The sequence below is a fragment of the Chitinimonas prasina genome (assembly GCF_030160395.1).
GTDB lineage: Bacteria > Pseudomonadota > Gammaproteobacteria > Burkholderiales > Chitinimonadaceae > Chitinimonas > Chitinimonas prasina.
In genome coordinates this window covers 1,188,330-1,244,303 of the sequence record NZ_BSOG01000001.1, presented here as the reverse complement: position 1 = coordinate 1,244,303, position 55,974 = coordinate 1,188,330, and the positions used below count along the sequence as shown (strand labels likewise).

The window sequence follows — 55,974 nt, the reverse complement described above, 5'->3', positions numbered from 1 at the left end:
GTGATGCCGCAGCCCCGCGACCGGCCTGGTTTCAGCGAGACGCTGCTTTCGACGACGCCATCATCCAGCGCTTCGGCGCCTTGATCACGGCCGCCCAGGCCGGAGGCCTGCAACGCTGGCGTGCCAGCCCGCAGGGCCTGCTGGCCTATCTGCTGCTGCTGGACCAGTTCTGCCGCAATGCCTTCCGCCAGCAGCCCCGCGCCTTCCTGGCAGACCCGCTGGCGCTGGCGGCAGCGCAACAGGCCGTGGCCCAGGGCCTGGATCAACAGCTCAGCCCCCTGCAGCGGATATTCGTCTACCTGCCCTTCGAGCATGCCGAATACCTGGCTATGCAGGATCAGGCCGTTGTCCTGTTCAGGGCACTGGCGGCAGATCAGCCTGAGCTGTCGCCTTATCTGGACTACGCCTACCGCCACCGCGAGGTGATCCAACGCTTTGGCCGCTTTCCCCATCGCAACAATGTGCTGGGACGGCCGTCGAGCGAGGCAGAGATCGCCTATCTGGCGGAACCGGGGAGCGGTTTCTGATCGTCGAACCAGGGTCTCCTGAACAAGGAGAAGTTGCTACGCCGGCAATGTTTGGTAGTCGTCTGCCCCAAGGGCCTGCATGCCGCGCTATTCCCTGGGTTGTGTGCCGCAGAAGTCGGTGAAGGGCGCCAGCGAGTAGCTACAATAGTTATTCAAATATCTATTCACTGGCATATTCATTGTCATGGCTCGCCATTCCGACTCTATCCGCCAGTTGCTCGGTCGAGGGCCGTTGACTTCGCGCTAACTTGTTGAAAATAAAGGTGGTGGTGGGCCAGCGGTATCGCGTGCACTGGCCAGGCTGGGTGATGAAGTGATGCGAATCGGGGCTGGTTCGGCTATTCGTTATGCCCTGTGGGACATGACTCGTGGTTTTGCCCAGCTGGAAAGCGGCGAGCAGGGTCGCCAGACAACTATGACCCGGCCTCGTCGACAGGCGTAAATACCTGCGCCGCTTGCCTGTACCGCCCCATCTCCCCAGAATGTCGGCTCTCCAAACCGGTCCTTGCCACCATGCGCCTTGCTCCCCTGCTGCTCAGCCTTGCCTGCCTTGTCACCTGGGCTGACGACAGCCTCAATGACGGCCCCTATGTGATCCACCAGGGGCAGACCATCGAGGCGGCCTGGGTGTGCCAGGGCCAGGTACAGCGTCTGCCGGTCCAGTCGGACCGCAAGCTGGCCATACCGTGTGGCGAACTCAAGGGCCTGGCGCTCAACCGCAGCAATCCGGTGGCACCCGATATCCAGCCGCAACCACAGCGCTGGGCCGCGCTGTCCGATATCCATGGCCAGGCGGGCATCTTCCAGACCCTGCTCAAGGCCCAGGGGGTAATCGACGGCATGGGCAACTGGGCCTGGGGCAAGGGTGTGCTGGTGATTGCCGGCGATATCTTTGACCGTGGCCCCACGGTGAACGAGGCCTTGTGGCAGGTTTACCAGCTGGAACAGCAGGCCCGTGCAGCTGGTGGCGCCGTCCATTTTGTCCTGGGCAACCACGAGGCCATGGTGCTGCGCGGCGATCTGCGCTACATCCACCCGCGCTACCAGGCTGTGGCCCAACTGCTGGGCCGTAGCTACGACCAGCTGTATGGCCGCGATACCGAGCTGGGCCAATGGCTGCGCAACCGGGCCACTGTGCTCAAGCTGGGCGACACCGTATTCCTGCACGGCGGCCTGCATCCGGAGCTGGCCCAGGCTGCGATAGACCTCAAGCATATCAACCAGCGCTTTCGCGAGCGGCTGGGCGCCAGCAAGGCCGAACTGGCGCAGGACCCCGAAGCCAGCTACCTGATGGGCAGCAAGGGTCCACTCTGGTATCGCGGCTATTTCCTGCCCGAGCGGGCTACCCTGGCCGATGTAGACGCCCTGCTGGATCGCCTAGGCGCCCGCCGCATCGTGGTGGGACACACCACCCAGCGCGAGCTGGTATCGCTGTATGGCGGCAGGGTGATAGGGGTGGACGCCGGCATCAAGGACGGCGAACGTGGCGAGCTGCTGCTATGGCAGGACGGCAAGCTGTGGCGCGGCACCATGGATGGCCGGCGCAGTGAGCTGGCGGCCGGTGAGGATAGCGGGGGGGTGCTGCCGGGCCAGGAGTGAATCAGTACCGCACTGTTGTATCGACAATGCGGTACCGATGATTTTCCCTCAGGGTGCCTTGCCCCCCATCAGCACCTGCACGGCGGTTTCCAGTTGTGCATCGGTCTGTTCGCCCAGCCTGTCGGCGACAGCGATGTCTACCGGCCTGGGGCCGCTCTCCAGGTCGTCGCCGTTGCGGGTGGATACCACCCGGCTGAAGGGTAGGCGCAAGACCGAGCCGTCCACCAGTACCTTGAACGAGGTAAAGATCACCCAGCCTGCGCCTGGCTCGCCCACTACCTTGCCCAGCTGCATGGCACGATAGCCTTCGGTGAAGACTTCGCCGTCCGACAGGGTGATCTTGTTGGTCAGCAGGATGGTGGGCTTTTCCAGTGTCTGCTGGCCCACGGCCAGGCGGCCCGGTGCGGTGGGTAGCTGGCGGGCGGTAAAGCTGTAGTGGCTCTGGCGCGCCAGGGTATCGAGCTCCCAGCTATCGACCATGCCGCCATAGTTGTTGCGCACGTCGAGCACCACGCCCTGGGCGGCGTGGCTGAGGCGGTCGAGATCCAGGTGGAACTGGTCCAGCGAAGCCTCGCGCATGTCCACCATATGTATGTAGTCGAGCTTGCCGCCGCTGAGCCGCTGCACCTCGGCCCGCTTGGCAGCGGCCCATTGCTTGTAGCGCAGGGTACTTTCGTCTGCGGCGGCCACCGGCTTGGTATAGACGGTACGTTGCTTGCCATCCTGGCCGCGCAAGCTCAGCGCCACCAGCTTTCCTATCTTGCCGTCCAGCAGGCGATCAAGGTTGTCATGGCGTTCCACCGTCTGCCCGTCCAGGGCGATCAGGGTGTCGCCCACGGTCACGCCAGCCAATGCTGCCGGGCTGTTGGCAACCAACTGGGCCACGCGCAGCTGGCCATCGCGCTCATAGGTGCTGCGATCCAGATCCAGGCCCAGCCGGCCCAGGGTGGTCTGGGTCTCGCCGCGCGGGGCGGCCAGGCCGGTGTGGGAGGTGTCCAGCTCGCCCAGCATCAGCCACACCACCCGGCGCAGTTCGTCGCGGGTCAGTGCCGCGTCCACCCAGGGCTGGTAGCGGGTTTTCAGGGCTGCCCAATCCTGGCCGCGCATGGCCGGGTCGAAGAAGAAGTCGCCCAGGGTGCGCCAGGCCTCGTCGAAGACGGCCTGTTTCTCGGCCTCGAATGCCACTTCGGTCTCGGCCTGCAGCGGGATGGTACGCGGGTTGCCGCCGTCCAGCGCCACCACCATGGCCTTGCCGCCTTCCAGGTAGTAGGCTTCTTTCTCGTCGGTACTCAGTTGCAGGCTATGCTTGGTGGCCATGCTGAAGCTCAGTTGGCGCGGCAGCTCGCCGGCCTTGTAGCGCCAGATATTGGGCTGGCCGGCTACGATGCCTACCAGGGCCAGGGTTTTGCCATCGCGGCTGGCGGCAAAGTACTGGCTGTCGATAGGGCTGGGCAGCAGGTTGGCATGGCTGCGAGCCCAGGCGGCGTCGGGCTGGCTGTTTGCCTTGGCCGGTTCGCCGTCTGCGCCCAGCGGTGCGGGTGGCGCCAGCGGGATCTCGACGATGCGGCCACCTGCCTCGCTGTGCTGGAAGGCACGCCACCACAGCAATTGGCCATCGGCCCGCCATTGCAGGCTGGGCTGGCCATAGCCCTGGTCCTCGGGGCGGAACCACAGTTTCTTGCCGGTGCCGGGGCTGGCCAGCTGGGTCAGGGCCTGCTTGCTGCCGTCCTTCAGTGCTACCAGCGTCACCTGGGCCAGCAGCTTGTGGCCCAGCTCCACTACGGCCAGGTGTTGGCCATCAGGCGACCAGGCCAGCGGGGAATCGGCCCAGATGGGCGGCCGGCCGGTTTGCACGGCAGTCAGCATCCGGGTCTTGCCATCGGCCAGGTTGGCGCTGTGCAGTGCCTTGCCGTTGCGGATATAGGCAATCTGGCTGCCATCGGGCGACCAGCGCGGAAAGGCATCGCTATCGGCCGATTGGCTGACACGCTGCTCGGTCTTGCTGGCCAGGTTGTAGCGCCATATCTCGGCCGGGCCGTTGCGCAAGGAGGTATACGCCAGTTGCTTGCCATCGGGCGACCAGGCCAGCTGTGATTCGGCCGCGGCGCTGCGGGTCAGCCGTGTGGCGCTGCCGCCTGCCACGGCTGCCAGCCAGATATCGCCGCGGGCTACAAAGGCCAGCTGCTTGCCGTCGGGCGAGAGATGCAGCTCTTCCAGCTTGTCGCCTACGGCAAATTTCTCGGTGGCCGGGGTGGGGCCGCTACCCGATAGTTTCACGTGAATCTGCCGGCTGGCGCCGCTGCGGGTGTCCAGCGTCCACAAGCCATGGTCGCGCTCAAATGCCAGCGTCTGGCCATTGGCCGAGAGGCTGGGCCACAGCACCCGGCCGGTGGTGAACTGCGTCACCGGCCTGGGCTGGCCATCCAGTGCCTGCTGGTAGAGGTTGTCCTGTCCGCCCGGGTTGCCCACAAACCAGATACTGCGGCCATCTGCCGCCCACATGGGCCAACTGGCACGGGCGCCATCGGTGGAGAGTTTGCGCCAGCTACCCTGGCCGCCCAGCGGGGCCAGCCACAGCTCGTCCTGGTCGATATGGGCGCCATTGCGCCGCCACCACTGGCCGAAACTGCGGGCATTCAGCGCCAGCCACTGGCCATCGGGCGAGGGGCTGGCCTGGCTCTCGTCCAGATAGCGTTGGGCCAACACTGGCATGGGTGTGCCGCCGCTGGCGTCCACCCGGTACACATCATTCATGCGCTGGATATCGTGCGATGCATGATGGAAGTACACCCAGCGGCTGTCGGCCGACCAGGCGCTGGCCTGTTCGGCCCGGTCGTCATGGCTGAGGCGGCGCAGCTGGTTGCTGGCGATATCGAGCAGGTAGAGGTCGCCGTTGCCGCTGCGGCTGGAGCTGAAGACCAGCTTGCTGCCGTCCGGTGACCATAGCGGGCGTGATTCGGTGGCTGGGTGTGCCACCAGCAGGCGGGCTTCGCCGCCCTGGCTTGGGGCTGTCCAGATGTCGCCGCCCGAGACAAAGGCCAGGGTCTGGCCATCGGGCGAGATGGCGGGTTCGTATAGCAGGGGGGCGGCCTGGGCAAACAGGGGCAAGGTGGCGAGCAGCAGGGTCAGGCGCATGGTGGCGTCCAGCAGGGCAGGAAAGCGCGCAGTCTAGGCCATTCCGTGCCTGATAATCAGTCGCGGCTGGGCTGCCGTGGTATCCACGCGACGCCATGTTGAACTTGTTGCAGTGCGTCATGACTACTAGAGTGAAGTCTGCCGTGCTGCCCGCGCAAGCAGGGCTGTTGCCCAGTACACCCAGGCTACCGGAGTATCCTGCCATGTCTGATTCACCCGCCGCCCGCCGTGCCCGCTTCCTGGAAGAGCAGGAAGTCCGCTATGCCAACCTCAAGCACCAGCTGCGCCAGGCGTTCGACCCCTGGGGCCTGGTGGCCATACACAGCAAGGCCGCGTTCTCCTGGCTGAGCCATCCGGTGGAACTGGCATCGGCCATGACCCGCTATGTCCATGATGTTGCCACCCTGCAGCAGCAGGGCATGGGCCGATGGCTGGGCGAGCCGGACACCGATCTGTTTCCGCCCAACCCCGAGGATCAGCGCTTTGCCGATCCGGTCTGGCGCGATCACCCCGGCTGGGACTACGTCAAGGAGGCCTATCTGATGCAGACCCGCTGGATACAGGACATGCTGTACCAGAGCCCGGGCCTGAGCGATGCCGAACGGCGCAAGAGCGCCTTCTGGCTGCGGCAGAGCCTGAATGCCCTGGCCCCGACCAATTTTCTGGCACTCAATCCCATTGCCCAGCAAAAAGCCTGGGAGAGCCGGGGCGAGAGCCTGCTCAAAGGCCTGCAGAACCTGGCCCGCGATGCGGGCGGCGGTGATGTCAGCATGACCGACCGCACGCCCTACACGGTGGGCGGCAACCTGGCGCTGACACCGGGTGTGGTGGTCTATCGCGGCAAGCTGCTGGAGGTGATCCACTACGCGCCGACCACCCCGACCGTCCATGCCATGCCACTGGTGCTGATCACGCCCTGGATCAACAAGTACTACATACTTGATCTGGCGCCGGGCAAGTCGCTGGTGGAGTACCTGGTGGGGCAGGGCTTCAATGTCTTCATCACCAGCTGGAAGAACCCCGACGAGGACATGGCCGAGGTGAGCTTCGACGACTATATCGTCGAAGGCGCCGCCCGCATCATCGAAGTGGCACGGAGCGTGGGCAAGAGCGATCAGGTGCATGCCCTGGGCTACTGCATAGGCGGCACGCTGCTGGCGCTCTATATGGCCTGGGCCAACCGAAAAGACCCCGAGAAGGTACCGGTCGCGCACTGGACCTTGCTGACGACCCTGACCGACTTTGCCAATCCGGGCGATATCGAAGTCTTCATCGACGAGGACGGCCTCGATGTCATTGACGGCATCATGCAGAAACAGGGTTTCCTCGACGGCAAGGAGATGTCGTCGAGCTTCCGTATGCTGCGGCCCAACAGCCTGATCTGGAACTATGTAGTCAGCAACTACTTGCTGGGCGAGACGCCACGGGCCATGGACGTGCTTTACTGGAACACCGACATGACCCGCATGCCGGCCGCCATGCATCGCTACTATCTACGCGAGTTCTACCTGCATAACCGCCTGATCGAGCCGGACAGCCTGTGCATGGCCGGTCAGGCGCTGGACCTGGGCCGCATACGGCAGCCACTCTTCATGGTAGCGGCCGAGGAAGACCATATCGCGCCGTGGAAGACCACCTATGGCCTGCTCAAGCACCTGCCCGAGCCAGCGACCTTCACCCTCTCCACTTCCGGCCATATCCTGGGCATGGTCAATCCACCGCTGGCTAATTCCAAGCGCAGTTACTGGCAGGGTAGCGTGGGTAGCAGAGAGCTGCCCGAGGCCTGGCTGGCCCGCCAGCAAAAAAACCCAGGCTCCTGGTGGCCCAGCTGGGTGGATTGGCTGCGCCCCCGTTGCGGTGCGCAGATCAAGCCGCCACCCCTGAGCAACAAGCAATACCCCAAGCTGATAGAGGCACCGGGCAGCTATGTGTTCGAGTAAGAGCCGCTAACAAGACCCTTCTGGTGTTGTTGTGCGAGCTTGCCGTAGCTGCGTACTGCCTGCTGCGCGCGCTTAGCCAGAACCGCTACGCTGGGTTTGTTAGCTGCTCCAAGGCTGCGGCGCTGCCGCGCGCCGCTAGTAGGGGTGGGGCAGCCTGGATAAGGTACGCAGGCTGTCCACCATTGCATCGATAGCGCGCCAGTCCTCGGTCGAGGCTAGGCGGAATGGCCGGATCAGGGCGGGGCTGTCCTCGGGCAATCCTCGCGGCACACCCAGGTCGACGACGGTGGGCTGGCCTTGCTCGAACACCAGCACCTGCGGCTGGGCCTGGTTGGTATTGACGTCGACCGCATAGACGCGGCCGTCGTACAGCGCCTCCACTTTATCCACCAAGGTGTGGGCAACCACCATGCGCTCCGCCCCGTAAGCCTGCAGTACCTGCGCCAGTTCGGCGGGTGCCAGCGACTTGCCCGTTTCGTCGGGCAGGTAGCCACGGTACTGGGTTACCCCCTGGCGGCCTAGAACGGCATCCAGCCCGGTGGTGCTGGTGGGCTTGGCCTGCCAGTAATCGCGCATGGTCTGGTTCAATGCCGATACCGACAAACCGCTTTGCGCCACGGCCGGGCTGATGCCGCCGTGGGCAAACAGTACCTTGCCTAGCTTGACGACAACCGGTTGCTGCCGCAGCCACTGCCCCAGCACCGTGTCAGCACCATAGGTGGCATTGAATCCGCCCAACTGGCGGCTGGCATAGATGTGCTCGGGATGGGCACGGGAGAGGTTGCCGCGCAGATCGTACTGTTCGTGGTTGCCCAGCAGCGTATGCACCTGCCCCCCAGCGGCCTGGGCCTGCAGGGTCAGGTTATGCACCCGCCAAAGGACGGCCTGGGCATCCCGGCCACGGTCCACCAGATCGCCGTTGAACAGCAGCTGGTTGCGGCCGAAGCGCCAGTTGCCCTGGGCGTCGACGATCTCCAACTTGCGCAGGGCTGCATCCAGAAAGGCCAGATTGCCTTCGATATCGCTCAGCACCACCAGCCGCTCAGGCATCTCAGCCTGCACCTCTGGCGCGGTGGCCGGCTGGGCCAAGGCATAGCGGTACTCACGGCCACCGCAGTGGAATTGCAGCTGCGTGCCACGGCCTTGCTGGCTGGCGGTCTTGTCCTCGCAGAACCATTTTGCCTGCCATTGCCCATCGGCCCCGGTACGCACCAGCGGGCCATCGACAAAGCCCGGTATCCGCGGTGCATCGCCGGTACCGGCATAGGTGCGCAGACGCAGGTCACCGCCTGGCAGGTCTACCCGCAGACCGGTGTGCACGCCATGGCGGGTGGTCTCGAAATGGGTGAGCCAGATCAGCCCCAGGCACAGCAGGGTGATCAGGATCAGAGTGCCGAGTAGCCAGCGGGACAGACGTTTGCGCATGATTGGGAATAGCTATGGAGAGAGCGCGAAATATTAGGGTTTCCCATGGTGTTTCGCACTACGGTGGCACGGTTTGTTGTGTTATGCGCAGCAATCGCTGTAATGGATTGATTCTTCAATGTAAAATGCTGGCCGCACCAACCTGTGGACAATCAGGGCTGCAGCTTGGTGCACCTATTTTTAACCGGTCCGCTCTTTACGGGAGCGACCACTGGCAAAGAGAAGACCATGACGCAAGCGATCGTGGTGGCGGCGCTATACAAGTTCGTCACCCTCAACGATTACCAGGATCTGCGCGCACCGCTGCAGCAATGCATGGAAGACAACGGTGTCAAAGGCACGCTGTTGCTGGCCGAGGAGGGCATCAACGGTACGGTGTCCGCTACCCGCGCCGGCATAGATGGCCTGCTGGACTGGCTCAAGCGCGATCCGCGCTTTGTGGATATCGACCACAAGGAAAGTTATTGCGACGCGCAGCCGTTTTATCGTACCAAGGTGAAGCTCAAGAAAGAGATCGTCACCATGGGGGTCAAGGGCGTGAATCCCAATACCCAGGTGGGTACTTATGTGGAGCCCGAAGACTGGAACGCGCTGATCAACGACCCGGAAGTGCTGCTGATCGACACCCGCAACGACTATGAGGTGGCCATCGGCACTTTCGAAGGCGCCATCGACCCACGTACCGAGAGCTTCCGCGAGTTTCCTGAGTATGTGCGCCAGCACTTCGACCCCAGCAAGCACAAGAAGATCGCCATGTTCTGCACTGGCGGCATACGCTGCGAGAAGGCCTCCAGCTTCATGCTGGGCGAAGGTTACGAAGCGGTCTACCACCTCAAGGGCGGCATCCTCAAATACCTGGAGCGGGTGCCGCAGGACCAAAGCAAATGGCAGGGCGACTGCTTTGTGTTTGATAACCGGGTGACGGTAAGGCATGACCTCAGTGAGGGGGATTACGATCTGTGCCACGCCTGTCGTCAGCCGGTATCGGTGGCTGATCGTGCCTCGCCGCACTACAGCCCCGGCATCAGCTGCCCCAATTGCTGGGATAGCCTGAGCGAGAAGACCCGCGCCAGCGCCCGGGAAAGGCAGAAACAGATCGAACTGGCCAAGGCCCGCAACCAGCCCCACCCCATGGGTTACGACCCGCGCGCGGCCGCTCACAAGGCCAAGTAGGCCGGCGCGCCTGGATCAAGCCGGCATTTATCCGTTGGCGCATCGCAGCTGCACCAGCTGTTCCATTCCAGCCAGGATGGCAATGCCTTGATCTGGGCTGCGATCAGGCGGGCCGTCTTCCAATGCCGTCTGAAGGCTGCACAAGTGACACTGCCGGGCCGTCGGTGACCGTCTGGCCTGGCTGGTGGCGCAGCAGTCATGGGTGGTTTTGTGGTTGGCGCGCGTGGCGGTGAGCGTTAGACACTCGCGCTAGAAGTCGAGCCTTCTGGCTGCCCTTTCAGGGCCGGTGCGGGTCTCAACGCCAACACTTGGTTGGAGCCGCAGGGGGCAGGTCTGCCCTAGCCTGTTCCGTAGCTCGTTGCGCAGGGCAGTCAGTTCGTCCAGGCGCTGTTCAACCACCTGCAGCTTATCTGCCAGTAGTGCGCCAACAGCCGCGTCCTGGTCGGGAGCCGTGCGCAAGCGGGCCAGGTTGGTTCCGATCTCGGCCAAGCTGAAGCCCAGCTTCTGCGCCGTCTTGATATACAGCAGTAGTTGCACCGCCTCAGCCGGGTAATCGCGATAGCCATTCTGCTGCCGCCGCGCCTTCAGCAGGCCGGCTCTTTCATAGAAACGCAGGCTGTCACGGCTGATTCCGCTGGCGCTGGCCAGTTCTCCGATACGCATGGATATCTCCTTGACCTTGGAGTGTACTCCAGGCTTTAGCCTGTGTGCTCTACCTCACTACCCTCAAGGAACCGCCCTATGTGGACACCCGCGCAATATCGCCGCCTGGTTCGTGCCAGTGCTGCCTACGATCTGGTCGTCACCGCCGCTTTTGCCACACCCTGGAGCTTTGCCCTGCTGCACACCGCCCTGACCGCCTTGGCCACGGCGCTAGCCTTGCCGGGAGAATTTCCGGCTTTTTCGGCCGTACCCATGCTGATGGCCAATCTGTTGGGTTCCATCGTCTGCGTCTGGTCGGTCTTGCGCCTGCGTGATCCACAGCAGCAGTTTGGCCGTTACGACGCGGTGGCTCGGGGCCTGTTTGCCTTGTGGCAGGCGTATGCGCTGCTGCAGGGCGCCAGCTGGCTTGTGGCAGGTTTTCTGGTGGTCGAGCTGGCCTGGGGCATCGCCCAGGCGCTGCCGGTACGGGATGAACTTGCACTTGCAGATACCCGCGAGCTCGCTGGGACAGCAGGGTAAAATCAGGGCCATAACGATTACCCAGGCCGGTCCATGCTTATCCAGTCCCACACCGTTGATCTCGCTACCCCCAGCGGCCCCATGCGCACCTATGTGCACAGGCCGCAGGGCGATGGCCGCTATCCGGTCATCCTGTTCTACTCCGAGATCTTCCAGCAGACCGGCCCCATTGAGCGCTCCGCCAGGTTGATGGCTGGCCATGGCTATGTGGTGCTGGTGCCCGAGGTATTCCACGAATTGAACCCGGCGGGCACCGTGCTGGCCTACGATGAGGCCGGCCGCGACAAGGGCAATGCCGACAAGGCGGCCAAGCCTGTGGCCAGCTACGATGTCGACAACATCGCGCTGATAACTTGGGCGCAGGCCCAGCCATGGTGTAGCGGCCAGTTTGGCGCCATGGGTTTTTGCCTGGGCGGCCACCTGGCGTTTCGTGCCGCCCTGCAGCCGCAGGTCAGCGCTACCGCCTGCTTTTATGCCACCGATCTGCATACCCAGGTCATCCCCAGCTCCGCAGGCCAGCACAGCATGGCGCGGCTGGCCGATATCACGGGTGAGCTGCTAATGATCTGGGGCAAGCAGGACCCGCATATACCCGACGAGGGCCGTGCCCAGGTCTACGCCAGCCTGGCGCAGGCGGGCCTGCGCTTTACCTGGCACGAGTTCAACGGCCAGCATGCCTTTATGCGCGATGAGGGCGAACGCTATGATCCCGAACTGGCCCAACTGGGATACCAGTTGGCCTTGGCGCTGTTCCGTCGCAAACTAGGTTGATCATGTCGAATAAACCTCACCACCCCAAGCAGGCCGCCATTCGTACCCCGGTGGCCGAAAAGACCGATCTGCATCCGCGCAACGCCCATCGCAGCCGCTATGATTTTGCCCAGCTGATCGCCGCCAGCCCCGAGCTGGCGGCCTTTGTCGCCATCAATGCCTACGGCAACGAATCCATCGATTTTGCCGACCCGGCAGCGGTAAGGGCGCTCAATCGCGCCTTGCTCAAGCACCACTACAAGGTGGGCTACTGGGATATCCCAGCCCAGTACCTGTGTCCGCCCATACCTGGGCGGGCCGATTACCTGCACTACCTGGCCGACCTGATGGCTGGCCACAACGGCGGCAAAGTGCCGCGCGGTGCCGGCATACAGGTGCTGGATATCGGTGTGGGCGCTAACTGCATCTACCCCCTGATAGGCCACAGCAGCTACGGCTGGTACTTTACCGGCAGCGAAATCGACCCGGCGGCGCTGGCCAGTGCCCAGGCCATCGTCAATGGCAATCCGGGGCTGCAAGATGCCATCACCCTGCGCCTGCAGGCGGCCCCACCTGCGATCCTGCATGGGGTGATACAGCCGGGAGAATGGTATGACCTGTGCCTGTGCAACCCGCCCTTCCATGGCTCCCACGCTGAGGCAGTGGCCGGCACCCAGCGTAAATGGAAGAACCTGGGCCGCGCCGAGGCCGCCGGCAAGCAGCCCGTGCTCAACTTTGGCGGCCAGGCTGGCGAGCTGTGGTGCGATGGTGGCGAAGAGGCCTTTATCAGCCGCATGGTGGCGGAGAGTGCGCAGTGGCCTACCAGCTGCTTCTGGTACACCTCGCTGGTTTCCAAGGCCACCAGCCTGCCGGCCATCTACCGCGCACTGGCCGAGGCGGGTGTGGTGGAGAGCAAGACCATAGAGATGGCCCAGGGCCAAAAAATCAGCCGCATTGTCGCCTGGACCTTCCTCGACAAGCGCCAGCAGCAGGCTTGGCGCCTGCATCGCTGGAGTGCATAGGCCAATCACCGCTGCGACGCTGCCTATGTGCCGCTGAGCGGGTGGGGAGCGTCCGCCGCAGATCTGCCCCTATCTTTCGTACCTCCTGCCTGATTTCTACCTGCTGATCGCCACGCGTATTTTTGGGGCGTGGCGAGCCGCCTGCTGCGGCACGGCCAGGTTTCCCCACGCCCAAATCCCCGTCTAGCGCCTTGCCATCTGCCTGCCATCGCCAGGCAACAGGCTCTATCGCCACTACTCGCCCATTTGCAAGCCACTGATACCAAACCCGATTTTTTGGTCATGTACCGGCATTTCCGCAACAGCCTGCCTCCCAAGCGGTTGCTAGGCTTGCGAATTAGATCATTTGCTCTAGGATGCACGCACACGCCCCAGCAAGGGGCGGTTTAGTGCCAACAGGCTGCCCTGGCTGCAAAGTCGCATCGCTGGCAGGTCTGCAGAAACACCGACTTCATCCTGCTGTATCGCACCTAGGCGCGTCGTTTGCCGGTGCCGTTTCGCCGTTGTAGCTGTCCGGTCGGCAGCGCATGGCAGCCTCACGCTAGATGGGCAATTGCCGTACCGGAATCAACGCCCGGCCCCGTCCTGGTGGCCTGGTGATCCGAATGGAGCATGAAACGAAAGGGGTTAGCATGATCAAGCTGTACCGCAGTCTTGTCGCACTCTTTGTGGTAGCCGCCACCGCGCTGCCAGCCTATGCCGCCAACTACACGCTATGGGTCAACGGCCGTACCGGCGGTGGCCAGATCGGCAACTACAACAGCTTTACCTATTGGGGCCCTGCGACGACAGCCGCTGGCGTCAACAAGAAGGCGGTCAACTGGGATGGCCGCAGCAATATCTCCAGCCAGAACTACCTGATACGTGACGCATTGGACTGCTTCTGCACCGGCACCAACTGGTGCTATATCGCCGCCCATAGCGCAGGCGACCTGATGATGGGCTACACCCTGGCCAACTACGGTGGCTCCACCCGCTACAAGAAGAATGCCTCGCCCAATGCTGCCGGCCAGTGCGGCAATAGCGACGGCAGCACCCAGGTGGGCTGGAACATCAAGTGGGTCAATGTCGCCTCGGGCGCCGGCGGCGGCTCCGAGCTCAGCGACGTGGGCTCGTGGACCACGTCCGAGCCACTGGTGAAGGACCTCAAGACCACCACTGCCCGGGCGCTCTACAACCACAACAGCACCCGCAACGTGTGGTTCTACATGTTTGCCGGCGCCAGCGGCACGCTGTACTCGGGCATCCTGCCGGGCCAGGATGACGAAGCCGTGGCCTACCACTCCACCGGTGGGGTATCGGGCAGTGGCGGCCAAGGCCTGTGCAACCCCAGCGATTGGTTCTGCAACGACCTGAACATGGGCACTGCCGCCAACGAAGGGGGAAGCACTAAATGGTCCTATCACTCGGTCAAGTTCCGCGACAACAACGAGAGCTATAACCACTACGCCAACGGCAATTGGGGCGGCATCATCTCGGTGGTGCGTGCCGATACGGTGACCAATGCCCAGTAAGGCGACACCTGCAGCACCCGCGCCGGCCGCAGCGGGCTGGCGCGCATGGCTAGCCTGCATCGCCGGCGGGCTGGCCGTGCTGGCTGGCCTGGCCTGGTGGCTCGATGGCGATGGCCCGACGGCCGTGCAGGCTGCCACCGCAAAAGACAGTACTGCTGCGGTGGCACCCACGCCCAACGGCTGGCCCGCACTGGGCCAGACCCAGTCGCCGGCCATGTCGCCTGATGAGCGGGCCAAGCAACTGGCGGTCTGGACCGAGCGGCTGGAGCGGGCCAAGCACACCCTGGCCAGCTATCGCGAAGGCACGCGCTACCCCTTCGAGTCGCGCCCCATCAGCGAGCATGCCGACCAGACCTATCCCAACCGACCGGTAGCGGAAGACAGCGCGCTACGCACCGAGGACGGTCAGACCGACCCCACCATCAACGTCAAGACCTCGCAAAGCCGCGTCTTCATGGCGGCGGGCGAAAGCGTGGTGTTCACCATCGCCGCCAGTGATCGCAGTGGCCAGCCGGTGGCCTTTACCGTGACCCAGGCCCGCGCCCTGGGCATGCCGTCGCCGGGCCGGGGCGGACAGCTGCCACAACAGGCCGTGGTGTTTGGTGACGCAGGCCTGCAGGGAGATGCCCGTGCTGGTGACGGCGTACAGAGCGCCTTGCTGGCCCCCGCCCAGGGGCCATTTGCTCAGTACGATGGTGCCATACGCGTCGAGGTCAAACTGAAGCTGGCCGGGCGGGAGGGCCTGCATGGTTTTGATGTGTATTACTCGCCCGAACAACCTGCCGTCTGGGCCGGACCGGTGCGCGAGGTAGTGGAGCGGGGATCGCTCTACCTCTATATGCCGGTGCAGGTCAGCACGCCCGGTCGCTACCTGGTCAGCGGTCGTCTGGACGACGCCAGCGGCAAGCCCCTGGCGCTGCTGAGCTTCAACGATGTGCTGCCAGCCGGCCTGCAGCAGATCAAACTGACGGTATTCGGCAAGCTGCTGCGCGACCTCAAGCCCAGTTTTCCGCTTACCTTGCGCGATGTGGATGGCTACCTGCTGAAAGAAAACACCCACCCCGACCGCGCTTTGCTGCCACGGCTGATGGGCACGGTGCATGTCAGCAAGGCCTATAGCCTCAATGGTTTCTCGGCCGATGAATGGACCAGCGAGGAGCGCGACCGCTACCTGGCCGAGTATGGGCGGGATGTAGACTTGGCGCAGGGCCAGGTGGACCAGCTGACAGGGCCGTGAGAGCCGGCTTCGGACTCGAGACATGGATAGGCGTTGACGCCTGAGCGGGCGCCAGGGAGACCCTGGCGCTTGTCATCAGCTGAATCGGCTGCAGGTTTTCAACGACGCGAGCCTTCTAGGGCACGCGCTTCGAGACGGCAAAGCGCTTGTAGGCCTCGCTCTCAGGGTTGAACAGGGCGGCCCGCAGTTTGGCGTTCAAGGTATCGAAAGCCCGCTCGGCCATCACGCGGTAGACGCGCTCGGTCGGCGGTATATTGCCCATCGGGCTGTTGTCCTCATTGGGCACCTCGAAGACATCAGGTGGCTCGACCGACAGCGCAAACTGCCAGCCTAGCGGCTGGTCGGGTAGGGCCACGTTGGCGTCGAAGTTGCAGATCAGGCCGACGAACATGCGCTTGTCACTCGGTTCATCCTTGGAGGTATAGACCTGGCCTGAGGGCTGGATCTGGTAGGCGATGTCCAGCAGCGGCAGCTTCTCGTTGATACGCTTGCTGTGGCTGAGGCTCAGCACATCGTTGGGGAAGATGACCGAGAAGCCCCGCTGCAGGCCCTCGATGATGCGCGCTTCGCGGGCCGCTGCGGTGTCGGCCTCAAACTGCGGTGCGGCAGGCGCCATCGTGCCTTGGTTCTGGCGTGCATAGGCCGACAGTTTTTCGTCCATTTCCGCCAGGGCCTCGGTGGTTGGGCGGCTAAAGCGTATCTGCACCGAAGGGTTGCCAGAGGCTTCCAGATTGGCCAACAGCGCTTGCATGAAGGGCACCAGGGTAGGGTCTGATGCCGCGGCCTGCCGCTTGAACTTCTCGAACGCACTTTGATAGAGCTTGTGGATTGCCACCTTGCCTTCGCCCTCCAGCCCGGCAGCCGGGTAGCGCTGCAGCACGGTACGGATGGCAGTCACGCTGCGCTTGTCCAGGGCTTCCTTGAATGCAATGCGCGGCAGGGCAGCTTGCACCTCGGCGATATGGTAGCGGCCATGCTGCAGGTATTGCTGGTGGGGCGCCTCATAGGGCTGGGAGGCCAGCAATGCGTAGGCGGCATCGTCGCTCAGCTTGTTGCGCAGGTACCAGAGCGGCAGGCTGATCAGGCCGCCCAGCAGCAGGGCGATGCCGATACGCCAGCGGAAGAATGGTGCCAGCGGGGCAATCGCATGCTTGCCTGGCTTGCTGGTGCCAAGTTTGATGCGACCGGTGCGGACGGGGTACAGGGGATCGAACTGGAGCAGGCCTTTCAAGTCCTGTGCCTGGGCCATGGCCTGTTCCTGGTCGCGCAGGGCCGGGATTTGCCGTAGCAGCTGTGCCATCTTCTCCGCATTGCGGTTGCGTATGCTGAAGACGTACTTGCTCTTGGGGCCGAACTGGAAGGTGATGTCGGTGCCCTGGTACTGGCCGTTGCCATCCCGCTTGTGCGTTACCTGCTCGTCGGTGAGCTGGTTCAGGTCCAGCAGCGTCAGCGCGGTCGAATCCGCCACCAGCATGGAACGGGGAAACAGATAGCTGCCCGGTGCAAAGGGCAGCCGCCTATGCAGCACGATGGCGCGCCAGGCTCCCAGGATGGCCAGTGCGATGGTCGCCAGGCTACCGCCGTAGACCAGCAGGGAGTAGGGGCCGTCATGCATCTCGGGCGAGCTGACCTCGCCAAAGCCGCCCTGCGCATACAGGAACAGTACAAAGCCGGCCAGGGCCAGCAAGCAGGTGTAGGACAGCAGTTGCACGATCAGGCTACGCCGGTTGGCGAATATCAGGCCAGGACAGGCGGTCTTGGGCGCCAGCGCGGTGGCCAGCTCCTTGCGCACCAATTCGGGTAGGGCGCCGATCTCGAAGGTTTGTACCGGAGGAATTTTCAAGTTGTTCATAGGGTATGGAATGGCTGGATAAGGAAATATAGCGAGGGCTTGCTCAAAGTCTTTTCGCACCGTACCTACCCGCTGGGCTGAAGCGGGAACGTGCCAGGTGCAAGGCGAGCCCCATTACACCCGAATCGACTAAGACCTGGCAACGCCACCATCCCGTGGGGTAGCCAGGTGGGCGCGCAGATCGTGCCCAGGGGGCTGGGTGGCGGCCCACCTGGGCTTGGTGCAGCGATACGCGGCCTTTCTACGGCTGGCCCAGGCGTCACACCTACAGGCGTTTCAGCATATCCGCGTGCTGGCTGTAGAAGTTCACCAGCCGCCAGTTGTAGAACAGGTTGCCGGCCACATCGCCACTGCCTATCACCTCCCAGTGATCTTGCTGGCTGTAGCCCATATGGTTCCACTTGCCCTGCTGGGGCGTGCCGTTGTATTCCACCAACGGTGCGCCGAAGGGCGCCTTCATGCTGATGGTGTTGACCACACCATCGTTCTGGCGCCAGCCATCGCCGTAGGCGCGATAGGCGCCCATGCCGTTGGCGAAGGGGATCAAGGGCAGGTTGGTGCTGGGATCGGCATAGTGGTTGCCAGTGATCAGTCCAGGCAGGGTAGTGGCGTTGCTGAAAGAGAAGTAATACACCTGCGGCGAGGTGCGTACCCAGGCCCGTTCGGCGGCAGCGCCCTCGGGGCTGAGGGTGTATAGGCCAACGTCCTGGCTTTGCCAGATGGGCGATGCCCAGACCCGGTTCCAGTAATGCTGCTGGCTTTCGCCGGTGGCGCGCGCCAAGCCCCATTGATCCAGCTTGAAGTCATAGGGAAAGTCTTCCGGATTGCCGCCCATGCCCACGGCGGCGCCGGCCAGCTTGAGCAGCTGCTTGGCGAACTCATTGAAGCCGCTCAGCTTGCCAAAGGTGGTGCCATTGTTGGCGCCAGCGATGGTGGTGATGGAGCGTACCCAGTCCTTGCCGCCCAGATAGAGTTCGGACACCCCGCTGCCACTGGCGGCCCGCTCGGCGGCCGAGCCGTTGCGCAGCAGTTCCACCAGCATGTTGACGGTAGGCGCACCCTGGCTGTGGGCAATCAGGTGGATACGGTTGGCGGCATCCCATTGTGGCAGGCGCTTGGCATCCTCGTAGGGGCGGTTGCCGTTGTAGCAGCGGCCCATGCGGGCATGGCCGTGCTGGGTGGCATGTGCGGCGCCATAGTCCACGCAGCCGCCCTTGAGCTGGAAATACAGCTCCACGCTGCGGTCCCAGGTGGAGCTGAAGGGGCCGACTGCAGCCGTGACGGTAGGGTGGCCCAGCTTTTTCAGCTCCTCCTGCAGGTCGGTGGTGCCGCCCCAGTGGGGGTACAGGCCCCATAGCTCGTCGCGGTCCCAGCCGGCAAAGCCGTGTACCAGTACCAGGGGGTCGTTGTTGGCGGCATTCGCCGTCAAGGTAGCCAGGCCCAGCAGGGCGGCCACCCAGTGTGCGGTTCGATACATGTCTGCTCCAGTTTTATGTTTGGGGCCGCCTGTCAGATAGCCCTGGCAGGGCCGGGTGACGGGTGGCGTCCTTATGTGTGCCGCGCCGCTGGTTAAAAACGCCTAACAAAACAAGGTGGTGGCGACGCTTACACGTTATAGAGCAAGCACTCGGTCAATATGCAAGTAGCATCATTAATCCGGCATGCACTGATACAGCGGGCGGTGAATTGGCGCTGGGCAGGCGCTTTCCAGTCACCGGCGCAGTGGCATCCGCCATGGCGCTGGCTGTAGCGGCACACAATAAAACCCGCCTCCGTAGCTGTAACAAAACTACGGCTAGAGCATGAATTCCAACGAAATATCAAAGACTTGGCTTGCCCTGGTGGGCCTAAAAAGGGATAATGCGCGCGCTTTTGAACCGGCCCGACCCCTTATTGCGGGCCGTTTGTTTTCCGCCTACCCCAAGCGAAAGAGAACCTAGATGGCCGCTACCCGTACCCAACTTGCCAATGCAATCCGCGCCCTGTCCATGGATGCGGTGCAACAAGCCAACTCCGGTCATCCCGGCGCGCCCATGGGCATGGCCGAGATCGCGCTGGCCTTGTGGGGCGGCCATCTCAAGCACAACCCGCAGAACCCCGAGTGGGCCGATCGTGACCGCTTCGTGCTGTCCAACGGCCACGGCTCCATGCTGATCTACAGCCTGCTGCACCTCACTGGCTATGCCTTGTCCATCGACGATCTCAAGCAGTTCCGCCAACTGCATAGCAAGACGCCGGGCCACCCCGAGTACGGCTACGCTCCAGGCGTGGAGACCACCACCGGCCCGCTGGGCCAGGGCATTACCAATGCCGTGGGCATGGCCATGGCCGAGAAGCTGCTGGCCCGTCAGTTCAACCGCCCCGGCCACGACATCGTTGACCATCACACCTATGTCTTTCTGGGCGATGGCTGCCTGATGGAAGGCATCTCGCACGAAGCCTGCTCGCTGGCCGGCACCTGGGGCCTGGGCAAGCTGATTGCTTTCTGGGACGACAATGGCATCTCCATCGACGGCCATGTCGAAGGCTGGTTTACCGACAACACGCCCAAGCGTTTCGAGGCCTATGGCTGGCATGTGATTGCCGATGTGGACGGCCACGATGTGGATGCCGTGAATGCCGCCATCCAGGCTGCCAAGGCCGAGACCGGCAAGCCCACCCTGATCTGCTGCAAGACGGTGATCGGCAAGGGTTCGCCCAACAAGCAGGGCACCCACGATGTGCATGGCGCCGCTCTGGGCGCAGCCGAGATTGCCGCTACCCGCGAGCACCTGGGCTGGAACCACGCACCGTTCGAGGTGCCGGCCGACGTCTATGCCGGCTGGGATGCCAAGGCCAAGGGTGCGGCTAGCGAGAGCGACTGGAACCAGCGCTTTGCTGCCTACCGTACTGCCCACCCCGAGCTGGCTGCCGAGTTCGAGCGCCGCATGGCGGGCGAGCTGCCGGCCGACTGGGCCGAGTTCAAGGCGGCTGCCATTGCCAAGATCAATGACGCTGCGCAGACCGTGGCTACCCGCAAGGCCAGTCAGATAGCGCTGGAGGCCTTCTCGCCCAAACTGCCTGAATTCCTGGCTGGCTCGGCCGACCTGACCGGCTCCAACCTGACCAACTGGTCGGGTTCCAAGTGGATAGACGGCGAAGGGAATGGTAACTACATCAGCTATGGCGTGCGCGAGTTCGGCATGGCCGCCATCATGAACGGCATGACCCTGCACGGCGGTCTGCGCCCCTATGGCGGCACCTTCCTGATGTTCAGCGAATACGCCCGCAATGCCCTGCGCATGTCGGCCCTGATGAAGATCAACCCCATCTTCGTGTTCACCCACGATTCGATCGGCCTGGGCGAAGACGGCCCTACCCACCAGCCGGTGGAACAGACCGCCACCCTGCGCTATGTGCCCAATATGGACACCTGGCGTCCTTGCGACACCACCGAAACGGCGGTGGCCTGGGCCCATGCCATTGAACAGAAGAACCGTCCCAGCAACCTGGTACTGAGCCGCCAGAATCTGCCCTTCGTCAGCCGCGATGCGGGCCAGATTGCCGATATCGCCAAGGGTGGCTATGTGCTGCGCGAGGCCGAGGGCGGTGCTGCCCAGCTGATCCTGATCGCCACCGGCTCGGAAATCGAACTGGCCCTGAAGGCCCAGACCCAGCTGGCCACCGAGGGCATCCGTGCCCGCGTGGTGTCCATGCCCTCGACCAATGTGTTCGATCGCCAGGATGCGGCCTACCGCGCCAGCGTGCTGACCCGTGGCGTGCCGCGCGTGGCCATCGAGGCCGGCGTATCTGACTTCTGGCGCAAGTATGTGGGCCTGGACGGCGCCGTCATCGGGATGGACACCTTTGGTGAATCGGCCCCGGCACCCGCGCTGTTCAAGGCCTTCGGCTTTACCGTGGAGCAGGTGGTCGCCACGGCCAAGTCCGTGCTGTAAGCCAATAGGTCAGAACGGCCCCGCCGATCAGCGGGGCCGTTTTGCTTGCGCGTAGGCAGGATCGCGACCCGGTTCTTTCGCCGCGCTGCAACAAATGGTCGTGTTTGTAGCTCCCTTTCAAGCATTTGGACGGTTACAATCGCGCCCTTGTAGTCATAATGGTAGCGACTACATTTTGAGCTGCCATCGTCATGGAGAACTCCAGTATGTCCATCCGCATCGCCATCAACGGCTACGGACGCATCGGTCGCAACGTGTTGCGCGCGCTGTATGAACTCAATCGCAACGAAGATTTCAAGATCGTCGCCATCAACGCCTCGGGTGACATCGAGACCAACGCGCATCTGACCCGCTTCGATACCGTGCATGGCCGCTTCAATGCTGAAGTGAAGGCTGATGGCGACTGGTTGCGCATTAATGGCGAGAATATCCGCTTCTTCTCCACCCGCAATCCGGCTGAGCTGCCTTGGGGCGAGCTGGGCATCGACATCGTGCTGGAATGTACCGGTGCCTTTACCAGCAAGGCCAAGTGCCAGGCCCACCTCAATGCCGGCGCCAAGAAGGTGCTGATCTCCGCACCGGGCGACAAGGACGTGGATGCCACCGTGGTCTACGGCGTCAACCATGACATCCTGACACGCGACATGACCGTGGTGTCGAACGCGTCCTGCACCACCAACTGCCTGGCACCCGTGGCCCAGGTACTGAACGACCACATCGGCATCGTCAAGGGCCTGATGACCACCATCCACGCCTACACCAACGACCAGGTGCTGACCGATGTGCGTCACAAGGACCTGCGCCGCGCCCGTTCGGCCACGCAGAGCCTGATCCCCACCAAGACAGGTGCCGCTGCCGCCGTGGGCCTGGTGCTGCCCGAGCTCAATGGCAAGCTCGACGGCTTTGCCGTACGCGTACCCACCATCAATGTCTCGATGGTCGACCTGACCTTCCAGGCCGCCCGCGCCACCAGCAAGGAAGAGATCAATGCCCTGATGCGCGATGCCGCAGGCGGCGGCAAGCTCAAGGGCGTGCTGGGTTACAACGACCTGCCGCTGGTCTCCATCGATTTCAACCACACCAACGAAGCGTCCATCTTCGACAGCACCCTCACCAAGGTCAGCAATGGCGATCTGGTCAAGGTTGGTGCCTGGTATGACAATGAATGGGGCTTCTCGGTGCAGATGCTGAATACCGCCCGCGCCATGATGCAGGCCAAGTAAGCGCAACGCCGAGGCTACTCTGCCAGCGTTGCAGTAACCGGTTCGGGGCGCGTAAGCGCCCCGAACGCACTACAGGCGCCCACGCTGCTACATTGAGGCCATACGCCCACCCTCACCCGAGACTCGCCATGAACTTCAAGAAGCTTACCGACCTCGAACTCGCCGGCAAGAAAGTGCTGATCCGCGTGGACATGAATGTCCCGGTCAAGGATGGCGTGATCGGCGACGACACCCGTATCCGCGCCTCGTTGCCCAGTATCAGCCATGCCCTGGCGGCTGGTGCCGGCGTGATTCTGATGACCCATCTGGGCCGCCCCACCGAAGGCACCATTGCCGAGGAAGACAGGCTGGCCCCGGTGGCCCGTCGCCTGGGCGAGCTGCTGGGCCGGGATGTGCCCGTGATTGCCGACTGGGTCGGCCATACGGTGCAGGCTGGCGAGCTGGTGCTGCTGGAGAATGTGCGTACCAATGTCGGCGAGAAGAAGAATGCCGATGCCCTGGGCCAGCAATATGCGGCCCTGTGTGATGTTTTCGTCAACGATGCCTTTGGCACGGCCCACCGCGCCGAGGCCTCCACCCATGCGGTGGCGCGGTTCGCCCCGGTAGCCTGCGCCGGCATTTTGCTGGCAGCCGAGCTGGATGCGCTGGGCCGTGCGCTGGCACAGCCCAAGCGGCCCCTGGTGGCCATCGTGGCCGGTTCCAAGGTGTCGACCAAGCTCACCATACTGGAATCGCTGGCCGACAAGGTAGACCAGCTGATCGTCGGTGGTGGCATCGCCAACACCTTCCTGCTGGCCGAGGGCAAGCAGATAGGCAAGTCGCTGGCCGAAGCCGATCTGGTAGACCAGGCCCGTGCCGTGATCGCCAAGATACGCGCACGCGGCGGCGATGTGCCGCTGCCGGTCGATGTGGTGGTGGGGCAGAAGTTCGACCCGGCTGAGCCCGCAGTGACCAAGCCGCTGGCCGCCGTGACCGACAGCGACATGATATTCGACATCGGCCCTGATTCTGCCGCGCAACTGGCTGCCGTGGTGGCCCAGGCGGGCACCATCGTCTGGAATGGCCCGGTCGGCGTATTCGAGTTCGACCAGTTCGGCAAGGGCACCGAGACCCTGGCCCGCGCCATTGCGGCCAGCCCGGCCTTCTCCATTGCCGGTGGCGGCGACACCCTGGCTGCCGTGGCCAAGTACGGTATTACCGAGCAGGTCGGCTATATCTCCACCGGCGGTGGCGCTTTCCTGGAATTCCTCGAAGGCAAGACCCTACCGGCAGTGGCGATGTTGGAACAGCGGGCTTGAACCTGACCATGTCGCTTGCTGAGTCGAGTTCCTTCCACAAGGTACTGATACCCCTGCTGCTGGCCCTGGCGCTGACCGCCTGTGGTCAACAGTCGGCCGAAACCGCGCCGGAGATGTCGCTGGCGGCTGCCGCCGCACCGGCAGCCGACATGGCGGAGGCCAAGCCGGGAGCTACGCCGCGTCGCTACCTGGCGATCAGCCACTATCTTGAGGTGGAAACTGCGGCTGAGCAGGTCGAGCCCATGTGGCGGCAATTGCAGGCCAAGGTGGTGTCGCTGGGCGGCGAGGTTGTGAGTGCGGAGCTGTCGCGTGGTGACAACCGACATCCGACGGCGACCTTGTCGCTGCGCCTGCCGCCCCAGCATGTGCCCAGCCTATATGCCTTGTTGGCGAAAGGGGGCGAGCTGGTCAATACCCGTACCGACAGCGAAGACAAGACGGCCGAGGTGGTGGATGTGGAGGCCCGCCTCAAGAACCTGACCGAAGCCCGCGACCGGCTGCGGCAGATGCTGGCGGAGCGGCCGGGCAAGCTGAGCGATGTGCTGGAGGTGCAGCAGGCGCTGACCGAAACCCAAAGCCAGCTGGACAGCTTTACCGGCCAACGCAAGGCACTGGCCGACCAGACCGACAAGGTCAAGCTGGACCTGACCCTGCGCCCACCGCGCAGCGTGATCGAGCGGAGCGCCCTGAGCCCCCTGCGGGACGCCTGGCATTCGATGGGATACACGGCCTCTGCCAGCTTGGCCGGCCTGTTGACCTTTATCGCGTCCCTGCTGCCCTGGCTGTTGTTGCTGATACCCGTGGGTCTATTTATCCGTCGCGCCTGGCGCAAACGCCGCGCGGCTAAAATGTAGTCGAGATTACAGTGCTACAAGCCTGCTAAAATCCCGCACAAACCACTGCCTTTTGGCACCCATTGTTCTTGGAGTGAACTATGTCCCTCGTCTCGATGCGCCAGCTGCTCGACCACGCCGCCGAAAACGGTTACGGCCTGCCGGCTTTCAACGTGAACAACCTGGAGCAGGTCCAGGCCATCATGCAGGCCGCCGACGAGTGCAACAGCCCGGTGATCATGCAGGGCTCGGCCGGTGCCCGCAAATACGCTGGCGAAGCCTTTCTGCGCCACCTGATCCTGGCTGCGGCCGAAGCCTACCCGCACATTCCCATCGTGATGCACCAGGATCATGGTGCTTCGCCCGCCGTCTGTATCCAGGCCATGCGCTCGGGCTTCTCCAGCGTGATGATGGACGGGTCCTTGCTGGAAGATGCCAAAACCCCATCAAGCTATGACTACAACGTCGACGTGACCCGTCGCGTGGTGGACATGGCCCACGCCATCGGCGTGAGCGTGGAAGGCGAGCTGGGCTGCCTGGGTTCGCTGGAAAGCGGCATGGGCGAGAAGGAAGACGGCCACGGTGCCGAAGGCGTGCTGACCCACGATCAACTGCTGACTGATCCGGATGAGGCTGCCGATTTCGTCAAGCGCACCCAGGTCGATGCCCTGGCCATTGCCATTGGCACCAGCCACGGCGCCTACAAGTTCACCCGCAAGCCCACTGGCGACATTCTGGCCATCGAGCGCATCAAGCAGATCCACGCCCGCATCCCCAATACCCACCTGGTTATGCATGGCTCCAGTTCGGTACCGCAAGAGTGGCTGGACATCATCCGCGAGTTTGGCGGTGAGATGAAGGAGACCTATGGTGTGCCAGTGGAGGAGATCGTCACCGGCATCAAGTACGGCGTGCGCAAGATCAATATCGATACCGACATCCGCTTGGCCATGACCGGTGCTACTCGCCGTTTCCTGGCCCAGCACAAGAGCGAGTTCGACCCGCGCAAGTTCCTCAAGGAAGCCACCAGCGCGGCCAAGGATATCTGCAAGGCCCGTTTCGAAGCGTTTGGCTGCGCCGGCCAGGCCAGCAAGATCAAGGCGATCTCCATGGAGAAGATGTCCGATCTTTACAAGCGCGGAGAGCTGGCAGCTGTGGTAAAATAATAAAGCAATAAAATCTTGTTTTGAAAGACTATACTGAACTATCAGAATTTAGTCGTATCTGAGAATATACGCGTGAGCTTGATTCGGTTTGCCGCCGCCCGAGAAAGCGGTACTTTCGAAAGACTTACCCCGCCTTGCGCGGGGTTTTTCTTTGTGGCGCCGGATACGCGCACTGCCTTGGTGCAGACGGTTTTCAGCTCATTGCCAATGGCTATTTGGCAGTAGCCCCAAGCACGGGCAGCATGGTTGGGTCGCTACCCAAAGGCCCAGCCGTCATGCCCTTACAGTCCAAGTTCCCCGATCTCGGCCTTACCATCTTCAGCCGCATGAGTGCGCTGGCGGCGGAGACCGGTGCCATCAACCTGTCGCAGGGCTTTCCAGATTTCGCCTGCGATGCCGCATTGCTGAACGGCGTCAACGCTGCGCTGCAGGCCGGGCACAATCAGTACGCCCCCATGCCAGGCCTGCCACTGCTGCGCCAGGCCATCGCCCACAAGTTCGAAGCCAGCGCTGGCCTGCTGGTCGACCCTGAGCGCGAGATCACCATCACCGCTGGTGCCACCCAGGCGCTGTACACCGCCATTGGCACAGTGCTGCGGGCGGGTGACGAGGCCATCATCCTGGAGCCGGCCTACGACAGTTATGCGCCCGCCATTGTGGCGCAGGGTGCGGTGCCGGTCCGCGTCAGCCTGGCGCCACCCCACTTCGCTGTGGATTGGCAGGCCGTGGCTGCTGCCGTGACCCCGCGCACCCGATTGATCATCGTCAACAACCCCAACAATCCGGCCACCAGCATCTTCTCCCGCGCCGATCTCGATGCCCTGGCCGGCATTGCCGAACAGCATGATCTGCTGGTACTCAGCGATGAGGTGTACGAGCACCTGGTGTTCGACGGCCAGCAGCACTCCAGCGTACTCAGCCACCCGCAGCTACGTCCACGCAGCTTTGCTGTGTACTCCTTCGGCAAGACCTTCCACGCCACCGGCTGGAAGGTGGGCTACTGCGTGGCCGCCCCAGCCTTGATGGCGGAATTCCGCAAACTGCACCAGTACCTGGTGTTCTCCGTCTCCACCCCCATGCAGCACGCCCTGGCAGCACATCTACAGCTGGCGGCCTCCTGGCAGGGCCTGGCGGTCTTCTACCAGCAAAAGCGCGATCACCTGGCGGCAGGCCTGCAGGCGGCGGGCTTCACCCTGCTACCCAGTGCCGCCACCTATTTCCAACTGGTCGATTATTCCGCCATCCGGCCCGATCTGGGCGAGCTGGCCTTTGCCGAATGGCTGACCCGCGAACACGGCGTGGCCAGCATCCCGGTATCGGCTTTCTATGCCGATGGGCGAGACCACCATATTGTGCGGTTCTGCTTCGCCAAGCAGCAGCAAACACTGGATGCCGCCATCAGCCGACTGGCCGGGCTGCGCTAACTGCAATCCTTGCGCCTGCACTGCCCGCCACCGCCCAGCGGTGACCAGAGTCGGTAGCAGGCGTTGCAGCTCATTCACATAACGAGCGCTAGCGAGGCCCCCGCGTGGCGGCGCGGGCGGGGGTGTGGATTCTAATAAGGGAGAGCCTACTGGTTCAGGCTGAGCTGACGTCCTGCGCCAAGGTCCCCCTGGCGCCTGCTCAGGCGCCACACCCATAGATGCCTTAAGCCCATGAAAGGCTCGCTAACGAGCGTCAGCGAGGCTCCCTCCACGCACCGTGCAACGTGGACTTCCGGCGCGGCGGCGCGGGCGGGGGGTGTGGATTCAATCAAGGGGAGAGCCTACGCTATCAGGCTGCGCTGACGTCTAGCGCCAGGGTCTCCCTGGCGCCTGCTCAATCCGTTATCACTCATCCCAGACCTAAGTCCATAACAGGCTCGACAATCACAGATTCATCAGGCCAAACGCCCATAGGCAGGCCATATTGATCAAGCTGAACAGCTGGGCGGCGCTGCCCAGGTCCTTGGCCCGCTTGGCGAGGGTGTGGTGGTCCAGCGAGGTGTGGTCTACGGCGGCTTCGATGGCGGAGTTAAGTAGCTCCACCACCACGCTGAGAAAGTGGGCGAACACGATCAGTGCCCTGGCCCAGTGTGGTAGCGGCAGCCATAGCGCCAGGCCGATGCCGGCCAGTGCCAGCAGACAGACCTGGCGGAATGCCGATTCATGCTGCCAGGCGGCCTTGAAGCCATCCAGGGAATAGCCTGTGGCGTTGATCAATCGGCGCAGGCCGGTCTTGCCCTTGAAGGGGCTCTCTTCGGTTGGGCTCACGGGGTGTCCTCGGCCAGTTGTTCTGGCAGTTCCGGGTAGATGTCGCGATAGGCTGCGTAGCTGGCGCCTATCAGCACAGGTATCAACACCAGGTAGCCCAGCATCAGCGGTATGGCTGCGATGATGCACAGGGGCAGGGCGATCAGGCCGGCGATGGTCAGCGGCCGCCAGTTGGCCCAGGCGGCCTTGAACGAACTCTGGATGGCGGCAATCGGTGCCACATTGCCCAACACCGCCAAGGCGGGTGCGAAAGTAAAGGCCATCAGCACCACGCCATACAGCAGCAGGGCGACCAGGATCACCACCAGGATGCCGACGCCCAGACCGGCCAGCACACTGGCCGCGATGGCGGCTTCGGAGGCGGAACCGCTGAGGGTGGCACCACTGAGGAAGGTACCGGCCCCGAACGTCAGGGCCAGCATGCCGGCAATCAGTGCGACCGCCCATTGCGCGACCAGCAGGCCCAAGCCCACGCCCAGTAGTGGCAGGAAGGGTTGCTTGAAGCCGGCAAACAGATGGTTGATCTCCAGCTCCTGGTCGCGCACCAGCCGGGCACAGCCTATGAGCATGCCGCCCAGCAGCACGGGGGCGAACAGGGGGGCCGCCAGTGCACCGGCACCCGTGATGCTGGCGGCCATGTTGAGCAGTATCCAGATCACTGTAATCGCCACCCAGATACCCGGGTTGCGCTTGAACAGCTCGAAACCCTGAACGATCCAGTCCCAGCCGCGACCGGCGGCCACAACGCGAAAAACAGGCAGGCTATTGTCCATGCAAGTAGTACTCCCGTTAACCATCACATTGAAGATGCGTTAGCGCGGTCGGCCAGGGACAAGGCCGGCAGGCGCATGCTAAGGCAGGCTTGCTACAGCCTGACTACAGGGAGCAGGCTGCACGACGCTACATCCTAGCGCCTGGCGCGCGCCAGTTCACCTGCCTTGTGCTTGACCCGCCCGCTAGCCGGCATCGGCATCGGGGCCATGGCGGGGTAGGGTAAAGAACAGCGTGGCAAGCAGGGCCAGCCACAGCGCGCCCCAGAGCAGGCCACTGAGCTGGCTTACTGCGGTGAGCAGCAGGGCAACTGCCGAGAGGCCGAACATCGCCATCAGGAACAGCCGGGCAACCAGCAGCGAATGGCGCAACAGGATGCGCAGAAAACTGAAGCCGGCAAACATGGCCAGCAGCAGCAGCCCCAGCACCGGCAGCAATAGCACGAGGCGATCGGTGGGTTCGGGGGCCAGGTCCATGAACAGCAGCAGCGCTGGCAGCGTCAGCAGGGCCTGGGCGATGCTGCCGATGCAAACCAGCAGGCAGATAGGCAGGGTCAGTTTCATGGTCAGCGGCATCTGTCGGAAACGCACGGTTCAGCCTTTGTGGGGGGATCTCGAAGCCTGAAGCGTAAACCATATCGCCGATCCAAGGGGCTGGCGCAGCCGCCCCGCTGAGCGCTACATTCAAGCTACCCGACCTCCAGGATGCATGCGCCATGCCCTACGCCAGCTTCAAGGACTTCTACCCCTATTACCTAGGCGAACACCAGAACCGCACCTGCAGGCGACTGCATTTTGTCGGCAGCGCCCTGGTGCTGCTGTTATTGCTGGCCGCCTTGCTGCGTGGCCAGGCCGCTTTGCTGTGGCTGCTGCCGGTCATAGGCTATGGCTTTGCCTGGGTGGGCCATTTCTTCTTCGAGAAGAACCGGCCAGCTACCTTCAAGCACCCGCTCTATAGCCTGATGGGCGACTGGGTGATGTTTTGGCAGATGCTGCGGGGGCAGATCAGGTTCTAAGAGCCTTTATAAAGCCCTTTCGCAGCCTTGCCCTTCCTCCGGCAAGGTTGCGAGCTGCTGGCCGGTGCGCGGCGAATAGACTTTACGTAGGCTCTAAGTGAGTCGGCGCGGTTATGAAAAACCCCCGGACTGGGCCGGGGGTACTTAGCTGCCAGATACATTCTGGGAAGGGCAGGGTGCTGCGATCAGATTGCCGCGGCCAGGCGTGAGCCCTGGTTGATGGCACGCTTGGCATCCAGTTCGGCGGCGACATCGGCACCACCTATCAGGTGCACTGTCTTGCCGGCCTGCTTGAGGGCCTCTTCCAGCTCGCGCAGCGGCTCCTGGCCGGCGCAGATGATGACGTTGTCCACCGGCAGTATCTCGGCCTTGTCCTTGATGCGGATATGCAGGCCGGCATCGTCGATCTTGTCGTACTGCACGGCCGAGATCATCTCCACCTGCTTCATCTTCAGGGCCTGGCGATGGATCCAGCCGGTGGTCTTGCCCAGGCCGTCGCCGACCTTGCTGCTCTTGCGCTGCAACAGCCAGACCTTGCGTGGCGAGGGGTGGGGCTGCACGCCGGCGGCGGCCAGGCCACCCTTCTCGGTCAGTGTCTTGTCTATACCCCATTCCTTCAGGAAGCCATCTACGTCCAGGCTGGTGGGTACGCCTTCGGTGGTCAGGAATTCGGCAGTATCAAAGCCGATGCCGCCGGCGCCAATGATCGCGACCTTCTCGCCCACTGGCTTCTTGTGGCGCAGTACGTCCAGGTAGCTGAGCACCTTGGGGTGGTCTATGCCGACAATGTCGAGCTTGCGCGGTGCGATGCCGGTGGCCAGGATGACTTCATCGAAGTCGCTCAGCTCGGCAGCTGTGGCGCGGTGGTTCAGCCGGATCTTGACGCCGGTCTGGTCCAGCCGGCGCTTGAAATAGCGCAGGGTCTCGTGGAACTCTTCCTTGCCCGGTACCTGCTTGGCCACATTGAACTGGCCGCCGATCTCGTTGGCGGATTCAAACAGGGTGACATCATGGCCGCGCTGGGCGGCGACCGATGCGAAGGCCAAGCCGGCGGGGCCGGCACCGACGACGGCCAGGCGCTTCTGCTGCTGGGTGGGAGTGTAGTTCAGCTCGGTCTCGTGGCAGGCGCGTGGGTTGACCAGGCAGGTCGTCATCTTGGCCTGGAAGATATGGTCGAGGCAGGCCTGGTTGCAGCCTATGCAGGTGTTGATATCCAGGGCACGGTCTTCCTCGGCCTTCTTCACCCAGTCGCTGTCGGCCAGGAAGGGCCGTGCCATCGAGATCATGTCGGCATCGCCGCGTGCCAGCACTTCTTCGGCCACGTCCGGCATATTGATACGGTTGGTGGTGACCAAGGGAATGCCGACCTTGCCCTTGAGCTTGCGGGTCACCCAGGTAAAGCCGGCGCGCGGCACCATGGTGGCGATGGTGGGGATGCGGGCCTCATGCCAGCCTATGCCGGTATTGATGATGGTGGTGCCAGCGGCCTCGACGGCTTGGGCCAGCTGTATGGTCTCGTCCAGCACCGAGCCGTTGTCCACCAGATCCAGCATGGAGAGGCGGTAGATGATGATGAAGTCGCGACCCACCCGTTCGCGCACGGCGCGGACGGTCTCGATGGGGAAGCGCATGCGGTTTTCGTAGCTGCCGCCCCAACGGTCGGTGCGTTTGTTGGTTTTCTCGGCGATGAACTGGTTGATCAGGTAGCCCTCGCTGCCCATCACTTCCACGCCATCGTAGCCGGCTTCCTTGGCCAGCTCGGCACAACGGGCAAACTCGTCTATGGTCTGCAGTATCTGCTCGTCGGTCATCTCGATCGGCTCGTAGAAGGCGATGGGCGAGGTGATGGGCGAGGGGGCGACCGGCTTGGGCTGGAAGCTGTAGCGGCCGGTGTGCAGTATCTGCAGGCAGATCTTGCCGCCAGCCTGATGCACGGCATCGGTGACGATGCGGTGATGGGCCACTTCATCGGCGTTATGCAGCATGGCACCACCTTCATAGACTCGGCCCGCCTCGTTGGGGGCCACGCCACCGGTCACGATCAGGCCAACGCCGCCTGCGGCGCGCTCGGCATAGAAAGCGGCCATGCGCTCGAAGCCATTGGGCGATTCTTCCAGACCGGTATGCATGGACCCCATCAGCACACGGTTCTTCAACGTGGTGAAGCCCAGGTCCAGGGGTTCAAGCAGGTGGGGGTAGCGGGCGTGCGACATCATGGGCTCCAGTACGGTAGGGTTGGCGCCGGGGCTTGGCCGGCGATTTATCTGTGATTCAATCAAAGGTAGTTCAAGCGCTGAGCGCTGTCAGTTCGGGGGTGATCAGCCTCTGCCACAGGGCAGTCTGGTTCTCCTTGCGGAAAAAGCCAAAGTGACCGATACGCTGGACGCCCAGCTCCTGCGGGCTATAGCGTTGACGGCTAAGTGTACTGCCGGTGTAAAAACCATGTAGTGAGGCCACATTGCGCTGCGACATCATTTCGTCATCGGTGAAACCCAGCGACACGATGGGCGCCCGCACGGCGGCAAAGCGCTGACGTACCGCTTCGCCTTCCACCCCTACGGCGTAATCGCGATGCAGGCACCAGCGGCGCCACTGCTGCATCACCCCACGGGGCAGGTCGCCCACCATATTGAGGCGACGGCCAGGAAAATATCCCCAGATCGGCGTCAGCAGCGGGGCGAAGAAATACCAAAGCAGCCAGGCGCGGCGCTTCAGGGCCCAGGCATTTTCCAGCCAATAGCCGCTGCCGGCGGCGATGGTCAGGATACGGCTGGCCTGGTTGATGTTGGGCGTGAAGGCAGGCAACTGGCCGCCCAGGCTGTGGCCTATCCACAGCAGCGGCTTGCCCGGTGCCTGGGCCTGGGCGGACTCGAGCATGGCGGCGCAGTCGTGCTGGCCCCAGCCGATGACGTCGATATCCAGCTTGGGCAGCGGCACATGGCGCGAATCGCCCATGCCACGGTAGTCAAAGCTGAGAGCCGTCCAACCCTGCTGGGCCAGCCAACGGGCGAACGGCGCATAGAAACTTTGTGGCACGCCCATGGCCGAAACCAGTAGCACGACGCCGCGTGCCTCACCATCAGGGCGATACAGCCGCGCCGCTAGCGGATAGCCATCAGCAGTGTGGATTTCCAGTGTGGATTCGATGCTCATCTTGCCTCCATGACCCTTACGATAATTGTTCGCCAAGTCTTTGATAGGCAAGATACTTACTAATTAGTAAGTAGTCAATCGAGCACTTGCTAGGTGTGTTAAAACCCGCAATTGACGTTAACGTCAAATAAGCCGAGCATTTGCTCAAAAAAGCGCCTAGAATGCGCGCGCATCGCTGTTGTCGTAGCCAGGCCTACCCGCCATTGTGTGCATGTACGATGGCGATAGGAACCCGCTTCGCCCAGCCACAAGCTACAACGAAGCTAGCCACGACCGCAGCCTATCGAGCATGCGGCCTGCAGCCAAAAGAAGGAGACATCATGGGAAATATCGTTTCCCTTAACGATAAGTACGCGCTGGCCAAGGGCCGCGCCTTCATGACCGGTACTCAGGCGCTGGTGCGCCTGCCCATGTTGCAACACCAGCGAGACCAGGCCGCCGGCCTCAATACCGCTGGCTTTATCTCCGGCTATCGCGGCTCGCCCCTGGGCGGTTTGGATCAGGAACTGGCCCGCGCCAAGAAATACCTCGAGCCGCACGGCATCGTCTTTACCCCAGGCGTGAACGAAGACCTGGGCGCCACCGCAGTGTGGGGCTCGCAGCAGGTTGGCCTGTTCCCTGGCGCCCGTTACGACGGCGTGTTTGCCATGTGGTACGGCAAAGGCCCAGGCGTGGACCGCTCCGGCGACGTCATTCGCCACGGCAACGCAGCGGGCTCCAGCCAGCACGGCGGTGTGCTGCTGATTGCCGGTGACGATCACGCAGCCAAGTCGTCCACCCTGCCACACCAGACCGACCACGCCTTCGACGCCTTCATGGTGCCCGTGCTCAATCCGGCCGGCGTGCAGGAATTCCTCGATTTCGGCATCCACGGCTGGGCCATGAGCCGCTATTCGGGCTGCTGGGTCACGCTCAAGGCGATCTCCGACACGGTGGAATCGTCGGCCATCGTCGATATCGACCCGGACCGGGTGCAGCCAGTGCTGCCCACCGACTTCAAGATGCCCGAGGGCGGCCTCAATATCCGCTGGCCTGATCCCCCCCTCGAGCAGGAAGAACGCCTGCTGCACCACAAGCTGTATGCCGTGCTGGCCTATGTGCGCGCCAACAAGCTCAACCGCATCGTGGTCGATTCGCCTAAGCCGCGCCTGGGCATCATGACCTCGGGCAAGAGCTACCTGGACGTGATGCAGGCGCTGGACGACCTGGGCATAGACGAAAAGCTGGCAGCCGATATCGGCCTGCGTATCTTCAAGGTTGGCCTGACCTGGCCGCTGGAGAGCGAAGGCACCCACGCCTTTGCCGAGGGCCTGGATGAAATCCTGGTGGTGGAAGAAAAGCGCCAGGTGCTGGAATACCAGCTGAAGGAACAGCTCTACAACTGGCGCGAGGAAGTCCGCCCCCGCGTGATCGGCAAGTTCGACGAAAAGGGCGAATGGACCCTGCCCGAAGGCAACTGGTTGCTGCCGGCTGCAGGCGAGCTGACCCCGGCCATGATCGCCAAGGTGATAGCCAGCCGCATTGCCCGCTTCTATACCAGCGAGGTCATCGAAGAGCGCCTGCGCTTCCTCGACGAGAAGGAACACGCGCTGAAGAAACCGCGCGACATCATCCTGCGCCAGCCCTACTTCTGTTCTGGCTGCCCGCACAACACCTCCACCAAACTGCCCGAAGGCTCGCTGGCCCTGGCCGGTATCGGCTGCCACTACATGGCCATGTGGGTGACGCCAGGTACCAAGATGTTCAGCCAGATGGGTGGCGAGGGCGTCACCTGGGCCGGTATCCAGCCGTTTACCGACACCAAGCACATGTTCGTGAACCTGGGTGACGGCACCTATTTCCACTCCGGCATACTGGCCATACGCCAGGCCGTGGCCGCCAAGCTCAACATCACCTACAAGCTGCTCTACAACGATGCCGTGGCGATGACCGGCGGACAGGCGGTGGACGGCACGCTCACGGTGCCCATGCTGACCCGCCAGCTGGAGGCCGAAGGCGTCAACAAGATCATCATCACCACCGATGAGCCGGAGAAATACCAGGGCGTGACCGGCCTCGCCGCCGGCATCACCATCCACCCGCGTGAAGAGCTGGATCGCATCCAGCGCGAACTGCGCGAACTGCCCGGCGTCACCATCCTGATCCACGACCAGACCTGCGCCGCCGAGAAGCGTCGCCGGCGCAAGCGCGGCAAGATGATAGACCCGCCCCGCCGCGTGTTCATCAACGAGCGGGTGTGCGAAGGCTGCGGTGATTGCTCCAAGCAGTCCAACTGCCTGTCGGTCATCCCGGCCGAGACCGAGTACGGCCGCAAGCGCAAGATCGACCAGTCCAGCTGCAACAAGGACTTCAGCTGCCTCAAGGGCTATTGCCCCAGCTTTGTCACGCTGGAAGGCGAGGTCAAGCCCAAGCGATCCAAGTTGGGTGCCGAAGCCTACGCCACCCTGCCAGCGCTGCCTGAGCCCGTGCTGCCCGGCCTGGATCACCCCTGGAGCGTGCTGGTCACCGGCGTGGGTGGCACCGGCGTGGTCACCATAGGCGGCGTGCTGGGCATGGCGGCCCGCATCGACGAGATCGGCTCGACTGTGCTGGACCAGACCGGCCTGGCGCAGAAGGGTGGCGCGGTGACGACCCACCTGCGCTTTGCCAGCGAGCAGAGCAAGCTGCACGCGGTGCGCATTGCCGCGGGCGACGCCAACGTGGTGCTGGGTTGCGACATGGTGGTAACAGCCACCAACGACTGCCTGGGCAAGATGCGGCACAACCACACCTATGCGCTGCTCAATGGCTTCGAGGCGGCTACCGGCGACTTCACCAAGAAACCGGACATGAAGTTCCCCGCGAGCTCCATGCTGAACACGGTCAAGCAGGCCGTGGGCGAGGCGCATTTCGACCAAGTGGATGCCACCCAGATTGCCACCGCGTTGATGGGCGATTCCATCGCCACCAATATGTTCATGCTCGGCTTTGCCTGGCAGAAGGGCCTGATCCCGGTGACGGGCGAGTCCATCATGCAGGCCATCGAACTGAACGGCGCCGCCGTGGCCATGAACCAGCAGGCCTTTGTCTGGGGCCGCCATGCCGCAGTGGACCGCGTCATGGTCGAGAAGATCGCCTTCCCGCAGGTGCGCGAGGCCATCAAGCTGGCCAACCAGACCCTGGACGAATTCATCGCCCGCCGTGTGGCCGACCTGACCCAGTACCAGGACGCCGCCTATGCTGCCCGCTACAGCGCCTTGGTGGACAAGGTGCGCAACGCGGAACGCCGCGCCGCACCAGAATCCGAGCTGCTGACCTGGGCAGCTGCCCGGGCCTACTTCAAGGTACTGGCCTACAAGGACGAATATGAAGTAGCGCGGCTCTACACCGACGGCGAATTCAAGAAGCAACTGGCCGAGCAGTTCGACGGCAGCTACACCCTGAACTTCAGCCTGGGCCCGACCTGGCTGCAATGGCTGGCCAAGAACGGCCAGGCCAAGAAGTTCAAGCTCGGCGGCTGGGTGATGGGCGCGTTTGGCATGCTGGCCAAGATGAAGGGCCTGCGTGGCGGCAAGCTCGACCTGTTTGGCTACGCCGAAGACCGCAAGATGGAACGCCGCTTGATCACCGAGTTCGAGCAAGGCCTGGAAACCCTGCTGGCTGGCCTGACCGGCGAGAAGCTGGCCCAGGCTGCCGATATCGTCGGCCTGATCCAGCAGATTCGTGGCTACGGCCATATCAAGCTGGCGGCCTACGATGCAGTCAAGCCCGACTGGGATGCCAAGCTCAAGCAATATCAGGGCATGGCCGCTCCCGCATCGGCGGTGGCCAAGCCGGCACCGGTAAGGCTGTGACAGGCTGGAACCTGGAATGAAGAACGCCACCCTTCGGGGTGGCGTTCTTCATTTTTAAGTTATTTGGCTACGTGCTGCAGCTCGCTATCCGTTTGCCGCCACCCGCGCATTCGCCAGGCTGTCCTGCATCTCGCGCCGGTAGTAGCTGTAGTCCATCTCCGGTGCCGGGGCGCCCAGGCGGGTGGCTGCGGCCGAGGCCTGGCCGCGCTGGTGGGCGCAGTCGGTGGCGATATGGGTGAGGATGTCATGCACCCAGAGGGTGTGTTCCTTGCCCGAGGTGGTGCGGTAGCGCAGCTCGCCTTCGAAGAAGTCGGCCGGTTGCGCCTGCAGCCAGTGCTGGGTTTGGCGCAGGGTTTGCTTTAGGGCCTGCTTCAGTTCGCGCCAGTCTTCGTACAGCTGCTGATCGGGTCGCAGATCTTGCGGTTCGCCCCGCAGGCGTCCCCACCACAGCAGGTTGGTGACCAGCAGGTGGTTGACCGTGCCATGCACGCTTTTGAAGAACAGCCCCTCATCCCGCTTGCGCGCTTCATCCGACAGCTTGTCCAGGCTTTCGAACAGCTTGTCGCTGGCCCAGTGCTGGTAGTCGGCCTGGTACAGGAAGTGGTTTTTCCACGAAATCATTTCATCCTCCGGAAGGCTCGGTATGTGGCGGTAATACCTGTTATATGAGCATAGGTGCTGCTCGCCACAAGGCCATAACCAAACGGCCGCTATAAGCGGCCGTTTGTCAGCTTGGAACGCCCGTACCAATCGGGCATTGCAGTCACTTAGGGCTAGGACAGATGCCTCGCCACCGGCGTTCAGCTTTCCTTGAGTTTTTCCTCGATCAGGGCGTGCAACTGTTCGAAATCGGGTTCGCCCAGGTAGCGGCGGACAATGCGGCCCTGCTTGTCGATCAGGAAGCTGGTGGGGGCCAGCCTGACGTCGCCAAAGCGCTGGGCGATGCTGCCGTCGATATCCAGGGCGATGAAATAGGGTATCTGGAACCGCTCGGCGAAGGCGTTGATGACCTGGGGCGGGTCGATATTCATGGTCACGCCTACGGTAGCAAAATCGCGGCCCTTGAATTTGTGGTGGGTGGCGACCAGCTTGGGGGTCTCGCTGACGCAGCCCACGCAGCTGGGGTACCAGAAATTCACCAGTACCACCTTGCCCTTCAGGCTGGCCTGGCTGAGCTGTTCGCCCTTGAGCGAGGTGTATTGCACGGCTGGGGCGGCGCTGCGGCCCAGGTTGTCGGCAAAGAAGAAGGTGGCGATGGCACCGGCGATAGCCAGGCCCAGGCCCAGTTTGACGAGGGGTTTCATGGTTGGGAATGTACCGCGGAATGCTGGATCATGGCGCAATAGAGCGCCAGAGCCTGCTAAAGTTGCGAAAGGCGGTATTGTATTGATTTTCCGGTGCTTTCGCTGCCGGCGTTATAATCCGCGCCCTTTGAAACGAGACGAGCACAGCTATGGCGATCCAGTGGTTCCCCGGCCATATGAACAAGGCCAAGAAGCAGATCGCGGAGACCATGGCCAAGGTGGACATGGTGATCGAGGTGCTGGATGCCCGGCTGCCCCGGATCACCACCAACCCGCTGATACATGAGCTGCGGGTGCATAGGCAGCGGCCCAGCCTGAAGATACTGAACAAGGCCGATCTGGCCGACCCCAAGGTGACCGCCGCCTGGGTGCAGCATTTCAAGCAGGAGGCCAATACGGCCGTGCTGACCATGGACGAGGCCGGCAAGCTGCGTGATACCGCCAAGGTGCTGGCTGCCTGCCGCCAGCTGGTACCGCATCGCACTGGTGGTGAGAAGCCGGTGCGGGCCATGATCCTGGGCGTGCCCAATGTGGGCAAGTCCACCCTCATCAATGCCCTGGCCAAGCGCAAGCTGGCCAAGGTGGCCGATACCCCGGGCGTGACCCAGTCGCAGCAGCGTATCGAGCTGCCCGACGGCACCATCCTGGTCGATACCCCCGGCATGATGTGGCCCAAGATTGCCTCCAACAACGACGGCTACAAGCTGGCGCTGTCGGGCACCATAGGCCGCAATGCCTTTGATGCCGAGGAGGTGGCCTGGTATGCCATGGGCTGGCTGGCGCTGCATTATCCCGAGGTGATACGTGGCCGCTACAAGCTGCCCGACCTGGCCGCACCGGGCGATGTATTGTTCGAGCAGGCTGCCCGTGCGCTCGGTTGCGTACAATCGGGCAACCGCATCGATGCGCAGAAAGCGGCCGAGCGCATACTGACCGACTTCCGTGCTGCCACCCTGGGCCGCATCTCGCTGGAACGGCCGGCCGATAGCCTGGACCTGGACCTGGGTGAGGACGAGCCCGACGCCCACCTGGGTGTGCCGGATGCCCAGGCCGGTACCCTGGACGAGGCGCAACCGTGAAGCGGGCCTGGCTGGCCTGGCTGCTGTGCCTGCCGGCCTTGGCGGCCGTGACCGTGCAGGACGACGCCGGCAAGACCGTACAGCTGGCCCAGCCGGCCCAGCGCATCGTCAGCCTCAGCCCCCATGCCACCGAGCTGCTCTATGCCATCGGTGCCGGCGGCAAGCTGGTGGGCCGCGACGGTGCCAGCGATTACCCGCAGGCGGCCACCCGGCTGCCGGCCGTGGGGCTGTATGGCGCCTTCAATGTAGAGAGCATCGTGGCCTTGCGGCCTGATCTGGTCGTGGCCTGGGAAGGCCCGCAGGCTGGTCAGGCGACGGCGCGGCTGCGAGAGCTGGGTATCGTCGTATATGCCAGCCAGCCGGCCAGGGTGTCGGCCATACCCGCCGCCATGCGTGATTTGGGCAAGCTGGCCGGCTTGGCTGGGCAGGCCGATCTGGCGGCGCAGCAGTTTGAATCCGCCTGGCGCAGCCTGGAGCAGCGCTATGCCGGCAGCGCCATACTCAGGGTGGTGCCCCAGGTAGGCCATGAACCGGCCATGACGGTGAACGACCAGCAGTTCGTGGCAGCGGTGTTCCGCGCCTGTGGCACCCGTAATCCCTTTGGCACCGAGCGCGCTGCCGTGCCCTTGCTGTCTTCCGAATCACTGCTGGCCATGCGGCCCGATGCCGTGGTGGCCTTGGCTGATTCGGCTGCTGCCGAGCAATGGCTAGGGCAATGGCGCAAGCTGCCGTTCAAGCCGGCCTACCTGAGCGTTGAGCCCGATACCTTGGGCCGCCCAGGGCCGCGCCTCCTGGCGGCTGCCACGGCCTTGTGCAGCCGGCTGGATACGCTACGGCGGGCCACGCCCGCAAAAATCGACTAGAATTTGCCGCAGGACATCAGCCCGGAACGCCATGGAAGCCGAACTCAACAGCCTGGAAGACCGCATCAAGACCCTGGCCATGTTGTGCCAGCAGCTGCGCAGCGAGAACGTCGAGCTACGCAAGACGGTGCTGACGCTGAAGAATGACAACCGCCGCCTGAACGAGAAGGTGGAGGGGGCCAAGACCCGTGTGGAAGCACTGCTGGGCCAGCTGCCGCTGGTCGATGAGCAGGAGGAAGCCGAATGAGCGAGGCCAAGCAACTGGACGTGACCATCATGGGGCGCGAGTTCCGGGTGGCCTGTCCGCCCGAAGAAGAAGTGGCCCTGATGGAGGCAGTTGCCTTCGTGGACAGGCGCATGCGCGAGATACGCGATAGCGGTAATGTGATGGGGGTGGACAAGATCGCCATCATGGCTGCACTCAATATCGCGCATGAGTTCATGGGCACCCGAATTGCAGGCGGTTTTGACGTAGCCGACTTTAGGCGTAGAATCGGCCACATGCAGGAGACTATCGACGAGGCGCTGAAGGAACAGCAACAGTTGTTCTAGGCCCCGCGTCTCCTCCGCAGATTTTCCAGTTTCCCTGCGGCGTTTGTTCCGGCTCTATATTCTTTGAACCAATATATTGACCCGGGTTGTATGGCTGGCCGCGCCTGTTGTGCGCATCGTTCATCCGATGCACCTGAAGGCGTGCCGCTTGCGACCACTTGAACCGTTAGGTTCAAGATGAGAGCCGGAACGGCGCCCGCGGGGACCCCCATTCCCCGCCCTTGCAGACCCCACCCATGACCGACAAAGCCACGCTCCGCCGCCAATTGCGCCGGCGGCGCATGGCCGTGCCCGCTGCCGAGCGCGAGCGGGCCGAGCGCCTGGTGTCCGCCCGCTTGCGGCCCCTGCTGAGGCGCGGCATGCGCTTGGCTGCCTATGTGGCGCTGGGTTCGGAACTTTCCCTGGCACCCTTGATCAGCCTGGCGCAAGCGCGTGGCGTGGCAGTCTACCTGCCGGTGGTACCGCGCCGTGGCCGCCGCATGCGCTTTGCTGCCCTGGCCGACCCGCAGGGCGTGTGGCGCCGCAACCGCTATGGCATACGTGAGTACCACGCCCGCAAGCTGATCAGCGCCCGCGCGCTGGACATGGTGCTGCTGCCGCTGGTGGGTTTTGATGCCCAGGGCGGGCGATTGGGGCAGGGTGGTGGGTATTACGACACCACGTTTGCCTTCCGCGCCCATCGCCAGCAATGGAAAAAACCCAGGCTGTGGGGCGTGGGCTTCGAATGCCAGCGGGTGGCCGCCATACCGCGCGAGCCCCATGATGCGCCGCTGGATGGGGTGGTCAGCGAGGCTGCGCTGTACCGCGCTTAAGCGCCACTCTGAGTCTTATCGCTCCAATACGGACCACCAGCATGGCCACAACGGTATACAGCGGGGCGGCCGGACTGCAGAAATGGTCACTGCATCTGGTGGCACGTCCCCAACTGGCTCTAGACTGCGGGTTTTGACGGTGGAGCAAGCCCATGGCCTACTGGTTGATGAAAGCCGAACCTGACGACGTGAGTATCGACGATCTGGCCGCCATGCCCGGGCAGACCGTGGGCTGGTATGGCGTCCGCAATTATCAGGCCCGTAACTTCATGCGCGACCAGATGCGCCAGGGCGATCAGGTGCTGTACTACCATTCCGGCTGCGCCGTGCCGGGCATAGCAGGCATTGCCGAGGTATGCTCCGGCCCTTACCCTGACCCCACCCAGTTCGACCCGGCCCATCACTATTACGACCCCAAGTCGACCCCCGCCCAACCACGCTGGCAGCAGGTGGATGTGCGCCTGGTCAGGAAGACCCGCTTCCTCAGTCTGGCCGACATGCGGGCGGCTCCGGCTCTGGATGGCATGCTGGTGCTGGCGCGTGGCAATCGCCTCTCCATCACCCCGGTTGAGCCAAGCCATTGGCGGGCCGTCATGGCGCTGCTGGGTGAGCCTGCATGAGCCTGACCCTGCTGGCCTTCCTGGCCACCGGCTGTGCGGCCGGCTTTCTGGCGGGCCTGCTGGGGGTGGGCGGTGGCCTGATCATCGTGCCGGCCCTGATATGGGTGTTCGAGCAGCATGGTTTTCCGCCCCAGCACACGCTGCATCTGGCGCTGGGCACCTCCTTGGCCAGCATCGTGTTCACCTCGCTTTCCAGCGTGCGGGCCCATCATGGCCGGGGAGCCGTGCAGTGGGCTACCGTCAAGCGGATGGGGCTGGGCCTGGCGCTGGGCACTTTTGCGGGTTCCTGGCTGGCAGCGCAAGTCGATAGCCTGTGGCTGAAGTGGTTTTTCGTGGCCTTTGCCTACCTGGTAGCGGCGCAGATGCTGTCGGGCTACAAACCCAAGCCCAGCCGGCAGTTGCCGGGTGCGGCGGGCCTCAGTACCGCAGGTGGGCTGATCGGTGGCGTGTCGGCCTTTGTCGGCATAGGCGGCGGCTCGCTGTCGGTCCCCTTCATGAGCTGGTGCAATGTGCCGCTGCAGACGGCAGTGGGCACCTCGGCCGCGCTGGGTTTCCCCATCGCGGTGGGGGGCCTGCTGGGCTATGCCGTCAACGGCGCAGGGCTGGATCACCTGCCGCCCTGGAGCCTGGGTTTCGTCTATCTGCCGGCGCTGGCCGGCATCGTGGTGGCCAGCGTGCTGATGGCCCCCCTGGGTGCAGCGGTGGCTCACCGGCTGCCGGTAGCCACGCTGAAGAAATGTTTTGCCGCCCTGCTTATCATCATCGCCAGCAAGATGCTGTTAGGTCTGCTGGGTTACTGAGCACCCCTTATGGATTCGGCACCTGCAACCAGCAAACGGCCCAGCCTGACTTGATGGTCAGCCGGGCCGTTTGCTGCTTGGTGCCACACCGCCAGTCCGGGTGCGGCCGTTTAGCTATGTTCAAACAGGGCCGTATAGGCTGCGGCCCGCTCAGCTGGCTGTCCGCCTTCGTACAAGCCGCCTATGACCGCCAGGCTCGGTACGCCTGCCGCCAGCAAGGGCCCAGCATTGAACGGCGTGATGCCGCCTATGGCCACCACCGGGCAAGCCAGCTGGGCGCAGGCCGCCTGGTAGAGCGCCAGCGGCGCCTGCACTGCCAAGGGCTTGGTGGCCGAGACATAGGCCGCGCCAAAGGCCACATAGCTGGCGCCGGCCGCCTGGGCCGACTGCGCCAAGGCCAGTTGGTTGTAGCAGGAGGCGCCCAGCAACCGTTGCGGTCCCAGTGCCCGGCGCGCCGCCGCCAGCTCGCCGTCATCGCCCCCCAAGTGCAGGCCATCGGCGTCGATAGCCAGGGCCAGCTCAAGATGGTCGTTGATGATCAAGGGTACATGGTGGTGCCGGCAGCGTGCCTGCAAGGCCTGTGCCTGCTGCAGCCGCAGGCCGGCATCGGCCAGTTTGTTACGGTACTGCAGCACCACCGCGCCCGCTGCCAGCACCTGTTCCACCGCCGTCAACAAACGGTCGGTATCGGTCCAGTCCGGGGTAATGGCATAGAGCCCACGCGGCAGGCTAGCCGTGCTCACGCCGGCTCATCCTCGTCGCCCTTGCCCCGTGCCCAGAACAGGCGGTCGGGGATGAACTGCCCCATACCGGGGCGATAGCCATTCTTCAGCGAGTGCCAGGTGTATTCCTGGGCTTCGCGGGCGGCTTGCGACATCTCCAGGCCATTGGCCAGGAAGGCAGCCAGCGCCGACGCCAAGGTGCAGCCCGAGCCATGGTAGCTGCCGGGCAGGCGGTCCCAGCTGTCGCTGCGCACCCGCCCGGCACGGCCGAACAGGGTATTGGTCACATTGGGAGTCAGCTCGTGCGTGCCGGTCACCAGCACGAATTCGGGGCCGAACTGGCGCAGGCGCAGGGCGGCCTCGTCCACCGTCAGCCCATCTTGCTCGTCCGGGTCATCGGTAGCCAGCCGGCGGGCTTCCAGGCTGTTGGGGGTCAGCACCGTGGTATGCGGCAGCAGCAGCTCGCGCATGGCGCTCACCATGTCCTCGTCGGCAAATGCGCTGCCATCGCCAGTGGCAAACACCGGGTCCAGTATCAGCGGGATGTCGGGATAGTCAGCCGCAATCTCGGCCAGCACGGTCAGGTTCTCCATGCTGCCCAGCACGCCGACCTTGATGGCCGCAATCTGCATGTCTTCCAGCACGAAGCGGGCTTGATCCGATACCCATTCCGCCTCCATGGCCAGGAAGCCCTCCATGCCTGCCGTGTCCTGCACCGTGATGGCAGTGACGACCGGCAGCGGGTGACAGCCCAGCGAGGAGATGGTGAGGATATCGGCAGCCAATCCGGCACCGCCGGAAGGATCGTTGCCGGCCAGCACCAGAACAATGGGGGGAGCGTCTGTCATGAGGTATGGGAATCGAGGATAGAGTCTATATACGGTAGAATTTTATCCCATTCACCACCCTAACCCGACTAAACCCCATGAAAAAGTATATGTGTCTCATCTGCGGCTTCATCTATGACGAAGCTGCCGGCAGCCCGGACGACAATATTGCGCCCGGCACCCGCTGGGAAGACATCCCCATGAACTGGACCTGCCCGGACTGTGGCGCCCGCAAGGAAGACTTTGAAATGGTCGAGATCTAACCAAAGACCATGACCAGACCTGCCGGCAAGACCTACTACGGCCTGCTGGGCGTCAGCCCCAGTGCCAGCCAGATGGAACTCGACGCGGCCTATCGCAGCATGCAGGCCATTCTGTCCGAGATCATCGACATCAAGGCGCGCGAAGCACGCCAACACCAGCTTGAGGAAGCCTACCGGCTGCTGTCGAACACCACGCGGCGCGCCATCTACGATGCCAGCCTGCAGGCAGGTCAAGCCCAAACCGTGGTGATAGGAGCATCCTCGTCCAAGACGGCTCGGCCAGGCACCCGCAGTAATAAACAGCCTGTGATCATCGGGTTGGCCGTGGCAAGCGTGCTGCTGATAGGCGGCTATGCAGGCTGGCACTGGCAAGCAGCCAAGGTGGCCGAGAAGGCCAAGCAGGAGCAGTCCCGCGCTGGCACCAAGCCTTAGCAGCACAGTCAAACCGTCGGAATCCGAGCCCCGTACCATGTCCCATACCCAAGGTAAAACCTATTACAGCTTGCTCGGTGTCGGCCCCCAGGCCAGCCAGGCAGAACTGGACGCTGCCTTTATCGCCATGCAGAAAGTGCTGGCCGAGGTGGTAGACAGCCGCGTGCGCGAGTCGCGTCTGCAAAAGCTGGAAGAGGTCTACCAACTGCTTTCCAACCCCTTGCGGCGTTCGGTCTACGATGCCAGCCTGCAGGCCGGGCAGGCCCAGCGCGTGCTGCTGCACAGCGAGCCGGCGCCTTCGGTGCGGACATCACACAGTCTGGGCAGCAATCCGCTGATCAAGGTTGGCGTCGGTCTGCTGGGCCTGCTGGTAGTGGGCTATCTTTACTTTGCCTGGCGCCAGCAGGCCACCCTGGATGCCTACCAGGCCAATGTAAAGGCCATGCAGGAACGAGCCTTGAGCATGCAGCAAGAGGCCATCCGTCGGGCCAGTGAGCAGGAAGCCGCCGTCATGGCCAGCGAGCGCTATGCCGAGGATGGCATGGAGACGGCCGAGCAAAGGGCTGCCCGCTTGGCAATAGAGGCGCGCGACCGGGAGTACGCCGACTGGAACCGCAAGGTGTCGCGCGAGTACGAGCGGGCGCAAGACGAGAAGGAACGCAACGAGGCGCGCAAGCGGTCGGAGCGCGAGCGTGAGGAACGCGAACGGGATAGGCAACGCGAGCGCGATGAGGCAGATGCCATCGCCCGGCTGGAGCGGGAACGACAGGCCATGTTCAACCGCCTGCTTAGCGAGCGCCGCTATTACCAAGCCAGGGAACTGGCCAAGACCCAATCTGAATTTGACCGCATCAAGTACGCCGAAAAGTATGGCCGCTGACCGCAGATGACACGCGCTTCGCCCTGGCTACAGCTGGGTGATGAGCATATGGTTTTTCTTTAGTATCAATTGCATACAGAACATTTGACCATCGCAGGCAGCAGGCCTGCACTGTACTTGGCAATCCCCGATAGATGCAGGAGTAATGTGATGACCCCCAGCCGATTCCCCAGACTGACCACCTTGTGCCTTGCCCTGCTGCTCGCCGCCTGCCAGCAGGTACAGACCACCGAGAGCGGAACGGTGGGAGTGGAACGCAAGCAAGCCATGTTCTCGCTGCTCTCCAACGAGCAGGTCAACAAGATGGCGGCCCAATCCTATGCCGCCTCGCTGCGTGATGCCGAAAGCAAGGGCAAGCTCAACCGCGATGCCAAGGCCACCCGGCGGGTACGCGCCATTGCCGACAAGCTGATCCCGCAGGTGGCGGTGTTCCGCAAGGATGCTCCCAACTGGCAATGGGAGGTCAATGTCGAGAGCAGCCCCGAGCTGAACGCCTATTGCGCCCCCGGCGGCAAGATCATGTTCTTTACCGGCATCATCGACCAGCTCAAGCTGAGCGACGACGAAATCGCCGCCATCATGGGCCACGAGATGGCCCATGCCCTGCGTGAGCATGGCCGGGAGCGCATGAGCAAGGTCTACAGCCAGCAGTTGCTAGCCCAGGGCATCTCGCTGCTGACCAAGGGCAAGTACGACCAGTATGTCGATCTGGGCCTGGATGGCTTCCAGCTGGCTGTCAATCTGCCCAACAGCCGGCAGAACGAGACCGAGGCCGATGCCATGGGTCTGGAGCTGGCGGCCCGTGCCGGCTACAACCCGGCAGCCGCCGTGACCCTGTGGCAGAAGATGGCCGAAGCCAGCCAGGGCCAGCCGCCCCAGTTCCTCTCCACCCACCCCTCCAACCAGACCCGCATACGCGAGCTGCAAGCGCTGATCCCACGGGTGCAGCCACTGTACGACGAGGCCCGCAAACGGCGCTAAGAGCCGCTACGCTGGGTTTTGTTAGCCGCTCTAAAGCTGCAGCCCACGGTGCCCACAGGCCGGGACAGTGCGCCCGGCCCTAGCTTTCCCACTTTTCAGGAACATCCATGCTCTGGGTCAAAGCCCTACATATCATCTTCGTCATCAGCTGGATGGCCGGCCTGCTGTACCTGCCGCGCTTGTTCGTCAACCATGCCATGGCGACCGACCCTGCCACCCAGGCGCAGCTGGCACTGATGGAGCGCAAGCTGTTCCGCTTCACCACGCTGCTGGGCGTGCTGGCCCTGGTGTTTGGCCTCTGGCTGCTGCGGCCTTGGATGGCAGCCGGCTGGATGCATGCCAAGCTGACCCTGGTCATGGGGCTGATCGGCTTTCATGTCTATTGCGGCAAGCTGGTGCGCGATTTTGCCGCCGGCCGCAACCAGCGCAGCCATCGCTGGTATCGTTTGTTCAACGAAATTCCCACCCTGATCATGATGGCCATCGTCATCCTGGTGGTGGTCAAACCGTTCTGAGCCCGCCATGCTACGTACCCTTATCCGCAGCCTGTTCAAGGCCGTAGCCTGGCTGCTCGGTACCATCCTGCTGTTGTTGCTGGTCATCATACTGATCAACGGCTTCGACACCGAGCTGACGCCGGAAACCCAGGCCTGGCTGGTCACGCCACCCAATCGCGTCAGCGATGCCGAGAATGGCTATTACTACCTGCTTGCCCTGGACGTGGTCACCGATGAGCCTTTGAAAGTGGCGCAGCAGATTGTCAGTGCTGCTCGGCAGCAAGCCAGTACCGGGCCGGCCTCCCTACCTGCCCTCAAGCGTCATAGCATCAACGACCTGCCCCGCTGGCAGGGGCTGAAGCCCGCCGAGCAGCTAGCCCAGGTCTATCGCGATGAGGCGCGCTACCGCGCGCTGATCACCCGCGAGCAGGCGGCGCTACAGCGCTACTACCGGCTGATTGCCGCACCTGGCTACCACAATGTGGCACCGGAGGAATCGCTGCTGTTCTCCTCTTCGCAGAGGCTGCAGCAATTGGCTACAGCCGAGCAGCTACTGCGCCTGCGTGATGGCGATACCGCCAGCCTGGCGGTACTGGCGCAGAACCTGCGCTTCTGGACTACCGTGCTGGAGAGCAGCACCGTGCTGATCGATGCCATGGTGGCCAATGCCCAGCTGCGCAGCCAGCTGCAGCTGCTGGAACAACTGGCATTGCAACAGCCCGAGCTCAAGCCCGCCCTGGCTGCGGCCACTGCTAGCCAGCTACAGCGGCTTGCCAAACTGGACATGGGCCAAGTACTACAGACCAATCTGCAGGGCGAGCTGCGCTTTTTCGCCCATGGGATCGCAGAAGCCAAAATGCAGGCGGGTCAGGCTAGTTGGGCCAGCAAGGCTGCCGACTGGTTTATCCAGCCCAATGCCACCCTGAACGACCTGCGCGATATCTATGCCGATGTCGCCAACCCCGACCCCGCCACGGCTGGTTACTGCGACCCGGCCCTGCGCTGGGCCTACAACCCGGCTGGCAAGATGGTGATCTGCGTGGGTGCGTCCACCATGAATCACTACGGCGACAAGCTCAACACCACCCAACAGGCTGCCCGCAAGCTCGCCGCACAACTGGAATGACATCATGGCAAAAGAGATAGAACGCCGCTTCCTGCTTAAAAATGAGGGCTGGCGCGGCCTGGCGGAAGGTGAATGGCTCAAGCAGGGCTATTTGTCGGTTGAGCGCGAGCGCACCGTGCGGGTGCGTATCAAGGGCGACCAGGCCTGGTTGACGCTCAAGGCCAATATCAGCAATGTGTCGCGCCATGAGTTTGAATACCCCATCCCGCTGGCCGATGCGGAAACCATCATGAGTGCCATGTGCCCCATGCTGGTGGAGAAACGCCGCCACCGCATCGCGTTGGGCGGCCATGTCTGGGAGGTGGACGAGTTCTCTGGCCAGAATGCCGGCCTGGTGCTGGCCGAGATTGAGCTGTCCGACGAGGCCGAGGCCTATGAGCGGCCCGACTGGCTGGGCGAGGAAGTGACCGAGGACCCGCGCTATACCAATGCCCATCTGAGCCGCCACCCCTGGCCCACCTGGGGGCGCGGCTGAACATGGCGGACGACAGCCCGCTGATACACCGCATACCCGCCCACGAGCGTACGGCGGCCAGCACCCACCGGGGGCGTGGCCACCGTACCGGCAGCAATCAACCGACAGGATCGACCATGAGCAAGAACGAACAACTGTTCCAGCGCGCCCAGCGCCATATCCCCGGCGGCGTGAACTCGCCCGTGCGGGCCTTTGGCGCCGTTGGCGGCACCCCGCGCTTCTTTGCCCGTGGTGCTGGTGCCTATGTCTGGGATGCGGACGACAAGCGCTACATCGACTATGTCGGCTCCTGGGGCCCGCTGATCCTCGGCCATACCCACCCGGCCGTGGTGGAAGCCGTACAGAAGGCGGCCGCCACCGGCATGAGCTTTGGCGCCCCGACCGAGGCCGAGATCGACCTGGCCGACCTGCTGTGCGAGATGCTGCCGTCCATGCAGCAGGTGCGCCTGGTGTCCAGCGGCACCGAAGCCACCATGAGCGCCATCCGGCTGGCACGCGGCTATACCGGCCGCGACAAGCTGATCAAGTTCGAGGGCTGCTACCACGGCCACTCCGACAGCCTGCTGGTCAAGGCGGGCTCCGGCCTGCTGACCTTCGGCAACCCTTCCAGCGCCGGCGTGCCGGCCTCGGTGGCCGAGCACACCATCGTGCTGACCTATAACGATGTTGCCCAGCTAGAGGAAGTCTTCGCCACCCAGGGTGAGCAGATTGCCGCCATCATCGTCGAGCCCTTCTGCGGCAATATGAATCTGGTGCGGCCGTCCGAGGCGTTTGTCACCGCCATGCGTGCCCTGACCGAGAAGCACGGTGCCCTGCTGATCTACGACGAAGTGATGACTGGCTTTCGCGTGGGCCTGGGCTGTGCCCAGGGCCTGCATGGCATCACCCCCGACCTGACCACTCTGGGCAAGGTCGTTGGCGGCGGCATGCCGCTGGCCGCCTTTGGTGGCCGCGCCGATGTCATGGCCAAGATCGCGCCGCTGGGCCCGGTCTACCAGGCCGGCACCTTGTCGGGCAATCCGGTGGCCGTCGCTGCAGGCCTTGCCACCCTGGGCCTGATACGCCAGCCTGGTTTCTTCGACAGCCTGGGCGCCAAGACCCGCAAGCTGGCCGATGGCCTGGCAGCTGCAGGCAAGGCCGCCGGCCAGACTTTCTCGGCAGATGCGGTGGGCGGTATGTTTGGTGTCTATTTCAATGCCCAGCCACCCAAGACCTACGCCGAGGTCATGGCGACGGACAAGCCACGCTTCAATGCCTTTTTCCACGGCCTGCTGGACGAAGGTGTCTATATCGCCCCGGCCCTTTACGAAGCCGGCTTTGTCTCGGCCGCCCACAGCGATGCCGATATCGAGGCTACCGTTGCGGCGGCCCAGCGCGTTTTTGCCAAGCTGTAAGCGCTGACGATGCCGGCCGGCCAGCGTAGCGCGCAGCAGACCTGGCAGTGGCTGCAGGGCCGGCCACGGCTGGCGGAACTATGCGCCGCCCACCCGGCCGAGTGGGCCGAGGTGCAGGCCGAGCTGGCCGCAGCCATCGCCCGGCGCCGCCCGGGCGAGCTGAAATCGCTGGTGGAGCAAGCCGCCATGCGCCGCCGCATGCAGCAGAACTTTCTCAGCGGCGAGCGCGATGGCCGTGCTTTTGCCCTGTTCGTGGCCCAGCAGGTACGCCATGCCATGACCGAGGAGGCGATACGGCAGTACGCCTTCTCGCAAGCCACCGGCGTACAGCAGGGCAGGGTACGCTTCAATCTTTTCAACGGCTGGGTGGCACAGCGGCTGTTGTTCAAGCGCGATCTGGAACGCAAGCCGGTGTCGCTGTTCTGGTTCCGCCTGCTCTGGCCCCTGCTATGGCAGCGGCGCCGGCTGATGCCGCTGGTGGAGAAGCGCGGCATCTACTGCTTTTACTCGGCTGATTTGGTGCAGGCACTGGCCGGTTTGATTGCCGGCCGCCACTGCGTAGAAATCGCTGCCGGTGATGGCACCCTCAGCCGCTTTCTGCAGCAACAGGGCGTGGCAGTACAGCCCAGCGACGATGGCAGCTGGCACGGCGCCATCCAATACCCCGACTCGGTCAGCAGGATGGACGCCCGCGAGGCATTGAGCCAGTCGCCCCAGGTGGTGATCTGCTCCTGGCCGCCCGCCAACAACCGTTTCGAGCGCCAGGTATTCCGCACACGCAGCGTGGAGACCTATATCGTCATCGGCAGCCGCTGCCAGTTCATCACCGGCAACTGGGCCGATTACCGCGAGCAGCAGCATTTCGACATGGCCGATGACCCGGCGCTCAGCCGGTTGGTGCTGCCGCCCGAGCTGGGTGCTGCGGTCTATGTTTTCCAGCGCAAGGCGGGTAGCCTGGGCTAGCGCCTGCCATGCAGCGGCAAGCTGCGAGGTCGGTATCATCGTGGTGTTGGCCCCAGGGAAACCCGGGTGTCGATCATGCTGGAGGCTCAGACAGCGAGCCCCTAACAGCCATCAATGGCCTCAGTTCAGACAGACCCTCAAAAATCGTCCTGAGGATTCACCGCGTCGCTGACGGCCCCCGAGCGGGCTTCCAGCACGGCGATGCGGTTCTCCAGCGCAACCAGGGTCTCGCGGGTCTTGGCCAGCACGGCCTGTTGCACTTCGAATTCCTCGCGGGTCACCAGATCCAGCTTGGCAAAGGCCGCCGTCAGCACGGCCCGCATATTCTTCTCGATATCCTTGGCTGGGCCGGCGGCCATTACTTCGGACAGTTTGCCGCTGACTTCATCAAACAGGCGTTGGGCTAACATGGTTTTACTCCTGGCGTTATCTCGTCACCCTCTAGTCTAGCAAACCACCGTTACGGCGGCCCGCCGCACCAGCGATAGGCGGACGACCATCGCATCGCACCAAAGCAGTGCAGATCCCACGGTGTACGCCCAGACATTGAGAGTAAGTGCTTGAATAAATAGACAATATAAACATGGCACGGCCCATGCTAACGCTACCCTACCGAGGTATCCACTGGTTCACCACCTTAAGGAGCGAAGATGAAGTTCGTTAGCGCCATCATCAAGCCGTTCAAGCTTGACGAGGTCAGGGAGGCACTGTCCGCCATAGGCGTGCAGGGCGTTACCGTGACCGAGGTCAAGGGTTTCGGCCGTCAGAAAGGCCACACCGAGCTGTATCGCGGTGCGGAATACGTGGTCGATTTCCTGCCCAAGGTAAAGCTCGAGATTGCCGTCAAGGATGACCTGCTCGAGCAGGTGATTGAGGCCATCGAGAAGGCGGCCAATACCGGCAAGATAGGCGACGGCAAGGTCTTCGTCTTTGATCTTGAACAAGTCATCCGCATCCGCACCGGTGAAACCGGCGCAGACGCCCTGTAAGCCCGCAAGGGAGGACTGACCTATGAAAAAACTGTTTACCGCGCTGGCACTGGCAAGTGCCATGAGCCTGGGCATCGCCTGGGCCGAAGAGCCGGCCGCCGCACCTGCGGCCACCGCCTTGACGGAGACTGCCCCGGCTGCCGCACCCGCTGCAGCGCCGGTCACCACCGCTGAAGCGGCACCTGCTCCAGCCGCGATTGCCACCCCGGCAGAGGCGGCCGCCCCGGCAGCTGCACCCGCGCCCACCTTGAGCAAGCCTGACAACGCCTGGGTGTTTGTCGCTGCCGCCCTGGTGATATTGATGTCCATTCCCGGTCTGGCGCTGTTCTATGGTGGCCTGGTGCGCTCCAAGAATATGCTCAGCGTGCTGATGCAGGTGTTCGTGGTGTTCTCGCTGATCTCGGTGCTGTGGGTCGCCTATGGCTACAGCGTCGCCTTCACCGAGGGCAACGCCATCTTCGGCGGCTTCTCCAAGCTGTTCCTGAAGGGGGTGAACGACACCTCGCTGGCTGCCACCTGGTCCAAGGGCATCTATCTGTCTGAGTTCATCTACATCGTGTTCCAGGGTGCCTTCGCGGCCATCACCTGCGGCCTGATCGTCGGTGCCTTTGCCGAGCGCGCCAAGTTCTCCGCCGTACTGGCCTTCCTGGTGATCTGGTTCACCCTCAGCTACCTGCCCATGGCTCACATGGTGTGGTACTGGGCTGGTCCGGATGCCTACACCGATGCAGAAGCCGGCGCCAAGGCCTTGCTGACGGCGGGCATGCTGTTCCAGAAGGGTGCGCTGGACTTTGCCGGCGGCACCGTGGTGCATATCAATGCCGCCGTGGCTGGCCTCGTGGGTGCCTACTTTGTCGGCAAGCGCGTGGGTTACGGCAGGGAAGCCATGACTCCGCACAGCCTGACCATGACCATGATAGGCGCCTCGCTGCTGTGGGTGGGTTGGTTTGGCTTCAACGCCGGTTCCGCACTGGAAGCCAACGGCATCGCCGCACTGGCCTTCCTGAACACCTGGGTTGCCACCGCGCTGGCCGCCGTGGCCTGGATGGGCGTGGAATGGATCTGGAAGGGCAAGCCCTCCATGCTGGGTGCCGCTTCGGGCGCCGTGGCCGGCCTGGTGGCCATCACCCCGGCCTGCGGCTTTGTCGGTGTCGGCGGCGCCATGGCCATTGGCCTCTCGGCGGGTGTGATCTGCCTGTGGGGCGTGCATGGCCTCAAGCGCCTGCTGGGTGCTGACGATGCCCTCGATGTATTCGGTGTCCACGGCGTGGGCGGCATCCTGGGTGCCATCCTCACCGGTGTGTTTGCCGATCCGGCCTTGGGTGGCCTGGGTGTGTGGGACTATGTCACCAATGCTGTGGCCCCCAACTACTCCATCGCCTCGCAAGTATGGATACAGACCCAGAGCGTGCTGCTCACCGTGGTTTGGTCGGCCGTGGTGTCGGTGGTGGCCTACAAGCTGGTCGATCTGGTCATCGGACTGCGCGTGCCCGAAGACGAGGAGCGCGAAGGCCTGGACGTCACCAGCCATGGCGAAAAAGCCTACAACGTCTAAGCAGACTTAGCGCTACAACAGAACGGCCCCTCGCAAGATGGGCCGTTTTGCCGTCTATGGGTATGCCCGCAACGACCGCTGGCCGCTACCCTCCAGGTTGATCAGCGGCCCCAAAGGCGGCGGTGACCGCATCAGCCCCGCCCAGCTTGTCACCCCGCGCGTGCATGCCGGACAAAGAGGCCCTACTATGCCCCCGGCGGCAGTACACCATGGCGAATACGGCCTATATTCCAAGCGCTACTTTTCATGTTGCATCAAGGTTTTGGCGGCCAGCCGAATTTCTGTAAAATCCACTTTTTGAAACAGGGGATTATCCGATGATCCAAGTCGGCCTCGTGATGGGTAGCAATTCTGACTGGGAAGTCATGCAACATGCTGCCCGCCAGCTCAAAGCCTTCGGCATTGCCTTCGAGGCACGGGTGGTCTCCGCCCACCGTACGCCGGATCTGCTCTATGAATACGCAGAGGCGGCCGAGGCGCGTGGCCTGAAGGCCATCATTGCCGGTGCCGGCGGGGCAGCCCACCTGCCTGGCATGCTGGCGGCCAAGACCACCGTGCCGGTACTGGGTGTCCCTGTTCCCAGCAAATACCTGCGTGGCGAAGATTCGCTGCTGTCCATCGTGCAGATGCCCAAGGGCATACCCGTGGCCACCTTTGCCATAGGCGAAGCCGGTGCGGCCAATGCCGGCCTGTTTGCCGTGGCCCTGCTGGCCAACGAGCTGCCTGAGCTGCGCGCCGCCCTTAATACCTTCCGCGAAACGCAGAAGAATGCGGTGCTGGCCATGAGCCTGCCCGAGGTCGAGTAAGCATGGCCAGCCACACGCCGATACTGCCGCCCGCCATGCTGGGCATACTGGGCGGCGGCCAGCTGGGCCGCATGTTTACCGTGGCAGCCAAGACCATGGGCTACCGGGTAACCGTGCTGGACCCCGATGGCAATGCCCCGGCAGCCGAGTTTGCCGATGTGCATCTGCGCGCCGCCTATAACGACCACGCTGCCCTCAAGGAGTTGGCCGAGACCTGCGCTGCCATCACTACCGAATTCGAGAACGTCAACGCCGATTCCATGCGCTGGCTGGCCCAGCATGTGCCGGTCAGCCCCTCGGGTGATTGCCTGGCCATCGCCCAGGACCGCATCCAGGAAAAAGCCTGGATACGCAAGGCTGGCCTTGCGACCGCGCCCTATCTGGCGCTGGAGACCGTGGAAGACCTCAACCACGACCTGGCACCCTACCTGCCCGGCATACTCAAGACCGCCCGGCTGGGCTACGACGGCAAGGGCCAGGTCCGGGTCGCAACTGCCGTGGAAGCCCGTGCGGCCTATGCCGACCTGGGTGGGCAGCCCTGTGTGCTGGAAAAAATGCTGCCGCTGGCCTGCGAAGTCTCGGCCATTGTCACCCGCAGCAATCCGCACGAGGTGGCCGTCTTCCCGGTGGCCGAGAATCGCCACGCCAAGGGCATACTTGATGTGAGCATCGTGCCGGCCCAGGTGGATGCTGCACTGGCCGCCCAGGCCCAGCAGATGGCCCGGCAACTGGCCGAGGCCCTGGATTACATCGGCGTGCTGGCGGTGGAGTTCTTTGTGCTCGACGGTGGTGAACTGGTCATCAACGAAATCGCCCCCCGACCGCATAATTCCGGCCACTACACCATCGATGCTTGCGTCACCAGCCAGTACGAGCAGCAAGTGCGCGCCATGTGCGGCCTGCACCCGGGCCGCACCGACCTGCTGTCGCCGGTGGTGATGGTCAATCTGCTGGGCGATGTGTGGCAGGATGATGGTGGCGAGCCCAACTGGGCCGTGCTGATGCAGGCGCCCAATGCCCACCTGCACCTTTACGGCAAGCGTGAGGCCCGCCCTGGCCGCAAGATGGGCCACTACTGCGTGCTGGCCGACACCGCCGCTGCCGCGCTGGAACAGGCCGAGGCGCTCAAGGACACCCTGGGCACATGAACACCGGGCTGGCAGCGCTGCGCAGTGCACTGGCAGCCAGCGCCCAGCCCG

53 protein-coding genes and 1 other RNA gene (2 of these 54 running past the window's edge) are annotated in these 55,974 nt (G+C 63.4%); 39 read left to right on the top strand and 15 right to left on the bottom strand.

What is annotated here, in order from left to right:
• Window positions 1-527, top strand: partial view of a DUF924 family protein gene (locus QQK16_RS05760; protein WP_284195472.1) — the end only. The gene continues 577 nt to the left of window position 1, outside the view; only the last 527 of its 1,104 coding nucleotides appear in the window; its start codon lies beyond the left edge, outside the window; its stop codon occupies window positions 525-527.
• Window positions 528-1,040: 513 nt separating this feature from the next.
• Window positions 1,041-2,126, top strand: coding sequence for a metallophosphoesterase (locus tag QQK16_RS05755; RefSeq protein ID WP_284195471.1), 1,086 nt, complete (start codon window positions 1,041-1,043; stop codon window positions 2,124-2,126).
• 48 nt (window positions 2,127-2,174) lie between these two features.
• Here the strand turns inward: QQK16_RS05755 and QQK16_RS05750 are convergent, their stop codons facing one another.
• Window positions 2,175-5,261: a S41 family peptidase gene (locus QQK16_RS05750; protein ID WP_284195470.1), complete on the bottom strand. Its 3,087-nt coding sequence runs from the start codon at window positions 5,259-5,261 to the stop codon at window positions 2,175-2,177.
• A gap of 203 nt (window positions 5,262-5,464) precedes the next feature.
• On the opposite strand from QQK16_RS05750, the gene QQK16_RS05745 reads away from it, so the two are divergent.
• Entirely contained in the window at window positions 5,465-7,201 is a 1,737-nt protein-coding gene (locus QQK16_RS05745) for a PHA/PHB synthase family protein (protein WP_284195469.1), read from the top strand.
• Window positions 7,202-7,336: 135 nt separating this feature from the next.
• Here the strand turns inward: QQK16_RS05745 and QQK16_RS05740 are convergent, their stop codons facing one another.
• The gene (locus QQK16_RS05740; protein ID WP_284195468.1) at window positions 7,337-8,626 is read right to left on the bottom strand and encodes a metallophosphoesterase; all 1,290 of its coding nucleotides are present in this window, start codon (window positions 8,624-8,626) and stop codon (window positions 7,337-7,339) included.
• A gap of 228 nt (window positions 8,627-8,854) precedes the next feature.
• On the opposite strand from QQK16_RS05740, the gene trhO reads away from it, so the two are divergent.
• Entirely contained in the window at window positions 8,855-9,799 is a 945-nt protein-coding gene (gene trhO, locus QQK16_RS05735; protein WP_284195467.1) for an oxygen-dependent tRNA uridine(34) hydroxylase TrhO, read from the top strand.
• Between the two features lie 249 nt (window positions 9,800-10,048).
• Here trhO and QQK16_RS05730 read toward each other — a convergent pair whose 3' ends face one another.
• Window positions 10,049-10,462 (bottom strand): MerR family transcriptional regulator, encoded by a 414-nt coding sequence (locus tag QQK16_RS05730; RefSeq protein WP_284195466.1) that lies wholly within the window; start codon window positions 10,460-10,462, stop codon window positions 10,049-10,051.
• 78 nt (window positions 10,463-10,540) lie between these two features.
• Between QQK16_RS05730 and QQK16_RS05725 the strand changes: the two genes are divergently transcribed.
• The 5 genes from QQK16_RS05725 to QQK16_RS05705 all read left to right on the top strand — a co-directional run bounded on the left by QQK16_RS05725 (window position 10,541) and on the right by QQK16_RS05705 (window position 15,504).
• A complete protein-coding gene (locus QQK16_RS05725; RefSeq protein ID WP_284195465.1) occupies window positions 10,541-10,981 on the top strand; it encodes a hypothetical protein in 441 nt (146 codons plus the stop codon).
• A 33-nt stretch (window positions 10,982-11,014) separates the two neighbouring features.
• Entirely contained in the window at window positions 11,015-11,752 is a 738-nt protein-coding gene (locus tag QQK16_RS05720; protein WP_284195464.1) for a dienelactone hydrolase family protein, read from the top strand.
• 2 nt (window positions 11,753-11,754) lie between these two features.
• Complete coding sequence (rlmF, locus tag QQK16_RS05715) at window positions 11,755-12,753, top strand: 23S rRNA (adenine(1618)-N(6))-methyltransferase RlmF (protein ID WP_284195463.1); 999 nt, start codon at window positions 11,755-11,757, stop codon at window positions 12,751-12,753.
• A gap of 632 nt (window positions 12,754-13,385) precedes the next feature.
• Window positions 13,386-14,267: a hypothetical protein gene (locus QQK16_RS05710; protein ID WP_284195462.1), complete on the top strand. Its 882-nt coding sequence runs from the start codon at window positions 13,386-13,388 to the stop codon at window positions 14,265-14,267.
• Window positions 14,257-15,504 (top strand): hypothetical protein, encoded by a 1,248-nt coding sequence (locus QQK16_RS05705; RefSeq protein ID WP_284195461.1) that lies wholly within the window; start codon window positions 14,257-14,259, stop codon window positions 15,502-15,504. Before QQK16_RS05710 ends, QQK16_RS05705 begins: the two co-directional genes overlap by 11 nt.
• Before the next feature lie 115 nt (window positions 15,505-15,619).
• Here QQK16_RS05705 and QQK16_RS05700 read toward each other — a convergent pair whose 3' ends face one another.
• Both QQK16_RS05700 and QQK16_RS05695 read right to left on the bottom strand, forming a co-directional pair.
• A complete protein-coding gene (locus tag QQK16_RS05700; RefSeq protein WP_284195460.1) occupies window positions 15,620-17,356 on the bottom strand; it encodes a hypothetical protein in 1,737 nt (578 codons plus the stop codon).
• Window positions 17,357-17,621: 265 nt separating this feature from the next.
• Window positions 17,622-18,833: an esterase/lipase family protein gene (locus QQK16_RS05695; RefSeq protein ID WP_284195459.1), complete on the bottom strand. Its 1,212-nt coding sequence runs from the start codon at window positions 18,831-18,833 to the stop codon at window positions 17,622-17,624.
• 463 nt (window positions 18,834-19,296) lie between these two features.
• On the opposite strand from QQK16_RS05695, the gene tkt reads away from it, so the two are divergent.
• From tkt to QQK16_RS05665, 6 genes are all read left to right on the top strand, one after another.
• Window positions 19,297-21,291, top strand: a complete 1,995-nt coding sequence (tkt, locus tag QQK16_RS05690) for a transketolase (protein ID WP_284195458.1) — start codon at window positions 19,297-19,299, stop codon at window positions 21,289-21,291.
• Window positions 21,292-21,497: 206 nt separating this feature from the next.
• Window positions 21,498-22,514, top strand: a complete 1,017-nt coding sequence (gene gap, locus QQK16_RS05685) for a type I glyceraldehyde-3-phosphate dehydrogenase (protein ID WP_284195457.1) — start codon at window positions 21,498-21,500, stop codon at window positions 22,512-22,514.
• Between the two features lie 128 nt (window positions 22,515-22,642).
• Window positions 22,643-23,812: a phosphoglycerate kinase gene (locus QQK16_RS05680; protein ID WP_284195456.1), complete on the top strand. Its 1,170-nt coding sequence runs from the start codon at window positions 22,643-22,645 to the stop codon at window positions 23,810-23,812.
• Window positions 23,809-24,666: a DUF4349 domain-containing protein gene (locus QQK16_RS05675; protein ID WP_284195455.1), complete on the top strand. Its 858-nt coding sequence runs from the start codon at window positions 23,809-23,811 to the stop codon at window positions 24,664-24,666. Before QQK16_RS05680 ends, QQK16_RS05675 begins: the two co-directional genes overlap by 4 nt.
• Window positions 24,667-24,746: 80 nt before the next feature.
• Complete coding sequence (gene fba / locus QQK16_RS05670) at window positions 24,747-25,811, top strand: class II fructose-bisphosphate aldolase (protein WP_284195454.1); 1,065 nt, start codon at window positions 24,747-24,749, stop codon at window positions 25,809-25,811.
• A gap of 275 nt (window positions 25,812-26,086) precedes the next feature.
• Complete coding sequence (locus tag QQK16_RS05665) at window positions 26,087-27,235, top strand: methionine aminotransferase (RefSeq protein ID WP_284195453.1); 1,149 nt, start codon at window positions 26,087-26,089, stop codon at window positions 27,233-27,235.
• A gap of 444 nt (window positions 27,236-27,679) precedes the next feature.
• Here the strand turns inward: QQK16_RS05665 and QQK16_RS05660 are convergent, their stop codons facing one another.
• The 3 genes from QQK16_RS05660 to QQK16_RS05650 form a co-directional block, all read right to left on the bottom strand.
• Complete coding sequence (locus QQK16_RS05660; RefSeq protein WP_284195452.1) at window positions 27,680-28,063, bottom strand: diacylglycerol kinase; 384 nt, start codon at window positions 28,061-28,063, stop codon at window positions 27,680-27,682.
• A complete protein-coding gene (locus QQK16_RS05655) occupies window positions 28,060-28,836 on the bottom strand; it encodes a BPSS1780 family membrane protein (protein WP_284195451.1) in 777 nt (258 codons plus the stop codon). The genes QQK16_RS05660 and QQK16_RS05655 overlap by 4 nt, the downstream gene beginning before the upstream one ends.
• Window positions 28,837-29,019: 183 nt before the next feature.
• Entirely contained in the window at window positions 29,020-29,397 is a 378-nt protein-coding gene (locus tag QQK16_RS05650) for a hypothetical protein (RefSeq protein WP_284195450.1), read from the bottom strand.
• 152 nt (window positions 29,398-29,549) lie between these two features.
• Between QQK16_RS05650 and QQK16_RS05645 the strand changes: the two genes are divergently transcribed.
• Complete coding sequence (locus QQK16_RS05645) at window positions 29,550-29,849, top strand: DUF962 domain-containing protein (RefSeq protein ID WP_284195449.1); 300 nt, start codon at window positions 29,550-29,552, stop codon at window positions 29,847-29,849.
• Window positions 29,850-30,034: 185 nt separating this feature from the next.
• On the opposite strand, the gene QQK16_RS05640 is transcribed toward QQK16_RS05645, so the two are convergent.
• Window positions 30,035-32,065, bottom strand: a complete 2,031-nt coding sequence (locus QQK16_RS05640; RefSeq protein ID WP_308446984.1) for an NADPH-dependent 2,4-dienoyl-CoA reductase — start codon at window positions 32,063-32,065, stop codon at window positions 30,035-30,037.
• 70 nt (window positions 32,066-32,135) lie between these two features.
• A complete protein-coding gene (locus tag QQK16_RS05635; protein ID WP_284195448.1) occupies window positions 32,136-33,002 on the bottom strand; it encodes an alpha/beta hydrolase family protein in 867 nt (288 codons plus the stop codon).
• A 320-nt stretch (window positions 33,003-33,322) separates the two neighbouring features.
• Between QQK16_RS05635 and QQK16_RS05630 the strand changes: the two genes are divergently transcribed.
• The gene (locus tag QQK16_RS05630) at window positions 33,323-36,835 is read left to right on the top strand and encodes an indolepyruvate ferredoxin oxidoreductase family protein (protein WP_284195447.1); all 3,513 of its coding nucleotides are present in this window, start codon (window positions 33,323-33,325) and stop codon (window positions 36,833-36,835) included.
• Window positions 36,836-36,919: 84 nt separating this feature from the next.
• On the opposite strand, the gene QQK16_RS05625 is transcribed toward QQK16_RS05630, so the two are convergent.
• A complete protein-coding gene (locus QQK16_RS05625) occupies window positions 36,920-37,456 on the bottom strand; it encodes a DinB family protein (protein WP_284195446.1) in 537 nt (178 codons plus the stop codon).
• Between the two features lie 179 nt (window positions 37,457-37,635).
• Window positions 37,636-38,139, bottom strand: a complete 504-nt coding sequence (locus QQK16_RS05620; protein WP_284195445.1) for a TlpA family protein disulfide reductase — start codon at window positions 38,137-38,139, stop codon at window positions 37,636-37,638.
• Window positions 38,140-38,288: 149 nt separating this feature from the next.
• Between QQK16_RS05620 and ylqF the strand changes: the two genes are divergently transcribed.
• The 8 genes from ylqF to QQK16_RS05580 all read left to right on the top strand — a co-directional run bounded on the left by ylqF (window position 38,289) and on the right by QQK16_RS05580 (window position 42,865).
• Window positions 38,289-39,218, top strand: coding sequence for a ribosome biogenesis GTPase YlqF (gene ylqF, locus QQK16_RS05615; protein ID WP_284195444.1), 930 nt, complete (start codon window positions 38,289-38,291; stop codon window positions 39,216-39,218).
• Window positions 39,215-40,081 (top strand): helical backbone metal receptor, encoded by an 867-nt coding sequence (locus QQK16_RS05610; protein ID WP_284195443.1) that lies wholly within the window; start codon window positions 39,215-39,217, stop codon window positions 40,079-40,081. Before ylqF ends, QQK16_RS05610 begins: the two co-directional genes overlap by 4 nt.
• A gap of 31 nt (window positions 40,082-40,112) precedes the next feature.
• Window positions 40,113-40,328: a DUF904 domain-containing protein gene (locus tag QQK16_RS05605; RefSeq protein ID WP_284195442.1), complete on the top strand. Its 216-nt coding sequence runs from the start codon at window positions 40,113-40,115 to the stop codon at window positions 40,326-40,328.
• Window positions 40,325-40,633, top strand: coding sequence for a cell division protein ZapA (locus tag QQK16_RS05600; RefSeq protein WP_284195441.1), 309 nt, complete (start codon window positions 40,325-40,327; stop codon window positions 40,631-40,633). The genes QQK16_RS05605 and QQK16_RS05600 overlap by 4 nt, the downstream gene beginning before the upstream one ends.
• Window positions 40,634-40,661: 28 nt before the next feature.
• Window positions 40,662-40,842: non-coding RNA, 6S RNA (gene ssrS / locus QQK16_RS05595), on the top strand.
• Window positions 40,843-40,869: 27 nt separating this feature from the next.
• Window positions 40,870-41,445, top strand: a complete 576-nt coding sequence (locus QQK16_RS05590; RefSeq protein WP_284195440.1) for a 5-formyltetrahydrofolate cyclo-ligase — start codon at window positions 40,870-40,872, stop codon at window positions 41,443-41,445.
• Between the two features lie 152 nt (window positions 41,446-41,597).
• Window positions 41,598-42,065 (top strand): EVE domain-containing protein, encoded by a 468-nt coding sequence (locus QQK16_RS05585; RefSeq protein ID WP_284195439.1) that lies wholly within the window; start codon window positions 41,598-41,600, stop codon window positions 42,063-42,065.
• Window positions 42,062-42,865 (top strand): sulfite exporter TauE/SafE family protein, encoded by an 804-nt coding sequence (locus QQK16_RS05580; RefSeq protein WP_284195438.1) that lies wholly within the window; start codon window positions 42,062-42,064, stop codon window positions 42,863-42,865. Before QQK16_RS05585 ends, QQK16_RS05580 begins: the two co-directional genes overlap by 4 nt.
• A gap of 110 nt (window positions 42,866-42,975) precedes the next feature.
• Here QQK16_RS05580 and thiE read toward each other — a convergent pair whose 3' ends face one another.
• Together thiE and thiD are read right to left on the bottom strand one after the other, a co-directional pair.
• Complete coding sequence (thiE, locus tag QQK16_RS05575; protein WP_284195437.1) at window positions 42,976-43,608, bottom strand: thiamine phosphate synthase; 633 nt, start codon at window positions 43,606-43,608, stop codon at window positions 42,976-42,978.
• A complete protein-coding gene (thiD, locus tag QQK16_RS05570) occupies window positions 43,605-44,435 on the bottom strand; it encodes a bifunctional hydroxymethylpyrimidine kinase/phosphomethylpyrimidine kinase (protein WP_284195436.1) in 831 nt (276 codons plus the stop codon). Before thiD ends, thiE begins: the two co-directional genes overlap by 4 nt.
• A gap of 89 nt (window positions 44,436-44,524) precedes the next feature.
• Here thiD and QQK16_RS05565 point away from each other — a divergent pair, with 89 nt between their 5' ends.
• The 9 genes from QQK16_RS05565 (at window position 44,525) to QQK16_RS05525 (ending at window position 51,425) form a co-directional block, all read left to right on the top strand.
• Entirely contained in the window at window positions 44,525-44,677 is a 153-nt protein-coding gene (locus QQK16_RS05565) for a rubredoxin (protein WP_439954229.1), read from the top strand.
• A 9-nt stretch (window positions 44,678-44,686) separates the two neighbouring features.
• Entirely contained in the window at window positions 44,687-45,109 is a 423-nt protein-coding gene (locus tag QQK16_RS05560; RefSeq protein WP_284195434.1) for a DnaJ domain-containing protein, read from the top strand.
• A 37-nt stretch (window positions 45,110-45,146) separates the two neighbouring features.
• On the top strand, window positions 45,147-45,989 hold the full coding sequence (locus QQK16_RS05555; RefSeq protein ID WP_284195433.1) for a hypothetical protein: 843 nt from the start codon (window positions 45,147-45,149) through the stop codon (window positions 45,987-45,989).
• A 150-nt stretch (window positions 45,990-46,139) separates the two neighbouring features.
• Entirely contained in the window at window positions 46,140-46,970 is an 831-nt protein-coding gene (locus tag QQK16_RS05550; protein WP_284195432.1) for a M48 family metallopeptidase, read from the top strand.
• Between the two features lie 107 nt (window positions 46,971-47,077).
• Window positions 47,078-47,485, top strand: a complete 408-nt coding sequence (locus QQK16_RS05545; RefSeq protein ID WP_284195431.1) for a CopD family protein — start codon at window positions 47,078-47,080, stop codon at window positions 47,483-47,485.
• A 7-nt stretch (window positions 47,486-47,492) separates the two neighbouring features.
• A complete protein-coding gene (locus QQK16_RS05540; RefSeq protein ID WP_284195430.1) occupies window positions 47,493-48,593 on the top strand; it encodes a hypothetical protein in 1,101 nt (366 codons plus the stop codon).
• A 4-nt stretch (window positions 48,594-48,597) separates the two neighbouring features.
• Window positions 48,598-49,068 (top strand): CYTH domain-containing protein, encoded by a 471-nt coding sequence (locus QQK16_RS05535; RefSeq protein ID WP_284195429.1) that lies wholly within the window; start codon window positions 48,598-48,600, stop codon window positions 49,066-49,068.
• Between the two features lie 116 nt (window positions 49,069-49,184).
• Window positions 49,185-50,462 carry a glutamate-1-semialdehyde 2,1-aminomutase gene (gene hemL, locus QQK16_RS05530; protein ID WP_284195792.1) on the top strand — a complete coding sequence of 426 codons (1,278 nt, stop codon included), beginning with the start codon at window positions 49,185-49,187 and terminating at the stop codon, window positions 50,460-50,462.
• A gap of 9 nt (window positions 50,463-50,471) precedes the next feature.
• Entirely contained in the window at window positions 50,472-51,425 is a 954-nt protein-coding gene (locus QQK16_RS05525; protein WP_284195428.1) for a hypothetical protein, read from the top strand.
• 137 nt (window positions 51,426-51,562) lie between these two features.
• Here the strand turns inward: QQK16_RS05525 and QQK16_RS05520 are convergent, their stop codons facing one another.
• Window positions 51,563-51,835: an accessory factor UbiK family protein gene (locus tag QQK16_RS05520; protein ID WP_284195427.1), complete on the bottom strand. Its 273-nt coding sequence runs from the start codon at window positions 51,833-51,835 to the stop codon at window positions 51,563-51,565.
• Between the two features lie 240 nt (window positions 51,836-52,075).
• Between QQK16_RS05520 and glnK the strand changes: the two genes are divergently transcribed.
• From glnK to QQK16_RS05495, 5 genes are all read left to right on the top strand, one after another.
• Window positions 52,076-52,414 carry a P-II family nitrogen regulator gene (gene glnK / locus QQK16_RS05515; protein ID WP_284195426.1) on the top strand — a complete coding sequence of 113 codons (339 nt, stop codon included), beginning with the start codon at window positions 52,076-52,078 and terminating at the stop codon, window positions 52,412-52,414.
• 22 nt (window positions 52,415-52,436) lie between these two features.
• A complete protein-coding gene (gene amt / locus QQK16_RS05510) occupies window positions 52,437-53,969 on the top strand; it encodes an ammonium transporter (protein ID WP_284195425.1) in 1,533 nt (510 codons plus the stop codon).
• A gap of 317 nt (window positions 53,970-54,286) precedes the next feature.
• Window positions 54,287-54,775 (top strand): 5-(carboxyamino)imidazole ribonucleotide mutase, encoded by a 489-nt coding sequence (purE, locus tag QQK16_RS05505; protein ID WP_284195424.1) that lies wholly within the window; start codon window positions 54,287-54,289, stop codon window positions 54,773-54,775.
• A gap of 2 nt (window positions 54,776-54,777) precedes the next feature.
• A complete protein-coding gene (locus QQK16_RS05500; RefSeq protein ID WP_284195423.1) occupies window positions 54,778-55,923 on the top strand; it encodes a 5-(carboxyamino)imidazole ribonucleotide synthase in 1,146 nt (381 codons plus the stop codon).
• Window positions 55,920-55,974 carry the 5' end (the start) of a DNA alkylation repair protein gene (locus QQK16_RS05495; RefSeq protein WP_284195422.1) on the top strand. Its footprint extends 611 nt past the window's final position, so the window shows 55 of its 666 coding nt (coding positions 1-55); its start codon is at window positions 55,920-55,922; its stop codon lies beyond the right edge, outside the window. Before QQK16_RS05500 ends, QQK16_RS05495 begins: the two co-directional genes overlap by 4 nt.

What these genes read in the sequence shown, in the direction of transcription:
- hemL (WP_284195792.1), top strand. Translation starts at nt 49,185, where the DNA reads ATGAGCAAGAACGAACAACTGTTCCAGCGCGCCCAGCGCCATATCCCC.
- QQK16_RS05520 (WP_284195427.1), bottom strand. Translation starts at nt 51,835, where the DNA reads ATGTTAGCCCAACGCCTGTTTGATGAAGTCAGCGGCAAACTGTCCGAA.
- QQK16_RS05550 (WP_284195432.1), top strand. Translation starts at nt 46,140, where the DNA reads ATGACCCCCAGCCGATTCCCCAGACTGACCACCTTGTGCCTTGCCCTG.
- QQK16_RS05655 (WP_284195451.1), bottom strand. Translation starts at nt 28,836, where the DNA reads ATGGACAATAGCCTGCCTGTTTTTCGCGTTGTGGCCGCCGGTCGCGGC.
- glnK (WP_284195426.1), top strand. Translation starts at nt 52,076, where the DNA reads ATGAAGTTCGTTAGCGCCATCATCAAGCCGTTCAAGCTTGACGAGGTC.
- tkt (WP_284195458.1), top strand. Translation starts at nt 19,297, where the DNA reads ATGGCCGCTACCCGTACCCAACTTGCCAATGCAATCCGCGCCCTGTCC.
- QQK16_RS05730 (WP_284195466.1), bottom strand. Translation starts at nt 10,462, where the DNA reads ATGCGTATCGGAGAACTGGCCAGCGCCAGCGGAATCAGCCGTGACAGC.
- QQK16_RS05525 (WP_284195428.1), top strand. Translation starts at nt 50,472, where the DNA reads ATGCCGGCCGGCCAGCGTAGCGCGCAGCAGACCTGGCAGTGGCTGCAG.
- QQK16_RS05605 (WP_284195442.1), top strand. Translation starts at nt 40,113, where the DNA reads ATGGAAGCCGAACTCAACAGCCTGGAAGACCGCATCAAGACCCTGGCC.
- QQK16_RS05680 (WP_284195456.1), top strand. Translation starts at nt 22,643, where the DNA reads ATGAACTTCAAGAAGCTTACCGACCTCGAACTCGCCGGCAAGAAAGTG.
- QQK16_RS05740 (WP_284195468.1), bottom strand. Translation starts at nt 8,626, where the DNA reads ATGCGCAAACGTCTGTCCCGCTGGCTACTCGGCACTCTGATCCTGATC.
- QQK16_RS05665 (WP_284195453.1), top strand. Translation starts at nt 26,087, where the DNA reads ATGCCCTTACAGTCCAAGTTCCCCGATCTCGGCCTTACCATCTTCAGC.
- QQK16_RS05750 (WP_284195470.1), bottom strand. Translation starts at nt 5,261, where the DNA reads ATGCGCCTGACCCTGCTGCTCGCCACCTTGCCCCTGTTTGCCCAGGCC.
- QQK16_RS05710 (WP_284195462.1), top strand. Translation starts at nt 13,386, where the DNA reads ATGATCAAGCTGTACCGCAGTCTTGTCGCACTCTTTGTGGTAGCCGCC.
- QQK16_RS05500 (WP_284195423.1), top strand. Translation starts at nt 54,778, where the DNA reads ATGGCCAGCCACACGCCGATACTGCCGCCCGCCATGCTGGGCATACTG.
- QQK16_RS05635 (WP_284195448.1), bottom strand. Translation starts at nt 33,002, where the DNA reads ATGAGCATCGAATCCACACTGGAAATCCACACTGCTGATGGCTATCCG.
- QQK16_RS05545 (WP_284195431.1), top strand. Translation starts at nt 47,078, where the DNA reads ATGCTCTGGGTCAAAGCCCTACATATCATCTTCGTCATCAGCTGGATG.
- amt (WP_284195425.1), top strand. Translation starts at nt 52,437, where the DNA reads ATGAAAAAACTGTTTACCGCGCTGGCACTGGCAAGTGCCATGAGCCTG.
- QQK16_RS05540 (WP_284195430.1), top strand. Translation starts at nt 47,493, where the DNA reads ATGCTACGTACCCTTATCCGCAGCCTGTTCAAGGCCGTAGCCTGGCTG.
- QQK16_RS05560 (WP_284195434.1), top strand. Translation starts at nt 44,687, where the DNA reads ATGACCAGACCTGCCGGCAAGACCTACTACGGCCTGCTGGGCGTCAGC.
- QQK16_RS05755 (WP_284195471.1), top strand. Translation starts at nt 1,041, where the DNA reads ATGCGCCTTGCTCCCCTGCTGCTCAGCCTTGCCTGCCTTGTCACCTGG.
- QQK16_RS05725 (WP_284195465.1), top strand. Translation starts at nt 10,541, where the DNA reads ATGTGGACACCCGCGCAATATCGCCGCCTGGTTCGTGCCAGTGCTGCC.
- QQK16_RS05700 (WP_284195460.1), bottom strand. Translation starts at nt 17,356, where the DNA reads ATGAACAACTTGAAAATTCCTCCGGTACAAACCTTCGAGATCGGCGCC.
- gap (WP_284195457.1), top strand. Translation starts at nt 21,498, where the DNA reads ATGTCCATCCGCATCGCCATCAACGGCTACGGACGCATCGGTCGCAAC.
- QQK16_RS05645 (WP_284195449.1), top strand. Translation starts at nt 29,550, where the DNA reads ATGCCCTACGCCAGCTTCAAGGACTTCTACCCCTATTACCTAGGCGAA.
- QQK16_RS05705 (WP_284195461.1), top strand. Translation starts at nt 14,257, where the DNA reads ATGCCCAGTAAGGCGACACCTGCAGCACCCGCGCCGGCCGCAGCGGGC.
- QQK16_RS05580 (WP_284195438.1), top strand. Translation starts at nt 42,062, where the DNA reads ATGAGCCTGACCCTGCTGGCCTTCCTGGCCACCGGCTGTGCGGCCGGC.
- purE (WP_284195424.1), top strand. Translation starts at nt 54,287, where the DNA reads ATGATCCAAGTCGGCCTCGTGATGGGTAGCAATTCTGACTGGGAAGTC.
- QQK16_RS05625 (WP_284195446.1), bottom strand. Translation starts at nt 37,456, where the DNA reads ATGATTTCGTGGAAAAACCACTTCCTGTACCAGGCCGACTACCAGCAC.
- QQK16_RS05620 (WP_284195445.1), bottom strand. Translation starts at nt 38,139, where the DNA reads ATGAAACCCCTCGTCAAACTGGGCCTGGGCCTGGCTATCGCCGGTGCC.
- QQK16_RS05600 (WP_284195441.1), top strand. Translation starts at nt 40,325, where the DNA reads ATGAGCGAGGCCAAGCAACTGGACGTGACCATCATGGGGCGCGAGTTC.
- fba (WP_284195454.1), top strand. Translation starts at nt 24,747, where the DNA reads ATGTCCCTCGTCTCGATGCGCCAGCTGCTCGACCACGCCGCCGAAAAC.
- QQK16_RS05720 (WP_284195464.1), top strand. Translation starts at nt 11,015, where the DNA reads ATGCTTATCCAGTCCCACACCGTTGATCTCGCTACCCCCAGCGGCCCC.
- QQK16_RS05590 (WP_284195440.1), top strand. Translation starts at nt 40,870, where the DNA reads ATGACCGACAAAGCCACGCTCCGCCGCCAATTGCGCCGGCGGCGCATG.
- QQK16_RS05565 (WP_439954229.1), top strand. Translation starts at nt 44,525, where the DNA reads ATGTGTCTCATCTGCGGCTTCATCTATGACGAAGCTGCCGGCAGCCCG.
- trhO (WP_284195467.1), top strand. Translation starts at nt 8,855, where the DNA reads ATGACGCAAGCGATCGTGGTGGCGGCGCTATACAAGTTCGTCACCCTC.
- QQK16_RS05640 (WP_308446984.1), bottom strand. Translation starts at nt 32,065, where the DNA reads ATGATGTCGCACGCCCGCTACCCCCACCTGCTTGAACCCCTGGACCTG.
- thiD (WP_284195436.1), bottom strand. Translation starts at nt 44,435, where the DNA reads ATGACAGACGCTCCCCCCATTGTTCTGGTGCTGGCCGGCAACGATCCT.
- QQK16_RS05745 (WP_284195469.1), top strand. Translation starts at nt 5,465, where the DNA reads ATGTCTGATTCACCCGCCGCCCGCCGTGCCCGCTTCCTGGAAGAGCAG.
- QQK16_RS05535 (WP_284195429.1), top strand. Translation starts at nt 48,598, where the DNA reads ATGGCAAAAGAGATAGAACGCCGCTTCCTGCTTAAAAATGAGGGCTGG.
- QQK16_RS05585 (WP_284195439.1), top strand. Translation starts at nt 41,598, where the DNA reads ATGGCCTACTGGTTGATGAAAGCCGAACCTGACGACGTGAGTATCGAC.
- QQK16_RS05695 (WP_284195459.1), bottom strand. Translation starts at nt 18,833, where the DNA reads ATGTATCGAACCGCACACTGGGTGGCCGCCCTGCTGGGCCTGGCTACC.
- QQK16_RS05650 (WP_284195450.1), bottom strand. Translation starts at nt 29,397, where the DNA reads ATGAAACTGACCCTGCCTATCTGCCTGCTGGTTTGCATCGGCAGCATC.
- QQK16_RS05630 (WP_284195447.1), top strand. Translation starts at nt 33,323, where the DNA reads ATGGGAAATATCGTTTCCCTTAACGATAAGTACGCGCTGGCCAAGGGC.
- QQK16_RS05555 (WP_284195433.1), top strand. Translation starts at nt 45,147, where the DNA reads ATGTCCCATACCCAAGGTAAAACCTATTACAGCTTGCTCGGTGTCGGC.
- ylqF (WP_284195444.1), top strand. Translation starts at nt 38,289, where the DNA reads ATGGCGATCCAGTGGTTCCCCGGCCATATGAACAAGGCCAAGAAGCAG.
- rlmF (WP_284195463.1), top strand. Translation starts at nt 11,755, where the DNA reads ATGTCGAATAAACCTCACCACCCCAAGCAGGCCGCCATTCGTACCCCG.